Annotated in this window: 49 protein-coding genes; 14 read left to right on the top strand and 35 right to left on the bottom strand. The window is 71.1% G+C overall.

Translation table 11 applies throughout. The features are described from left to right. Window positions 1–19: 19 nt before the first annotated feature. Window positions 20–208, bottom strand: coding sequence for a hypothetical protein (locus tag AC1ROW_RS10880; RefSeq protein WP_493018902.1), 189 nt, complete (start codon window positions 206–208; stop codon window positions 20–22). 47 nt (window positions 209–255) lie between these two features. Beyond that, entirely contained in the window at window positions 256–882 is a 627-nt protein-coding gene (locus tag AC1ROW_RS10885; protein ID WP_493018903.1) for a TMEM175 family protein, read from the bottom strand. Window positions 883–981: 99 nt separating this feature from the next. Between AC1ROW_RS10885 and AC1ROW_RS10890 the strand changes: the two genes are divergently transcribed. Beyond that, the gene (locus tag AC1ROW_RS10890; RefSeq protein WP_493018904.1) at window positions 982–1,590 is read left to right on the top strand and encodes an NUDIX hydrolase; all 609 of its coding nucleotides are present in this window, start codon (window positions 982–984) and stop codon (window positions 1,588–1,590) included. Window positions 1,591–1,608: 18 nt separating this feature from the next. On the opposite strand, the gene AC1ROW_RS10895 is transcribed toward AC1ROW_RS10890, so the two are convergent. Further along, on the bottom strand, window positions 1,609–2,010 hold the full coding sequence (locus AC1ROW_RS10895; protein WP_493018905.1) for a DUF6855 family protein: 402 nt from the start codon (window positions 2,008–2,010) through the stop codon (window positions 1,609–1,611). Window positions 2,011–2,048: 38 nt separating this feature from the next. Next, a complete protein-coding gene (locus AC1ROW_RS10900) occupies window positions 2,049–3,077 on the bottom strand; it encodes a serine hydrolase domain-containing protein (protein WP_493018906.1) in 1,029 nt (342 codons plus the stop codon). Between the two features lie 173 nt (window positions 3,078–3,250). Here AC1ROW_RS10900 and AC1ROW_RS10905 point away from each other — a divergent pair, with 173 nt between their 5' ends. The 7 genes from AC1ROW_RS10905 (at window position 3,251) to AC1ROW_RS10935 (ending at window position 11,143) form a co-directional block, all read left to right on the top strand. Continuing rightward, window positions 3,251–4,546 carry an ABC transporter substrate-binding protein gene (locus tag AC1ROW_RS10905; RefSeq protein ID WP_493018907.1) on the top strand — a complete coding sequence of 432 codons (1,296 nt, stop codon included), beginning with the start codon at window positions 3,251–3,253 and terminating at the stop codon, window positions 4,544–4,546. A gap of 10 nt (window positions 4,547–4,556) precedes the next feature. After that, window positions 4,557–5,537, top strand: a complete 981-nt coding sequence (locus AC1ROW_RS10910) for a carbohydrate ABC transporter permease (protein ID WP_493018908.1) — start codon at window positions 4,557–4,559, stop codon at window positions 5,535–5,537. Further along, on the top strand, window positions 5,534–6,403 hold the full coding sequence (locus AC1ROW_RS10915) for a carbohydrate ABC transporter permease (protein ID WP_493018909.1): 870 nt from the start codon (window positions 5,534–5,536) through the stop codon (window positions 6,401–6,403). The genes AC1ROW_RS10910 and AC1ROW_RS10915 overlap by 4 nt, the downstream gene beginning before the upstream one ends. Beyond that, window positions 6,400–8,010: an amylo-alpha-1,6-glucosidase gene (locus AC1ROW_RS10920; RefSeq protein WP_493018910.1), complete on the top strand. Its 1,611-nt coding sequence runs from the start codon at window positions 6,400–6,402 to the stop codon at window positions 8,008–8,010. Before AC1ROW_RS10915 ends, AC1ROW_RS10920 begins: the two co-directional genes overlap by 4 nt. Before the next feature lie 84 nt (window positions 8,011–8,094). Further along, complete coding sequence (locus tag AC1ROW_RS10925) at window positions 8,095–9,402, top strand: ABC transporter substrate-binding protein (RefSeq protein WP_493018911.1); 1,308 nt, start codon at window positions 8,095–8,097, stop codon at window positions 9,400–9,402. Between the two features lie 2 nt (window positions 9,403–9,404). Then, window positions 9,405–10,325 carry a carbohydrate ABC transporter permease gene (locus tag AC1ROW_RS10930; RefSeq protein ID WP_493018912.1) on the top strand — a complete coding sequence of 307 codons (921 nt, stop codon included), beginning with the start codon at window positions 9,405–9,407 and terminating at the stop codon, window positions 10,323–10,325. Beyond that, complete coding sequence (locus AC1ROW_RS10935; protein WP_493018913.1) at window positions 10,322–11,143, top strand: carbohydrate ABC transporter permease; 822 nt, start codon at window positions 10,322–10,324, stop codon at window positions 11,141–11,143. The genes AC1ROW_RS10930 and AC1ROW_RS10935 overlap by 4 nt, the downstream gene beginning before the upstream one ends. A gap of 3 nt (window positions 11,144–11,146) precedes the next feature. Here AC1ROW_RS10935 and AC1ROW_RS10940 read toward each other — a convergent pair whose 3' ends face one another. Beyond that, window positions 11,147–12,373 (bottom strand): endo-1,4-beta-xylanase, encoded by a 1,227-nt coding sequence (locus tag AC1ROW_RS10940; protein ID WP_493018914.1) that lies wholly within the window; start codon window positions 12,371–12,373, stop codon window positions 11,147–11,149. A gap of 40 nt (window positions 12,374–12,413) precedes the next feature. Beyond that, window positions 12,414–13,073: a GntR family transcriptional regulator gene (locus AC1ROW_RS10945; protein WP_493018915.1), complete on the bottom strand. Its 660-nt coding sequence runs from the start codon at window positions 13,071–13,073 to the stop codon at window positions 12,414–12,416. Between the two features lie 152 nt (window positions 13,074–13,225). On the opposite strand from AC1ROW_RS10945, the gene AC1ROW_RS10950 reads away from it, so the two are divergent. The 6 genes from AC1ROW_RS10950 to AC1ROW_RS10975 all read left to right on the top strand — a co-directional run bounded on the left by AC1ROW_RS10950 (window position 13,226) and on the right by AC1ROW_RS10975 (window position 21,010). Further along, window positions 13,226–15,268: a beta-galactosidase gene (locus AC1ROW_RS10950; RefSeq protein ID WP_493018916.1), complete on the top strand. Its 2,043-nt coding sequence runs from the start codon at window positions 13,226–13,228 to the stop codon at window positions 15,266–15,268. Next, window positions 15,265–16,641 carry an aminomethyl-transferring glycine dehydrogenase subunit GcvPA gene (gcvPA, locus tag AC1ROW_RS10955; protein ID WP_493018917.1) on the top strand — a complete coding sequence of 459 codons (1,377 nt, stop codon included), beginning with the start codon at window positions 15,265–15,267 and terminating at the stop codon, window positions 16,639–16,641. Before AC1ROW_RS10950 ends, gcvPA begins: the two co-directional genes overlap by 4 nt. Continuing rightward, window positions 16,638–18,245 carry an aminomethyl-transferring glycine dehydrogenase subunit GcvPB gene (gene gcvPB, locus AC1ROW_RS10960; RefSeq protein WP_493018918.1) on the top strand — a complete coding sequence of 536 codons (1,608 nt, stop codon included), beginning with the start codon at window positions 16,638–16,640 and terminating at the stop codon, window positions 18,243–18,245. Before gcvPA ends, gcvPB begins: the two co-directional genes overlap by 4 nt. Next, window positions 18,242–19,423, top strand: coding sequence for an ATP-NAD kinase family protein (locus AC1ROW_RS10965; protein WP_493018919.1), 1,182 nt, complete (start codon window positions 18,242–18,244; stop codon window positions 19,421–19,423). The genes gcvPB and AC1ROW_RS10965 overlap by 4 nt, the downstream gene beginning before the upstream one ends. Further along, the gene (locus AC1ROW_RS10970; protein ID WP_493018920.1) at window positions 19,414–20,172 is read left to right on the top strand and encodes an SDR family NAD(P)-dependent oxidoreductase; all 759 of its coding nucleotides are present in this window, start codon (window positions 19,414–19,416) and stop codon (window positions 20,170–20,172) included. The genes AC1ROW_RS10965 and AC1ROW_RS10970 overlap by 10 nt, the downstream gene beginning before the upstream one ends. A gap of 88 nt (window positions 20,173–20,260) precedes the next feature. Beyond that, window positions 20,261–21,010, top strand: a complete 750-nt coding sequence (locus AC1ROW_RS10975; protein ID WP_493018921.1) for a formylglycine-generating enzyme family protein — start codon at window positions 20,261–20,263, stop codon at window positions 21,008–21,010. A gap of 17 nt (window positions 21,011–21,027) precedes the next feature. Here AC1ROW_RS10975 and csrA read toward each other — a convergent pair whose 3' ends face one another. The 29 genes from csrA to fliD all read right to left on the bottom strand — a co-directional run bounded on the left by csrA (window position 21,028) and on the right by fliD (window position 44,334). Further along, a complete protein-coding gene (gene csrA / locus AC1ROW_RS10980) occupies window positions 21,028–21,264 on the bottom strand; it encodes a carbon storage regulator CsrA (protein WP_493018922.1) in 237 nt (78 codons plus the stop codon). Between the two features lie 61 nt (window positions 21,265–21,325). Further along, entirely contained in the window at window positions 21,326–22,075 is a 750-nt protein-coding gene (locus AC1ROW_RS10985) for an ABC transporter permease (RefSeq protein ID WP_493018923.1), read from the bottom strand. A 242-nt stretch (window positions 22,076–22,317) separates the two neighbouring features. Then, on the bottom strand, window positions 22,318–23,094 hold the full coding sequence (locus AC1ROW_RS10990; protein WP_493018924.1) for a hypothetical protein: 777 nt from the start codon (window positions 23,092–23,094) through the stop codon (window positions 22,318–22,320). Beyond that, window positions 23,069–25,114 (bottom strand): flagellar biosynthesis protein FlhA, encoded by a 2,046-nt coding sequence (locus AC1ROW_RS10995; protein ID WP_493018925.1) that lies wholly within the window; start codon window positions 25,112–25,114, stop codon window positions 23,069–23,071. The genes AC1ROW_RS10990 and AC1ROW_RS10995 overlap by 26 nt, the downstream gene beginning before the upstream one ends. Beyond that, the gene (locus tag AC1ROW_RS11000; RefSeq protein WP_493018926.1) at window positions 25,111–26,232 is read right to left on the bottom strand and encodes an EscU/YscU/HrcU family type III secretion system export apparatus switch protein; all 1,122 of its coding nucleotides are present in this window, start codon (window positions 26,230–26,232) and stop codon (window positions 25,111–25,113) included. The genes AC1ROW_RS10995 and AC1ROW_RS11000 overlap by 4 nt, the downstream gene beginning before the upstream one ends. Next, on the bottom strand, window positions 26,232–26,987 hold the full coding sequence (locus tag AC1ROW_RS11005; RefSeq protein ID WP_493018927.1) for a flagellar biosynthetic protein FliR: 756 nt from the start codon (window positions 26,985–26,987) through the stop codon (window positions 26,232–26,234). The genes AC1ROW_RS11000 and AC1ROW_RS11005 overlap by 1 nt, the downstream gene beginning before the upstream one ends. Window positions 26,988–26,989: 2 nt before the next feature. Next, window positions 26,990–27,262: a flagellar biosynthetic protein FliQ gene (locus tag AC1ROW_RS11010; protein WP_493018928.1), complete on the bottom strand. Its 273-nt coding sequence runs from the start codon at window positions 27,260–27,262 to the stop codon at window positions 26,990–26,992. Window positions 27,263–27,272: 10 nt separating this feature from the next. Beyond that, a complete protein-coding gene (gene fliP, locus AC1ROW_RS11015) occupies window positions 27,273–28,118 on the bottom strand; it encodes a flagellar type III secretion system pore protein FliP (RefSeq protein ID WP_493018929.1) in 846 nt (281 codons plus the stop codon). After that, window positions 28,115–28,573: a FliO/MopB family protein gene (locus AC1ROW_RS11020; RefSeq protein ID WP_493018930.1), complete on the bottom strand. Its 459-nt coding sequence runs from the start codon at window positions 28,571–28,573 to the stop codon at window positions 28,115–28,117. The genes fliP and AC1ROW_RS11020 overlap by 4 nt, the downstream gene beginning before the upstream one ends. Window positions 28,574–28,576: 3 nt before the next feature. Then, window positions 28,577–29,266: a flagellar motor switch protein FliN gene (gene fliN, locus AC1ROW_RS11025; protein WP_493018931.1), complete on the bottom strand. Its 690-nt coding sequence runs from the start codon at window positions 29,264–29,266 to the stop codon at window positions 28,577–28,579. A 27-nt stretch (window positions 29,267–29,293) separates the two neighbouring features. Then, a complete protein-coding gene (locus tag AC1ROW_RS11030) occupies window positions 29,294–30,181 on the bottom strand; it encodes a flagellar motor switch protein FliM (protein ID WP_493018932.1) in 888 nt (295 codons plus the stop codon). Then, window positions 30,178–31,014, bottom strand: a complete 837-nt coding sequence (locus tag AC1ROW_RS11035; protein ID WP_493018933.1) for an OmpA/MotB family protein — start codon at window positions 31,012–31,014, stop codon at window positions 30,178–30,180. The genes AC1ROW_RS11030 and AC1ROW_RS11035 overlap by 4 nt, the downstream gene beginning before the upstream one ends. Next, window positions 31,011–31,832 carry a motility protein A gene (locus AC1ROW_RS11040; RefSeq protein ID WP_493018934.1) on the bottom strand — a complete coding sequence of 274 codons (822 nt, stop codon included), beginning with the start codon at window positions 31,830–31,832 and terminating at the stop codon, window positions 31,011–31,013. Before AC1ROW_RS11040 ends, AC1ROW_RS11035 begins: the two co-directional genes overlap by 4 nt. Window positions 31,833–31,834: 2 nt before the next feature. Next, on the bottom strand, window positions 31,835–32,062 hold the full coding sequence (locus AC1ROW_RS11045) for a flagellar FlbD family protein (protein ID WP_493018935.1): 228 nt from the start codon (window positions 32,060–32,062) through the stop codon (window positions 31,835–31,837). A gap of 114 nt (window positions 32,063–32,176) precedes the next feature. After that, window positions 32,177–33,364 (bottom strand): flagellar hook protein FlgE, encoded by a 1,188-nt coding sequence (locus AC1ROW_RS11050; RefSeq protein WP_493018936.1) that lies wholly within the window; start codon window positions 33,362–33,364, stop codon window positions 32,177–32,179. 27 nt (window positions 33,365–33,391) lie between these two features. Then, window positions 33,392–33,826 carry a flagellar hook capping FlgD N-terminal domain-containing protein gene (locus AC1ROW_RS11055; protein ID WP_493018937.1) on the bottom strand — a complete coding sequence of 145 codons (435 nt, stop codon included), beginning with the start codon at window positions 33,824–33,826 and terminating at the stop codon, window positions 33,392–33,394. Between the two features lie 16 nt (window positions 33,827–33,842). Continuing rightward, entirely contained in the window at window positions 33,843–35,144 is a 1,302-nt protein-coding gene (locus tag AC1ROW_RS11060) for a flagellar hook-length control protein FliK (protein ID WP_493018938.1), read from the bottom strand. Beyond that, window positions 35,141–35,986 (bottom strand): C40 family peptidase, encoded by an 846-nt coding sequence (locus tag AC1ROW_RS11065; RefSeq protein WP_493018939.1) that lies wholly within the window; start codon window positions 35,984–35,986, stop codon window positions 35,141–35,143. The genes AC1ROW_RS11060 and AC1ROW_RS11065 overlap by 4 nt, the downstream gene beginning before the upstream one ends. Then, complete coding sequence (locus AC1ROW_RS11070; RefSeq protein WP_493018940.1) at window positions 35,983–36,411, bottom strand: flagellar FliJ family protein; 429 nt, start codon at window positions 36,409–36,411, stop codon at window positions 35,983–35,985. Before AC1ROW_RS11070 ends, AC1ROW_RS11065 begins: the two co-directional genes overlap by 4 nt. Then, the gene (locus tag AC1ROW_RS11075; RefSeq protein ID WP_493018941.1) at window positions 36,408–37,736 is read right to left on the bottom strand and encodes a FliI/YscN family ATPase; all 1,329 of its coding nucleotides are present in this window, start codon (window positions 37,734–37,736) and stop codon (window positions 36,408–36,410) included. The genes AC1ROW_RS11070 and AC1ROW_RS11075 overlap by 4 nt, the downstream gene beginning before the upstream one ends. Next, window positions 37,733–38,347 carry a FliH/SctL family protein gene (locus AC1ROW_RS11080; RefSeq protein ID WP_493018942.1) on the bottom strand — a complete coding sequence of 205 codons (615 nt, stop codon included), beginning with the start codon at window positions 38,345–38,347 and terminating at the stop codon, window positions 37,733–37,735. Before AC1ROW_RS11080 ends, AC1ROW_RS11075 begins: the two co-directional genes overlap by 4 nt. Continuing rightward, window positions 38,337–39,359, bottom strand: a complete 1,023-nt coding sequence (gene fliG / locus AC1ROW_RS11085) for a flagellar motor switch protein FliG (protein ID WP_493018943.1) — start codon at window positions 39,357–39,359, stop codon at window positions 38,337–38,339. Before fliG ends, AC1ROW_RS11080 begins: the two co-directional genes overlap by 11 nt. Beyond that, on the bottom strand, window positions 39,356–40,954 hold the full coding sequence (fliF, locus tag AC1ROW_RS11090; RefSeq protein WP_493018944.1) for a flagellar basal-body MS-ring/collar protein FliF: 1,599 nt from the start codon (window positions 40,952–40,954) through the stop codon (window positions 39,356–39,358). Before fliF ends, fliG begins: the two co-directional genes overlap by 4 nt. Beyond that, window positions 40,955–41,263: a flagellar hook-basal body complex protein FliE gene (gene fliE / locus AC1ROW_RS11095; RefSeq protein ID WP_493018945.1), complete on the bottom strand. Its 309-nt coding sequence runs from the start codon at window positions 41,261–41,263 to the stop codon at window positions 40,955–40,957. It abuts the gene before it with no gap. Beyond that, entirely contained in the window at window positions 41,263–41,655 is a 393-nt protein-coding gene (flgC, locus tag AC1ROW_RS11100; RefSeq protein ID WP_493018946.1) for a flagellar basal body rod protein FlgC, read from the bottom strand. The genes fliE and flgC overlap by 1 nt, the downstream gene beginning before the upstream one ends. A 2-nt stretch (window positions 41,656–41,657) precedes the next feature. Further along, window positions 41,658–41,981 carry a flagellar basal body rod protein FlgB gene (locus AC1ROW_RS11105; protein ID WP_493018947.1) on the bottom strand — a complete coding sequence of 108 codons (324 nt, stop codon included), beginning with the start codon at window positions 41,979–41,981 and terminating at the stop codon, window positions 41,658–41,660. Between the two features lie 139 nt (window positions 41,982–42,120). Then, the gene (locus AC1ROW_RS11110; RefSeq protein WP_493018948.1) at window positions 42,121–42,435 is read right to left on the bottom strand and encodes a hypothetical protein; all 315 of its coding nucleotides are present in this window, start codon (window positions 42,433–42,435) and stop codon (window positions 42,121–42,123) included. Then, complete coding sequence (gene fliS, locus AC1ROW_RS11115) at window positions 42,428–42,856, bottom strand: flagellar export chaperone FliS (protein WP_493018949.1); 429 nt, start codon at window positions 42,854–42,856, stop codon at window positions 42,428–42,430. The genes AC1ROW_RS11110 and fliS overlap by 8 nt, the downstream gene beginning before the upstream one ends. 35 nt (window positions 42,857–42,891) lie before the next feature. Then, the gene (gene fliD / locus AC1ROW_RS11120) at window positions 42,892–44,334 is read right to left on the bottom strand and encodes a flagellar filament capping protein FliD (RefSeq protein WP_493018950.1); all 1,443 of its coding nucleotides are present in this window, start codon (window positions 44,332–44,334) and stop codon (window positions 42,892–42,894) included. Window positions 44,335–44,412 lie beyond the last annotated feature (78 nt).

Raw genomic sequence — 44,412 nt, forward strand, 5'->3', positions numbered from 1 at the left:
ACGCTGAGCGGGCGACCGCTCAGGCGTAGCGCCTGCGCGCCTTCTCGGCCTGCTTCTTGGCGTTCTTGCGCGCCTTCTTGACGTTCGGGTCGTTCCAGAACGCGGTCACCGACTCGACGATCTGGTCGTAGCGCTCCCGGCCAGCGCGGGAGCCCAGGACGTAGGCCGCGGCGATGACGAGGAGTACGAAAAAGGTCTTGGGTCGCATGACGCGACGATATCCCCCGGCCGATGCGCTGGGAAGGGTCGACCGCCTCAGACGTCCGCGTGCTCGCGCGAGCGGCGCAGCCTGGTCAGGAGCAGGTGCAGCGGCTGCGACAGGAACAGGATGAATAGCCAGAACATCCCGACGGCCGGCACGAGGACCGCGAGCACGAGCGCCAGGGCGATCAGGATGACGAAGGTCCAGCCGCGGAGCAGGTCGGACTGCGCGCGCCCCTCCGCCGTCAGGAGCCCGGGCGTGCGGACGATCAGAATCCCCATGAACTGCATCGCCAGCGTCGTCAGGAGCAGGTCGCCGATGTAGAGCGCATAGACGTCCGGCCGGCCGTTCGGGCTGTCGGAGAGCACGTTGGCGGTGAACGGCATGAAGACGATGGAGGCCAGCCAGAGCATGTTGAGCCAGAGCAGGCCCGCCGTGTAGCCCTCGATCCAGCCGAACACCTGGTGGTGCACCATCCAGAGCCGCGCGATGACGACGAACGAGATGGCGAACGCGAGGAGCTGCCAGAAGTTGTGCTGGAAGTAGGCGCCGATGCCCTCGTGCGCGACCTCCGAACTGGCGTCGACGAGCGGCAGGATCAGCAGGGTGATCGCGATCGCGACCACCGCGTCCGAGAAGTTGACCAACCGGTCGAATCCCCGCGTCCGAACCTGCGCCATACGCACATCATGCCCGAGTACGCGAATAATCGGTCGGAAACCGTCGAGTCCGCGAATAGTCTGCGTACTCGGCGGGTGGGGATCGGTCAGACTGGGGGGATGGCGCATCTCAATACGGGGCCGGGCGAGTACGACCTCACAGCGAGCGCGATCGTCCTGCGCGAGCGGGAGGGCGGCACGCACGTGCTCGTGCACCGCCACCGCAAGCGCGGGCTGCTCATGCAGCCGGGCGGCCACGTCGAACGTGCGGAGGACCCGTGGGCCGCAGTGGCGCACGAGCTCCGGGAGGAGTCCGGCTACGACCTGGAGCAGCTGCTCCTGCTTCAGCCGGCGCACCGGATCGAGCGCGCGGAGGGCATCGCCGTGCTGCCGACGCCGCTCCTTGTCGACGTGCACCCCATCACCGACGAGCACGCCCACACCGACATCGTCTATGCGTTCGTCGCGACCGGCGACCCGGCGGGGCTGCCGGGCGAGGACGAGTCGCAGGAGCTCCACTGGCTGCCGGTGGACGAGCTGGACGCCCCGCAACCGGCCGGCGAGCTCGCGCCGGGCCTGGCCGAGGTCGTCCGCTACGCGACCGACGCGATGAAGTCGTCGATGCTGGTCACGGTCACGCCGCCGCGGGCGAACACCTTCGCGGTGAGCACCTGGCGCACCTCGGGGTCGGAGTCCCGGCAGCCGTCCTCCAGCACGACCACCCGGTAGACGCGCCACCTGGTCGAACTACTTCGCCCGCGCCTTGTTGTTGCGGGCATCGTGCGTCAGCTCGATCAGCCCGAGCTGCTCCAGCAGCGGCGGGAGGTACATCCCGAACCGGCCGCGGTAGCCCTTGCGCAGCCCGTACCAGCCGCCGACGGGATTGACCGGGTCGCGGCCCCAGGCCTCGATCGTGCCGGCGACCACCGGTTTGTTCTCGTCCGCGGCGCCCAGCGGCACCCAGTCGCCCTGCTCGCGCAGCCACGCCGTGAGGTCGTCGATCGCGCTGGCATGGTAGCTCAGCCGGGTCGAGCCGACCTGGCAGACCAGAGCGGGCGGGTCGGCTTCGTCGTCCCGGTACATCGTGTACTCGGAGGTGCCCGGCGCCGTGGTCAGCCGCCACGGATCGTCCTTCGTGCCTGCGCTCATGGTTCCTCCTGTCACCCTTGCGAGAAGTCTGGACCTGTTCAGCCGCAGGCCACCAGTACCGCGTCGCTCACGTCGCTGAGGTGCCGGAGTGCCCGGCGGCGCTCGTCCGCGGTGTTGGTCAGGTAGGCGAGCACGATGTCACGCACGGGGTCGGCCCAGACGTTGCAGATGCTGCTGCCGTTGTGGCCGAAGGTGCGCGGGTCGGCGCGCGAGCCGGTCGGCCGGGGGAGCCCGATCGGGCCGCCGAGCTGGAAGCCGTGCGCCCAGCGCACAGGGAAACCCATGATGCGGTCCGGCTCGCCGTCGCTCGAGACGGCCCGCGCCGCGGCGATCGTCTCCGGCCGGAGGACGCCCTCGCCACCGGCGAGCAGCATCCGGTAGAACTCCGCCAGCTCGCGGCCGTTGGTGCTCACCGCCGCGGCCGGCACCGGCACCGCGCGGGTGCGCGGCCGGTTGAAGAGGAGGGTCCGCGCCCGCTCGGGAGCGCTCAGCGCGCGCAGCGGGACGGCCCGGTCGGCCGCGGTATCCGGGAGGCCGAGGGTCGTCTCGGTCAGGCCGGCCGGCCGGAGCAGGTTCTCGGCGATGAAACGCTCGGCCGGCATCCCGCTGACGCGGCGGACCAGCTCGCCGAGGATGAAACCGAAGCTCAGCACGTGGTAACCCACGACTTCACCGGCGGCCCAGCGCGGACGCGCGTCCTCCGCCGCCGCCACGGACCGCCGCGGGTCGGTCATCCGCACCGTGTCGCCGAGGAGGGTGCCGGTCGAGTACGGCACGCCGGCGCGGTGCGAGAGGACATGCCGGATGGTGATGTCGGACTTGCCGCCGCGCGCGTAGGCGGGCCAGTGGGCGGCCACGGGATCGTCCAGGCGCAGCATCCCGCGCTCGGCGAGCAGGTGCACGGCGAGCGCCACGAACGGCTTGCTCACCGAGAACGTGTAGTACAGCGCGTCGCTGTCGCAGCCCACCCGGCGGTCGAGGACCACCTCCCCGCCGTGAATGACGGTGAACCAGGACGCGCCCCCGCGGGCGTCCACGAGATCGAGGACGCGGCGGAAGTCGGGCATGACCGCATCATCGCGTGCCTCGGGGGGCGGTGCAAGGCAGGGCGCGCGCCTCCCAGCGCACACTTGCGTTCGTCATCTGCCTACTGTATACAGAATACAGATCACCACCGCACCACCACCGCACCACCCCCACAGCACCATCACAGCAGAGACTCTCAAGGAACGAGGTACTCATGTCACGCGTCGACTCAACGGTGAGAAGGGCGCTGGCCATCACGGCGGCCGCCGCGCTGGCCCTCGGGCTCGCCGCCTGCTCCGGCAGCGGCGGATCCGGCACCAAGACCGTCGTCTGGTCCACCTGGGGAACTCCCGAGGAACTCACCCGGTACAAGGAATTCGACACCCAGTTCATGAAGCAGCACCCCGACATCAAGGTCGTGCTCCAGCCGGTCGCCGACTACGGCGACTACCACACCAAGCTGCTCGCACAGCTGGCCTCCGGCACCGCCCCTGACGTCTTCTACATCGGAGACGACAAGATCGGCCAGTTCGTCAACTCCAAGGCGCTTCTGCCGCTCAACGCCCTGATGAACTCCTCGGCCAGCAAGACCAAGCCTGCGGACTTCGCGCAGGGCCTGTTCGGCGCGACCAAGAAGGGCGACGAGCACTACGCGGCACCCAACGACTCCAACCCGGACGCGCTCTGGTACGACAAGGCGGCCCTCAAGAAGGCCGGCGTCACCGAGGACCCGGCGAAGCTCGCAGCCGAGGGCAAGTGGACCACCGCGGCGTACCTCGACATGAACGAGAAGCTGCACAAGGCCGGACTGACCGGCTCGATGTTCTGGAACTACTGGTCCACCCACTACGGCTGGATCTCGTCGCAGGGCGGGAAAGCCTTCGACGCGAGCGGGAAGTTCGTCGCGAACACCGACCAGACCAGCGTCAAAGCGATGGATGTCCTGGCCAAGAACTTCCAGAACGGCACCTTCGTCGTCGCGGACACCCTCCCGACGGGCGCAGGAGCGGACAGCGTCTTCGTCACCCACAAGGCCGGCTTCTTCGTCCAGGGCCGCTACACGATCGGCACGGTGAAGGCCGCCGGCGACCCGGAGAACTACGACGTCGCGCCGTGGCCGACGCCCTCCGGCAAGGCGGCGCCGACCGGCGTCGCGGTCAGCTATCTGGCGATCAACGCCAAGACGAAGAACCAGGACGCGGCGTTCACCTTCTGGACGAACTTCCTGTCGGCCGAAGGCCAGACCTTCCGCCTGAAGGGCGGCGGCAACGCGGTCCCGTCCATCAAGGGCGCCGACTCCGTCGTGCTCGACGGCTACCCTGCCCACGCGCAGACGCTGCTCGACATGCGCGACATCGGGTTCGAGGACCCGACCACGGAGGCGTCCGTCCCCGGGCTCTCCAGCGACATCAGCGACAAGATGCTGGCGCTGTACCAGGGCAAGGAGTCCACGCAGGCCACGCTCGACGACGTCGCGAAGATGATCGCCGACAAGACCGGCGGCAAGTGAGGCGACGGACGTGAGCGCAGTGGGTCAGCAGGCCGTTGCCGAAGCAGCAGTCCTCGCCGAGGCCGGCGCCGTCCCCGCGACGCCAGGCGGGCTCCGCAGGGAGTCCGCCTGGCGGCGTCGCGACCGGCGCTGGGGCTACGTCTTCGTCGGCCCGCAGCTGCTCGGGATGGCGCTCTTCGTCGTCGTGCCGTTCGTGGCGAGCATGGTGCTCGCCTTCGCGCACTGGGACGGGCTCAACGACCTGAGCTGGGTCGGCTTCGACAACTTCAGGACGGAGCTGTCCGACCCGCTGTTCGGGAGGGCCATCCTCAACACCCTGCTGATCGCGGTCATCACGGTGCCGATCGGTCTCGACCTCGCCGTGGTCCTCGCTGTCGCGCTCGAGCGGCTCAAGACCCGGACGCTCTACCTCATCCTGTTCTTCGCGCCGGTCGTCACCTCGTCCGTCGCGGTCGCGATGATCTGGCAGCAGCTCTTCCGCAAAGACGGCGTGATCAGCGGCCTCATCGCCTCCGTATTCCACATCGCGCCGCCGGACTGGCTCGGCGACCCGCACTTGGCGCTGCTCGCGGTGTGCATCGTGACCATCTGGTCGTCGGTCGGCCTCAACGTCATCATCTTCCTGGCCGGCCTCCAGAACATCTCCCCCGCGGTCATCGAGGCCGCGCGGCTCGACGGCGCCGGCGCGCTCACCCTGTTCTTCCGGGTGCGGCTGCCGCTGCTCTCGCCGATCGTCTTCTTCTCGACGGTCATCGCGTTCATCAGCTCGCTGCAGACCTTCGACACGGTGTTCATCCTCACGGCGAACGCCGGGCCCGACAACGCGACCCGGACGATCGTCTACCACATCTACGACCTGGGCTTCGGGAAGTTCCAGTTCGGCCCCGCGAGCGCGGCCTCCATCATCCTGCTGGTCATCACGCTGATCATCACGGGCATCCAGTTCACCGCGCAGAAGAAGTTCGTCCACTACGAGGATGGTGCCGCATGACCGCCGCAGAGCTCCGGACGCCGCGCACCGGCCGTGGCGCCGCCCGCGCCCGCAAGACCGTCCTCCACGTCGTGCTGCTCGCCGGCGGGATCGCGATGGTGTTCCCGTTCCTGTGGATGCTGATCACGTCGTTCAAGTCGCTGCCGCAGCTGCTGAACGACCCGCTGAGCTTCTGGCCGCAGCCGTTCACACTGCAGAACTACGTGGACGCCTGGAACGACGTGCCGTTCGGCACCGCCTACTGGAACACGATCTACATCGCCGTGCTCGTCGTCGCCGGCACGCTGGTCACCGCCGCGATGGCCGGGTACGCGTTCGCGCGCATCCCGTTCCGCGGCAGCCGGGTGCTGTTCGTCGTCTTCCTGGCGACGCAGATGATCCCGATGCAGGTGACCCTGATCCCGTTCTACTTCCTGATGGCGAAGCTCGGCTGGGTGGACTCGCACCTCGCCCTCATCGTGCCGGCCGCGCTCGCCAACCCGTTCGCGGTGTTCCTGATGCGCCAGTTCGTGCTGTCGCTGCCGAAGGAGCTCGAGGAGGCCGCGATCGTCGACGGCGCCGGCCGCTGGCGGATCTTCTGGAGCATCATCCTCCCGAACCTGAAGCCGGGACTCGGCGCGCTGGCGATCATCGTGGCGCTCAGCACCTGGAACAACTTCCTGCTCCCGCTGGTGATCCTCAACACCCAGGACCTGTTCACGGTGCCGCTGCTGCTGCAGAGCTTCCGCGGCCAGTTCGGCTCGGTGAACTACGGGCTGATCATGGCGGCCTCGGCCATCGCCACCGTCCCGATGCTGATCGCGTTCGTGATCGGGCAGCGGCGCATCCTGAACAGCATGGCGGCGTCGGGGCTGGGCGGCCGGTGAGCGCCGCGGACCGGGTGTCGCCGTACCTCGACCTGGTGACGGCGCCCTTCACACTGCCGGGGTCGCGCATCCTGGTGTTCCGCGACGGCGATGCACTGACGATCCGTCTCGCGGAGTACGAGCGCGACCTGGACGACTGCGTGCTGGTGCGGGCGCTGCGGGTGCTCGACGGCGAGGGGAGCGCGATCCGCGTCTCGCGCGTGCGCCCCGACCGGGTCGAGTTGGACGGCGTGACGCTCACCTTCGACGGACCGTCCGCGCTGAGCATCGGCGGAGACGGGTCGTGGACGGTGGAGGTCGGCCTCCCGTCCGGCGAAGCGCTCCTGCTCTCCTCGGTGGACGGCGCGGTGCGGATCTCCGCAGATGGGATTTCCCGCGGCGACGCCCACGATAACGCTCTCGCCGCGACCTCCCGGGTGTGGGACGACTGGTTCGCCCGTACGCCGCAGGTCCGCGGCGACCTCGCCGACATGACCGCGTTCTGCTGGTGGGTGCTCGGGGCGAACATCGTGTCGCTGCCCGGCCGCGGCGCCCGCGCGGTCGTGCCGTCGAAGATCGGCTACGTCGGCCTCTGGCAGTGGGACGCCTACTTCATCGCCTCCGGCCTCCGGCACGGCGATCCCGAGTTGGCGCGTGAGCAGCTGGAGCTGGCCTTCGCGTTCCCCCGTGCCGACGGGCAGCTGCCCGACGTGGTGCACGACGAAGGCATCCTCGCGTCGAGCGACGACCTCCCGCCCGGCGACCGGGAGAACCTGCGGCGCGCCGGCTCGGCCATCGCCGATCCGACCGCGCCCATCCCGCTGACCAAGCCGCCGCTCGCCGCCTGGGCGTTGCGCAGGCTGGAGGGTTACGTCGACGACCCGGCGTTCTTCGATCGCGCCTGGGAGGCCGTGGCCCGCAGCCAGGACTGGTGGTTCGCCGGCTCCGACCTCGACGGCGACGGGATGCCCGAGTACGGCCACCCGTACTCGTCAGGACTGGACGACAGCCCGGTCTTCGACGCGGAGCTTCCGGTGGCGTCGCCGGACCTGGCGGCCTACCTGATCCTGCAGGACGACCTGCTGGCCGCCCGGGCGCGAGCTGTCGGGGATGGGGACGCAGCTGCCCGTCACGCCTCTCGCGCGTCCCGCACCCTCGCACTGCTGGAAGGGATGTGGGACGAGTCGGCAGGTTACTTCCGCTCGTACGGCGCCGGCTCCCCCATCGACGCGGAGACGGCCGTCTCGCTCCTGCCGCTGCTCACCGGCCGGCTGCCGGGCCGCTACGTGGCCCGCATCCTCGCCGCCCTGGACGACCCGACCCGGTTCGCCACGAAGTGGTCCGTGCCCACCGTGGCGCGCCGCGAGCCCTCCTACTCCGATGAACGCATGTGGCGCGGCCCGGTCTGGGTCAACGTCAACGCGTTGCTGGCGGAAGGCCTCGCGGTCTCCGGCCACCCCGACCGCTCGCGTGCGCTGATCGAGGAGACGTTGCGTCTGGTCCGGCACGGCGGCGGACCGCACGAGTACTACAACCCGGAGACCGGCACGAAGGCGCCGCGCGCGACGACCGCCTTCGGCTGGTCGGCGGCGCTGTTCGTGGACCTCGCTGTGCAGGTCAGCGCCTGAGCGCTCCTCCCGTTCCGCCGACCCATCCCGACGACCTTTCCGACGACCCATCACAACGCCACGTTCCACCGACAAAGGAGTCCCATGAAACGCCTGCGCACCCTCGTCCCGCTTGCCGCCGCCGTGCTCGCCCTCACCGGCTGCGCGATGGCCGGGTCGCCCGCATCAGGGCCCGCGAAGCTCGACCCGAACGCCAAGCCCTCCGGCAGCATCACGGTCTGGTCGTGGGACGCCGCCGCGACCGCGCTCAAGCGGCTCGCCGGCGAGTACCAGCAGAAGCACCCCGGCACGACCGTGAAGGTGGTCGACGTCGGCTACGACAACGCCTACGACAAGCTCTCGGTCGGCCTCCAGGCCGGCACCGGCCTCCCGGACGTCGTGACGTTGGAGACCGACCACACACCGGGCTACCTCACCCAGTTCCCGAAGGGCTTCGTCGATCTCACCCCGGTGATCGGCGACAAGAAGGCCGACTTCGACCCGTCCAAGTGGGCGGCGGCCACCGACGCCTCCGGCGCGATCAAGGCCACGCCGTGGGACTCGGGCACCGTCGGCCTCTTCTACCGCTCCGACTACCTGGAGCAGGCCGGCGTCGACCCCGCCTCGCTCGCCACCTGGGACGATCTGGTCGCCGCGGGCGAGAAGATCAAGACCGCGACCGGCCACCCCCTGGTGACGGCGGACGTCGCAACCGGCGGCCTCTTCCAGATGCTCCTGCAGCAGCAGGGCTCCGGCCTGTTCGACGCGAAGGGCCGCATCACGGTCTCCGGGCCGAAGGCTGTCGCCGCGCTCACCCTGGAGAAGGAGCTCAACGACAAGGGCCTCCTGAAGAACGTCAAGGGCTGGGACGCCCGTGTCACGAGCGCCAAGAACGGCGACTCCGCGGTCACCCCGGAGGCCGTCTGGTGGACCGCCACGCTCACCGGCGAGGCGCCGGAGCTGAGCGGGAAGTACGGCGTCACCGAGCTGCCCGCGTTCACGGAAGGCGGCGCGCGCACCTCCAACAACGGCGGCTCGAGTCTCGCGGTACCCGCGCAGGCGAAGAACCCGCAGTTGGCGGCCTCGTTCGTCTCGTTCGCCCTCGCCGACCGCGCCAACCAGGTGTCGATGATGAAGAAGGACGGGCTCTTCCCCGCGTACCTGCCCGCGCTGAAGGACTCCTTCTTCTCGCAGCCCGACCCGTACTTCGGCGGCCAGAAGGTCTACGCGCTGTTCGCCGAGCAGACCGCGAAGATCCCGCCGATCGCCTACACCTCCGACACCGCGAAGGCGACCGACATCGTGGGCGCCGCCGTCGCCGCGTCCGTGCTGGGCGGCAAGGACCCGGCCGCCGCGCTGAAGGACGCCGCGCAGCAGATCGCCACGGCCACCGGCCGTACGATCGCGGGCTGAGCATGGTCGCCGTCGACACGGTCGCCCGGGGTCGCACGGCACGGTCCGCCGGGTCCCGGTCGCTGGGGCGCAGGCTCCAGCGACCGGGCGCCTGGTTCGCCCTGCCCGCCGCGGTCCTTTTCGCCGTCTTCTTCGCCTACCCCCTCGTGATCTCGCTGTGGCAGAGCTTCTTCAGCACGCAGGGCGGCGAGCTGCGCTGGGTCGGCCTCGACCAGTACGTCCGGCTGTTCCGCGACCCGCTCGTCGCCGCGAGCCTCGGGAACGCGTTCCTCATCCTGCTCGTGCAGGTGCCGCTGATGATCGGCATCGCGCTCGGTCTGGCGTACGTGCTCAACCAGACCTGGCTCCGGTTCCGCTCCGGCTTCCGGCTGCTCTACTTCCTGCCGGCCGTGACCACGCTCGTCGCGTACTCGGTGGTGTTCCGCGTGCTGCTCACCACGGACGGCGGCGCCGTCAACCAGCTGCTCGGGCTGTTCGGCGTCGCGCCCGTGGACTGGCTGGACAGCGAGCTCTGGGCGCGCGTGGCGCTCATCGCCTCGATCACCTGGCGGTGGACCGGCTACAACATGGTCATCCTGCTCGCCGGCCTGCAGAGCATCCCGGCCGAGCAATACGAGGCGGCGAGAGTCGACGGGGCGGGACGCTGGACGACCTTCGCCCGGGTGATCGTGCCGCAGCTCCGGCCGGCGATCGTCTTCACCACGGTGACGTCCACGATCGGCGCGCTCCAGCTGTTCGACGAGAACGTCATCCTCACCGGCGGGGGGCCCAACAACGCCACCCTCACGCCCGTGCTCTACCTGTACAAGGTGGGCTTCCAGCAGTTCGACCCCGGCTACGCGTCGGCGATCGCCTGGCTGCTCGTGCTCATCACGGGCGTCATCTCGATCATCCAGTTCCGTCTGCTGAGGGAGAAGAAATGATCCGCGCGCTGCGCCACGTCCCCGTCTACGTCCTGCTCGCCGCCGGCGCCGTCCTGAGCGTGGTGCCGTTCCTCTGGATGCTGACGGCCTCCACGCACACGACCGCCGACCTGTTCGCGCGTCCGCTGCCGATCCTCCCGGGCGGCCGGCTCTGGGCGAACCTGACCCGGTTGCAGGAGCAGACCGGATTCGGTCAGGTGATGCTGAACAGCCTCCTGATCGCGGTGATCTACACCGTGTTCAGCTCGGCCGTGAGCGTGCTCGCCGGCTACGGGCTGGCCAAGTTCCGATTCCGCGGCCGCGGCCTGCTGCTCGCCGTCGTACTCGGGACCATGATGATCCCGATGCAGGTCCTGCTCGTGCCGCTCTTCCAGATGATGGCGAGCCTGGGCTGGATCGACACCTACCAGGCGGTCATCCTGCCGTTCCTGGCCAACGCCTTCGGGATCTTCCTGATGCGCCAGGCGTTCGTCGACTTCCCCGACACGATCGTGGAGGCCGCACGCATCGACGGCGCGGGCGAGCTGCGCACCTTCTACCGGGTCGTCCTGCCGATCGCGCGGCCGCAGCTCGCGGCGCTCGTGATCTACACCTTCGTCAGCCAATGGAACGCGTTCATCTGGCCGCTGCTGATGCTCAACACGGAGGACAAGTACACGATCCCGGTGGCCCTCAATACGATGATCGGGCTCTCGAGGGTCGACTACTCGGGCCTCATGCTGGGCTCGCTGCTCGCCACTCTGCCGCTGCTGGTGATCTTCCTGCTGTTCCAGCGGCAGTTCGTGTCGGGGCTGCTGGGCGGAGCGGTGAAGGGCTGAAGGTCAGGATGCCGCCGGTGTCGCGACGACGGCGGACTCCTCGCCGCGCCCGACCTCGAACGCCGCCGTCGCAGCTCCGTCCGCGACCGCGTAGCCACCCGCGACGCCCTCCACCTGGATCCGGCCGGCGTGGTCGGTGCGCAGTCGCGTCGGCCCCGTCCACCACTCGTCCCGGATCAGCCGATCCAGCACGTCGTAGCCCGGCTTCGGCGAGCCGTCGGCCCGCACGAGCCCGGAGGGAGCGCCCAGCCAGGCGCCGGCGTCCGAGAAGCCCCAGTAGGTGATCGACTCGACCGCGGGATGGCCGAAGAGCGAGCGGTAGTGGCGCTCCAGGTCATCGGCCTGGCGGGCTTCCCCCTCGGGCGTCGTCGGCCACTCCTCGATCCGGTAGTCGTTGAGGTCCTCGATCTCGGGCGGCATCAGGTGGCCGGAGACGAACGTCGTCTCGGTCAGCTGCAGCGGGAGGCCGAACCGGGCGAAGCGGTCGACGATCGACAGGATCTCCTCCTCGCCGCGGTATCCCTGGTGCATGTGGGTCTGCAGGCCGATCGCGTCGATGCTCACTCCCCCGGCCAGCGCCTCATCGATCACGCGCTCGTAGTCCGCCGAGAGGTCGAAGTCGTTGATGACGAGGGTCGCGCCGGGATTCGCGGCGCGCGCCTCCTCGAACGCCAACCGGATCAGGTACTGGCGCCCGCGTGCCGCCGCGAGCGGGGTGATCGCGTTGTCCCCGTTCGCGAAGATCGGCATGATCACGGTCTCGTTGATCGCGTCCCACAGCTGGATGACGTCGGCGAAGCCGGCGACCACGTCGCGCACGTGCTCCCGCAGCAGCCGCTCCACCTCATCGTTCCCGCCGGCCTCCAGCAGCCAGTCGGGCTGCACGGTGTGCCAGACCAGCGGGTGGCCTTTCACCCGCACGCCTTGCTCCACGAGCCAGGCGGCCGTCTCGTGGAGGCGCGTCGCGCGCGTCCGGCCGCGCTCCGGCTCGAAGGTGCCCCAGTAGAACGGGAGGGTCGCCTGGTTGAACAGCCGCAGCCACGGCTCGGCGCCCGCGGTGCCATGCTCGACGAAGTCGAAGCCGATGTTGCCGAACCCGAAGGCGTGCGAGCGCTGCTCGACAGTCACCTCCCGGTTCGCGAGCGGCGAGCCGTCCGGGCCGAGCAGGGTGACGACCGTGCTTCCGGTGCGATGATCGGGTGCGGACGCGGGACGGGTGACGGTCTCCATGCGGCCACGCTACCGGTGCGGAGCGAACGGCCGCGCGGCGTCAGGTCAACCGCTCCCAGTCGATGCCGGCGTCCGCCAGCAGGCGGCGCATCCCGTTCGTCCAGTTCTCCGCCAGCGCGGCCTTCGCGGCCGGGACGTCCCGCTCCACGAGGTGGCGGGCGATCTGCGCGTGCTCCTCGGCCGAGCGCTCCACGAGCACATCGTCGCCCACCAGGAGGCTCTCGTAGCGGTGGATGGCGCTGCGGACCTGGGCGATCTGCTCCAGGAGCTTCCGGTTCGGGCAGGCGCTCAGCATGAGGTTGTGCCACTCGTCGTCCTTGCGGTTGACGACGGCGTGCTGGGCGACGTCGTCCGTGAACGACGCGGCGAGCGCGGCGAGGCGCCGGCCGAGGGCGGCGAGCTCGTCGACCGGGGACAGGTCGAGCGCCAGACCCTCCAGCGTGACGATGATCGGGCAGAGGTCCTCGAACTCCTGGGCGCTGAGCGGGACGAAGCGGAAGCCCTTGCCGTTCTCGCTCTCGATCTGGCCCTCGCTCTCGAGGGCGATCAGGGCCTCCCGGAGCGGGGTGCGGGACACGCCGAGCTCGGCGGCGAGCTGCACCTCGTTGATGCTCTCGCCCGGGCGGACATCCCCGGCGCGCATCCGCGTGAGCAACTCCTCGCGCACCTGGGAACGCAGGTTCTTGCGCTCGATCGCCATGTGACCCTCCCGGCCGGACTCGTGGTCGCCAGCTTAGGGCTTGACCCGTCGCTTCGATCCCTTTAGCGTTACTGTATACAGAATACAGTCGACACCTTCCCGGCACAAGGAATCGACCCCGGAAACGTCAGCACGAACGTAAGAGGAGACCGATGACGATCCCCGCGCCCCGGACCATCCGGCTCGACGCGCTCGCCTACGGCGGCGACTACAACCCCGACCAGTGGACGGAAGACGTCTGGGCCGAGGACGTCCGCCTGATGGTGGAGGCCGGCGTCAACATCGTCACGCTCCCGGTGTTCTCCTGGCCGCTGCTGGAGCCGGAGCCCGGCCGGTGGGACTTCGCGGGCCTCGACAAGATCATCGACCTGCTCTGGGCGAACGGCATCGCCGTCGACCTCGCCACCGCCACCGCGACGCCCCCGGCCTGGCTCATCCGCGAGCACCCGGAGGTGCTGCCCTGCAACGCCGACGGCGTCCGGCTGGAGTTCGGGTCGCGGCAGTCGTACTGCCCGAGCTCTCCCGTGTTCCGCGCAGCCGCCCTCCGGCTCACCCGCGCGCTCGCCGAGCGCTACGGCGACCACCCGGCCCTCGCGCTCTGGCACGTCTCGAACGAGTACGGCGACCACGTCGCGCGCTGCTGGTGCCCGGAGTCCGCGCGGCACTTCCGCCGCTGGCTGCAGGCCCGCTACGGCGACATCGCCGGCCTCAACGAGGCCTGGGGCACGAGCTGCTGGGGCCAGCACTACCTCGACTTCGACCAGATCGAGCCGCCGCGCACCGCGACCGGGCCGATCAACCCGGCGCAGATCGTCGACTTCGAGCGCTTCTCCTCCGACGCCCTCCTCGAGCTGTTCCAGTCCGAGGTCGACGTGCTGCGGGAGGTCACGCCCGAGGTCGCGGTGACCACCAACTTCATGAGCCTGTTCCGCGAGCTCGACTACTGGGACTTCGCCGACGCCGAGGACCTGGTCACCGACGACGCGTACCCCGACCCCGCCGACCCGCACGCACACGTCGGCGCCGCGCTCAACTACGGGCTGATGCGCAGCCTGAAGGACGGCCGGCCCTGGCTGCTGCTGGAGCAGGCGCCGAGCGCGGTGAGCTGGCGCGACGTGAACGTCCCGAAGGCGCCGGGCCAGCTGCGGCTCGGCAGCCTCCAGGCGGTCGCGCACGGATCCGACGGCGTGATGTTCTTCCAGTGGCGGCAGGCGAAGTTCGGGCCCGAGAAGTTCCACTCGGCGATGCTCGGCCACCGCGGCGAGCGCAGCCGCAGCTTCCGGGAGTCCAAGGCGCTCGGTGCGGAGCTGAAGAAGCTGGAGGCCGTGCGCGGCACGCGCGTGCGATCCACTGTCGCCCTCGTCGCCGACTGGGACGCGTGGTGGGGCGTGACCCAGACCGAGTCGATGCCGTCGCAGCGACTGGACTGGCTGACCGAGGCGCGCGCCTGGCACGCCGCCGCGTTCGCGCTCGGGCAGCCGGTGGACGTCGCGCGGGCGGGCGGACCGTTCGGGTCGCACCGGGTCGTGCTCATCCCGAACCTGTACGCGGCGACCGCCGAGCAGGCGGAGGCGCTGACGACGTTCGTCGCGGCAGGCGGCCACCTGGTGGTCGGGCCATTCTCCGGGGTGGTCGACCACCGCGAGCAGGTGCACGACGGCGGGGCGCCCGGACCGCTGCGCGACCTCCTCGGCGTCGAGGTGGACGAGTGGTGGCCGCTCGCCGACGGCGCCCAGCGCACGGTCGAGCTCGGCGGCGTCGTCCACTCGACCCGCGTCTGGGGCGAGTGGATCGAGGCCGCTTCCGGCACGGAGGTCCGCGCCCGGTTCGCCGACGGCGACCTCGCCGGCCTCCCCGCTCTCACCCGCCGCGCGCACGGCGACGGCGCCGCCTGGTACCTCGCGGCCGGGCTGGACGACGCCGGGATGCGCGCCGTCATCGCGGAGGTGTTCGCCGCCGCCGGCGTCGAGGCGCGCGAGCCGGACACCTCCCTCGAGCTCGTCACCCGCACCGACGGCACCACCGACTTCACCTTCGTGCTCAATCACGGCCGGGAGGCGCGGACCGCTCCGCGCATCCCGGGCGGCATCGACCTGCTCACCGGCGCGGCCGCCGGCGACGGCCTGCCGCTGGACGCGTTCGGCGTCGCCGTGATCCAGCACCCGACCCGTTCCGACAGCGAGAGGCAAGCATGACCCACCCCTTCGTCCATCCCTATGTGCCGAACACGGCGCCCGAGTCGCGTCAGGCCATGCTCGACGCGGTCGGCGCTGCGAGCGTCGAGGAGTTCTACGCCGACGTCCCGGCCGACCTGCGGCTCGGCCGCGACCTCGACCTCCCGGAGCCGCTGATCGCGGAGCAGGATCTCGTCCGCCACGTCGGCGGGCTGCTGCGCCGCAACCGCGCGGTGGAGCCCGGCCGCCTGTTCCTCGGCGCTGGCACGTACAACCACGCGGTGCCCGCCGTCGTCGACGAGGTCATCAACCGGAGCGAGTTCCTCACCGCGTACGCGGGCGAGCCGTACGAGGACCACGGCCGTTTCCAGGCGCTGTTCCAGTACCAGTCGCTGATGGGCGAGCTGCTGAACCTCGACGTCGTGAACGTACCCACCTATGACGGTTACCAGGCGGCGGCGACCGCGCTCGCGATGGCGACGCGGATCACCGGTCGCCGCGGCATCCTGCTGGTCAGCGACACGCACCCGGACAAGCTGTCGAAGGTGCGGGACTACCTGCTCCCGGTCGCGGACCTGACGATCGTCCCGACCGTCGACGGCGTGGCCGACGTCGCAGCGGCCTCCGCGCTCGTCGGGCCGGACACCGCGGCCGTCTGGGTCGAGACGCCCAGCTTCCACGGCGCACTGGAGACCGCGATCCGCGAGCTCGCGTCCGCCGCCCATGACGCGGGCGCGCTGCTCGTCGCCGGCACCGATCCGATCACCCTCGGCGTGCTCGCCTCCCCGGCCGACCTCGGCGCCGACATCGTGCACGGCGACATCCAATCGCTCGGCCTGCACCCCTGGTTCGGCGGCGCGCACGGCGGGTTCATCGCCGTCCGCGACGACACCCGGTTCGTGATGGAGATGCCGTCGCGGCTCTTCGGGCTGGAGTCCACCGACGTCCCCGGCGAGTACGGGTTCGGCGATGTGGCCTACGACCGCACCTCGTTCGCCGTGCGCGAGGAAGGCAAGGAGTGGGTCGGCACCGCGGCCGCGCTGTGGGGCATCGCTGCCGGCGTGTACCTCGCCCTGATGGGGCCGCAGGGGATGGCGGAACTCGGCGACGCCCTCATGTCGCGGACAGCATATGCCCGTCAGGCGCTCACCGCGCTGCCCGGCGTGGCGGCGGCAGACGGCGCCATCCACTTCCGCGAGTTCGTGCTCGATCTGAGCGCGGCCTCCCTCACCGCGCCGGAGCTCGTGGCCGCGCTCCGTGCCCGCGGCTTCGAGCCGGGCCTCGCCCTGGATGATATGCACCTCCTGGTATGCGTCACCGAGCAGAACACCCAGACCGACATCGACGACCTCGCCGCCACGTTCGGCGCCGCCCTGAAGGAGAACGCACGATGACGCTCCCCGTCGCCCCCAAGCCCGCCCTGCGTCGCTTCCACCAGGCCCGTTGGGACGAGCCGATCGTCTTCGAGCTGCACACGCCGGGCGAGCGCGGCGTGATCCCGTCGCGCACCGAGGACGGCGTGCGCGCCGCCGTGGGCGATGTGGTCGCCGAGCTGCCGGCCTCGCTGCGCCGCACCTCCGCGCCGGCGCTCCCAGAGCTCGGGCAGCTGCGGGTGCTCAAGCACTACCTCCGGCTCAGCCAGGAGAACCTCGGCGCCGACCTCAACGTCGACGTTGGCCAGGGCACCTGCACCATGAAGTACGCACCGAAGGTCAACGAGGCGATCATCCGCACGCCCGACCTCACAGAACTCCACCCGCTGCAGGATCCCGAGTCGGCACAGGGCGTCCTGGAGATCGTCTGGCGCACCGAGCGGATGCTCGCGGAGGTCTCCGGGATGAGCCGCGTCTCGCTCCAGACGAGCGGAGGGTCGGAGGCGATCTGGGCGAACATCTCGATGATCCGCGCCTACCACGCCTCACGCGGCGAGTCGGAGCAGCGCGACGAGGTGATCACCACGATCTTCTCGCACCCGTCCAACGCCGCCGCGGCGAAGATGGCCGGCTACAAGGTGATCACGATCTTCCCTGACGCCGACGGCTATCCCGACGTGGAGGCGCTGCGCGCGGCCCTCTCCGAGCGCACGGCCGCGATCATGGTCACCAACCCCGAGGACACCGGCATCTACAACCCGCGGATCCGCGAGTGGGTGGAGCTGGCGCACTCGGTCGGCGCGCTGGCCTCCTACGACCAGGCCAACGCGAACGGCATCCTCGGCATCACCCGCGCCCGCGACGCCGGCTTCGACGTGTGCCACTTCAACCTGCACAAGACGTTCGGCACCCCGCACGGCTGCGGCGGCCCCGGGTCCGGCGCCAACGCGGTGTCGGAGGCGCTGGCGCCGTTCCTGCCCGGCCCGGTGGTCGAGAAGGTCGACGGCCGCTACGTGCTCGACGCCGACCGCCCGCAGTCGATCGGCTCGGTCGCGCCCTTCTACGGCGTCATCCCGAACATCGTGCGGACCTACGCGTGGCTCCGCGCGCTCGGCGCCCCCGGCCTGCGCGCCGTGGCGGAGACCGCCGTGCTGAACAACAACTACCTGATGAAGCTCGTCCTCGACATCCCCGGAACCAGTGCTCCGTACGCGACCGGCCGGCGCCGCATCGAGCAGGTGCGTTACTCCTGGCAGGAGCTGTTCGAGGAAACCGGCATCAGCTCGGAGGAGATCGGCATCCGGGCGAGCGACTTCGGGATGCACTACTGGACCAGCCACCACCCGTACGTGGTGCCGCAGCCGTTCACGCTGGAGCCGACCGAGTCGTACTCGAAGGCCGAGCTGGAGGAGTACGCGCGCGTGCTCGCCGAGGTGGCCAGGGAGGCGCGGGAGACCCCGGAGGTCGTCCGCACCGCGCCGCACAACCAGACCGTGCACCACACCCACCACGACGACCTGGACGACCCGGAGCGCTGGGCCGTGACCTGGCGCGCGTATCGGCGGAAGCATTTCGGGGAGACCGCCGTGCAGCCGTCCGAGGACGTCCTGGAAGCAGTCGTGTGACGATCGGGCTCATCGTGAACCCGGTCGCGGGCCTTGGCGGCCCGGCGGGGCTCGCCGGCAGCGACGGCGCCGCGGTGCAGCGTGAGGCGCTGCGCCGCGGCGGCCACCGCCGCGCCGGCGAACGGGCGGTGGAGGCGCTGCAGGTGCTCGCGCGCGCGTGGCCGGAAGTATCGGTGCTGACCGCCGCCGGCCCGCTGGGAGAGGACGCGGTTCGGGAGGCCGGACTCATGCCGCGGGTGGCATATACGCCGGCGGACGTCGCGGTATCGCCTGCCACGACCGCGGACGACACCGCCCGCGCCGCGGCGGCCCTCCGCGACGCGGGGGCCACCCTGATCCTGTTCGCCGGCGGCGACGGCACCGCCAGGGATGTCGCCCGGGGGCTGCCGCAGTCCCCCGCCGTCCCCATCCTCGGCATCCCCGCCGGCGTGAAGATGTATTCCGCCTGCTTCGCCGTCGGCCCCGCCGCGGCCGGCGCACTCGCCGCCGACTGGCTCCGCTCCCCGCTCCCCACCACCGTTGCCGAGGTGCTCGACCTCGACGAGGAACTCCTGCGCGCCGGGCGCCCCGACCCGCGCCTGTTCGCGCTCGTCCCGGTCCCCGTCGCGGCCGGACGCACGCAGGCGCGCAAGGCCGCCACCCCCGCCGGCTCCCGGGAGGCGGTCCGCCGCGCCGCAGCCGGCGCCGTCGACCGGATGCGGTCCGGTGTCCGCTACCTGATCGGCCCCGGTGGGACCACCGCCGAGCTCGGCCGCCTGCTCGGACTCGACACGTCCCCACTCGGCGTGGACGTCGTCACCATCGACGCCGACCGGGACGCCCGCCTCCTCGCCCGCGACGTCACCGAGCAGCAGGCGTTCGACGCCGTGCGGGATCAGGACGCCCAAGCGATCGTCACCGTGATCGGCGGCCAGGGCTTCCTGCTCGGCCGCGGCAACCAGCAGCTGTCGGCGCGCGTCGTCGCAGCGCTGGGCGCCGATCCCCTGCTCGTGGTCGCCACGGAGCAGAAGCTCATCGACCTCGCCGGCCGGCCGCTCCTGGTCGACACCGGCGACCCGGCTCTCGACCTGCGGCTGGCCGGTCACGTCCGCGTGACCACCGGCCCCGGCAGCGCGAGCCTCTACCCTGTCAGTGCCGCGTCAGCGGCCCCCACCGAAGGAGTACCCGAATGCGTCTAGCCGGCAAGTCCGCCATCGTCACCGGAGGAGCGGGCGGCATCGGCCGCGCGACCTCCCTCGCCTTCGCGGCCGAGGGCGCGCGCGTCGCCGTCGTCGACCTGCAGCAGGAGGCCGCCGAGGCCGTCGCGGCCGACATCCGCGCCGCCGGCGGCGAAGCGATCGCCCTCGGCGCCGACGTGTCCGCCGAGGCCGACGTGGAGCGCGTGGTCGCCGCGGTGGTGGAGGCCTTCGGAGGCGTGGACATCTCGTTCAACAACGCGGGCATCATCCGCCGCACCACCGCGGTCGAGACGACCGTCGAGGAGTGGGACCGCGTCTTCGGCGTCAACGTCCGCGGCGTCTTCCTGATGTGCAAGCACGTCGTCCCGGTCATGGCCGCGGCCGGCGCAGGCTCCATCATCAACACCGGAAGCGGCTGGGGCCTGAAGGGCGGCGGCCAGGCCATCTCCTATTGCGCGTCCAAGGGCGCCGTCGTCAACATGACCCGCGCCCTCGCCATCGACCACGGCCCGCAGGGCATCCGTGTCAACTCGATCAACCCGGGGGACGTGAACACCGGGATGCTCCGCGACGAGGCGCGCCAGCTCGGCCAGGAGACCGGTTCGTTCCTCGCGGAGGCCGCCGACCGCCCGCTGCGCCGGATGGGCGAGCCCAGCGAGATCGCGGCTGCGGTCGTGTGGCTCGCAAGCGACGAGTCCTCCTACGTCACCGGCACCGCCCTCGTCGCCGACGGCGGAGGCATCGCGTAGTCGTCACCGGGCGACGATTCGTGCCGAATCTCCCGAAAGCCGGCTGGTTTCGGGGGATTCGGCACGAATGTTGGTGCAGGGTGGAGGGGTGGAAGGCGCGGACATCGACCTGGCGTACATCCCGCCCGGCGCGGTGCAGCTGCACGACGCGCGGCTGAAGCGGCGCTGGACGGTCGAGTTGGAGTCGTTCGAGATCGGCGTCTACCCGGTGACCGAGGAGCAGGTCGCCGAGCTGATCGGCGAGCCGGCCGCGCATCCCCGCCGCCCCGCGACCGGCGTGAGCTGGCTGCGCGCCGTCCGGTTCTGCAACGCGGCGTCGGAGTGGGAGGGCCTCGACCCGGCCTACTCGTTCGACGGCGAGGAGGTCACCTGGCACGTCGACTCCGACGGCTACCGCCTCCCCACGGAGGCGGAGTGGGAGTACGCCTGCCGCGCCGGGTCGACCGGCCCGCACTACGGACCGCTGGCGGACGTCGCCTGGACCAGCGCCGACGGCCTGCGGGCGCCGCACGACGTGGGCGCACGGCTGCCCAACCTGAACGGCCTGTTCGACACGCTCGGGAACGTCTGGGAGTGGTGCTGGGACTACCTCGACCCGGCCCGCTACGACGACTACCGGGTGTTCCGCGGCGGCGGCTTCGCCGACGACGCCTGGAGCGTGCGCGCGTCGGTGCGGCGTGGCGGCTCGCCGCGGACGCAGCACGAGGACCTCGGCTTCCGCGTCGCACGGGGAGGCTTCGACGCCGAAGGCGCCGCGCAGGGCTGGTCGGCGGAGGCCGATCGCGAGCGGGCCGCGCTGGAGTTCCCGCTCCCGCCGGGCTGGACGCCGCGGCGCTGACACCGGTCAGGGCGCGCTCAGAGCCCGAGGGATCTCTTGATCAGGGTTTCGGCGTCCTCCGGCCCGACCGCAGGCGCCGTCGCCTCCAGATTCGCCTCGCCGACCGCCTTGACGACCTCGTCGCGCTGGATGCGGATCCCCCGCGGAGCGTCGATGCCGACGCGCACGCCGTCGCCGCGGACGTCGAGGATCGTGACGACGATGTCGTCCCCGATGAGCACGCGCTCGCCGACCTTCCGCGTCAATACCAGCATTGATCCAGCCTATCGGGCGCTCGACGCCTCGCCCACTCCCCCGTCCGGCCGGCTCGCCGGGTCAGCGCAACCGCGCCGGCCGTACCCGCACGGGAGCGAGCCAGGCCGCGACAATGACGGCGGTGATCGACCCGGCCGCCATGATCGCCGCCAGCACCACCACTTGGAAGCGTCCCGCCTCCAGGGGCGAGACGCCACCGAAGATCGCGCCGACGAACGCACCGGGCAGCGTGACGAGCCCCGTCGTCTTGGTCTGGTCGACGGACGGGATCAGCGCCGAGTACACCGCTCCCCTCGCCTGCTCCAGCGTCGACTGCCGGGGTGTCGCGCCCAGGGCCAGCCAGCCCTCCACCTCGTCCCAGTGGTCGTCGACCGCCTCCGTGAACCGCCGTCCTGCGAGGGTCGCGATGCTCATCGAGTTGCCGATGACGATCCCGCCGATGGCGAGCGCGTACCGGGACGAGAACGTGATCGCGCCGGTCAGGAAGACCACCGAGAAGGCGACCACAACACCGGTGAGCATCGCCGTCGCCATCATGAGCGCGTGCTCGCGGGACCAGCCGATGCGGTGCGTCGCGGTCGACGCCGCGACGCCGAACATCACGAGGAGGGCCAGGGCGACCCAGAGCGGATTCGTGATGACGCCGGCGAGCACCACGCTGATGATCGCGAGCTGAGCGGCCCCGCGGAGGATCGCCAGGGCGGGCGCCCACCGGTGGGGCACGTGGTACGCGGTCAGTACGGCGGTCGCCAGCAGCGCGAGCACGGCGACCCCGAGGAGGGTGGGTGCGAGCTCGGCGAAAATGGGCACGCCCCACCCTATTCCGGGAGTGTTTCGCACATGATCATCCACAGGGTTTCACACCGTGTGAATTACGAGGATGTAGTTTCGAAGCTCTCTTCGAATTCTCGAGAACGAGATCGAAAATGCTGATCAGCAGCTAAATCATCCTGAGAGGCAATCTGAGAGCCCTCTAAACTCGGGCGTGTCCTCCACATCCGAGGGCAGTTGTTCCACCCGTTTTCAACAGAGTTATCCACAGGTGGAGAAACTCAGCGGTCCGCCCACCCCACCGGTACCCCCAAAAAGGAGGTCGAGTCGGGCGTGGTCGTGTACGCGACCCCGATCGCGGCGATGGCGTCGACACCGCCTCCCGCCTCCGCGACGAGGTTTGCCCAGACCCGGGTGTCCTCGGGCTTGCGGGTGACGTCGACGGCGATCCAGACCTGGTCCGGGACCACGTCGTGCAGGATGCCCGCGTAGCGCGCCGCGTCGGCGGGCGCCTCCCCGACGCCGATCGCGACGATGGTCGAGCCGTTGCGCCGCACCCCGTCCGCCCGCGCCTGCAACGCCTCGCGGCGGCCGCCGACGTGACGCGAGCCGGTGCGCCCGACCGTCCCGGCCACGGCGACCTCGATCGCGGGGGTGGCCAGGGCCATCGCCTTCGCGACGGTCAGCGCGTCCTCCCGGAGACCGAACACGAACACGAGATCCCCGGGATTGGTCGCGAGCCGCGGCGCCGGCCGGCTCGGCTCCTCGAAGCGTTCCGGCTGCCGGGCGGGGGAGGGGACGGGAACGGGATCGAGGACGATGGTGGTGGGCTCGACCGGGGCGGCCAGGTAGCGGTTCGCCACGAGCGCTTCGGGGTCGGTCTCGGCGATGATCTCCTCCATGACCTCCTCGAACTGCGAGGAGGCGCTCGCGTGCTGGAAGCGGACCTCCTGCTCGTCGGCGTCGGCCAGGAGACCGGCGATGACGTCGGACGGCGCGAGCTCGTGGAGGTCCTTCTTCGGACGCCAGGCGTTATGAGGCCAGAGTCGGGGTGACAATTCGAATTACTCCGATCGTTTCGATGGGCGCCGGGGACGTGGTGGCCTCGTTGTAGGACAGGACGGGGAGGGCGGGCGCCTGCGCGGCGATGAGCCGGCGGACGGCGGGGCGCAGCTGGGGCGCGCAGACGAGCACCGCCCCCTCGTGCTCGGTGGCGGCGGACCGGACCTCGGTCAGGACCTGCTCCAGCACCGGGGGATCGAGGACGAGCTGCGAGCCGTACTCGGTCTGGCGCTGGCCCTCCAGCATGGCCTGCTCCAGCATCGGCTCGAGGGTGATGACGCGCAGGGTGCCGTCGTCCACGTAAGGGTTGGAGAGCGCGGCGCCGAGCGCCAGCCGAGCCGCCTCGATCAAGCCCTCCGGATCGAGCGAGACCTTCGCCCGGAGGGTGAGCGCCTCGTAGATGCGCGCGAGGTCGTTGATCGGCACGCGCTCGGCGAGGAGTCCCTGCAGCACGCGCTGGACTTCCGCGAGGCTGAGGAGCGCCGGCACCAGCTCCTCGACCGCGGAGGGGTTCACCCGCTTGACGCCCTCGGTGAGCACGCGCACGTCCTCCCGGGACAGCAGCCGGGCGGCATTGGCGGTGACCGCCGACGAGAGGTGCGTGACCACGACGGAGACGCGGTCGATGACGGTGGCGCCCGACATCTCGGCGCTGTGCCGCAGCTCGGCCGCGATCCACTTGGCGGGGAGGCCGAAGACCGGCTCGATCGTGTCGACTCCCGCGAGCGCGCTGAGGTCGTCGCCGAGCGCGAGCACCTTGCCGCGCGGCGCCTGGCCGCGGCCGACCTCCACGCCGGCGACGGTGATGGCGTAGGTGGAGGAGGGCAGCTCGCCGTTGTCGCGGGTGCGCACCGGCGGGACGACGATGCCGAGCTCGATCGCCAGCTTGCGCCGCAGCGCGCGCACGCGACCGAGCAGGTCGTCCGAGCCTCCGGACACGATGTCGATCAGGTCGGTGGCGAGCTGGATCTCCAGCGGGTGCACCCGCATGTGCTCCAGGAGGTCGTCGGTCGTGTCGCTCGCGCCCGTCGTCTTCTCCGCGACCGCCTTCGCCCGTTCCTCGGCCGCAGCCTTCGCCGCGCGCGCCTTGATCCGCTGCGACGCCCAGAACAGGAGGCCGCCGACGGCGAGGAACGGGATCATCGGCATGCCCGGGATGAGCGAGAGTGCGATCGCGGCCGCGGCGGAGATCGCCAGCGCGACCCGCGACTGCGCGAGCTGCGCGCCGGCCGTCGACCCCATGTCGGAGTCCGCGCCCGATCGCGTGACGATCATGCCGGTGGACACCGCCATGAGCAGCGCGGGGATCTGCGCCGTGAGCCCGTCGCCGATGGTGAGCAGCGTGTACTTGTTCAGAGCGTCGGTGATCTGCATGCCGTTCTGCAGCATCCCGATGCCGATGCCGCCGATCACGTTGATGACGATGATGAGGATGCCCGCGATCGCATCGCCCTTGACGAACTTGGAAGCGCCGTCCATCGCGCCGTAGAAGTCCGACTCGGCGGCGACCTCGGCCCGGCGCTCCCTGGCCTGGGCGTTGGTGATCAGCCCCGCGTTGAGGTCGGCGTCGATCGCCATCTGCTTGCCGGGCATCGCGTCGAGCGTGAATCGGGCGCCGACCTCGGCGACGCGCTCGGCGCCCTTCGTGATGACCACGAACTGGATGACGACCAGGATCAGGAAGACGACGGCGCCGATGATGATGTTGCCGCCGACCGCGACGTTGCCGAAGGTCTCGATGACCTGACCGGCGTAGCCCTGGCCGAGCACGAGCCGGGTGGAGGCGACGTTGAGGCCCAGCCGGAACAGGGTGGCGATGAGCAGCAGCGAGGGGAACACCGAGAAGTCGAGCGGCTTGCGGGCGAACATCGTGGTCAGCAGCACGACGAGGGCGAAGGCGATGTTGACGACGATGAGCGTGTCGAGCAGCCACGCCGGGATGGAGACGACGAGCAGGAGCACGATGCCGACGACGCCGACCGGCACGGCGAGCAGCGACAGGTTCTTGTTCTTCACGAGTGGACCAGCCTCCTGCTGTCGAGGGGAGTGCGCGCCCGCTGCGCCGCGGGCAGGGTGTGGATGTCGGTGAGCGAGCCGCCGCGCCGCTTCAAGGCCATCACGAAGGCCAGCACGTGCGCGACCGGCGTGAAGAATTCGGCCGGGATCTCCTGGCCCAGGTCGCAGGCTCCGTGCAGGGCGCGCGCGAGCGGCACGTCGGAGACCATCGGCACGCCCTTCGCCAGGGCCTCCTCGCGGATGCGTGCCGCGATCAGGTCCGCGCCCTTCGCGACCACCTTGGGCGCCGACGCGCCCGGCTCGTACTTCAGCGCGACGGCGACGTGGGTCGGGTTCACCAGCACGACGCTCGCGTCCGCGACGGCGGCGATCATGCGATTGCGGCTCATCGCGAGCTGACGACTGCGCCGCTGACCGCGGATCATCGGGTCGCCCTCGGCGCTCTTGTGCTCGTCCTTGACCTCGCGCTTGGTCATCCGGGTCGCCGTGCGGTTGCGCCGCAGCACCACGACGAGGTCGATGGCGGCGAAGAGCAGGCCGCCGCCGATCGCGAGCTGGAGCAGCGAGCCCAGCGAGCCCTGCGCGGCCGCGACCAGCGCGGGGACGGAGAGCCCGCCGGTCTTGAGCACGAGCGGGATCAGTCCCTGCACGACCACGTACAGCCCGATCCCGACGAGCGCGGCCTTCCCGAGGGTCTTCGCCAGCTCCCACGCGCTGCGCGCGCCGAACATGTTGCGGATGCCCTTCAGCAGGTCGAACTGCTCGAAGTGCGGCTTCAGCTTCTTGAGGTGGATGCCGCCCTGGGCGGCCGTGGCTGCGACGATCGTCAGGGCGACGACCACGAGGAGCGGCCACACCGTGCCGATGACCGACAGGAGCCCCGTGCCCAGCGCGGCGAGCGCGCTCGCGGGTGTCGGATCGCGGATGATGTCGCGGAACGCGAAGATCTGCGACTCGGCCGCCTGCTGCGCGCTGCCGATGACCATCGGGATGAGCGCCGTCGCGACCCCGATCGACAGCCACGCGGGGAGGTCGCGGGCCTTCTGCAGGCGTCCCTTCGAGCGCACCGACTTGAGATGCTTCTCGGTGGCCTGCTCGGTGCGCTCCTGTGCGGACATCAGGGACCCCCGATCGCGTGGACGGCCTGCCCGGCGATCGCCTGCACGATCATCGGGAGGGCGACGATCCCGATCGCGCACAGCACGACGGCGAGGAGGATCAGCGCGGGCGGCCCGAGCGAGTACGCGTTGAGAGCGGGCGCGACCCGGGAGAGCAGGCCGAGCGCTGCGTTCGCGACGAAGAGCACGGCCATGATCGGCCCGGCGATCTGCAGCGCGGCGAGCAGCATCTGCGTGACGGAGCCGGTGAGGGTCTGCGTGATCGACCTCCAGTCGACCGACATCGTCAGCGGGATCGCCGTGAACGAGCGCACCAGCCCGCCGAGGACGAGCTGGTAGCCGTCGCTGACGAACAGCAGCGCCAGCGCCGTCATCTGGAACAGTCGCGAGAACTGGGCGGCGTTGATGTCCGCCGCGGGGTCGTACTGCTGCGCCGCCTGCAGGCCGCTGGAGAAGTCCAGCAGCGAACCGGCGGACTCGATGGCGGTAAACACGAGGTAGACCAGGAAGCCGAGCACGGCGCCGGTCGCAGCCTCGCCGACGAAGTCGAGCAGAAACTGGCCGGTCGAGCCGGGGGAGTAGTGCTGGGCGGCCTGCGGAGCGACCACGAGTCCGAGCAGGACGGCGAGCATCCCTTTGATCTGCAGCGGGAACGCCTGGTACGAGAACGGCGGCGCGATCAGCACGAACAGCAGGATGCGCACCGAGACCAGCGCGGTGGCCTCGATGGCGCTCAGGTCGACGGGGATGTTCATCGTCAGCCTCCCAACAGTGTCGGGATCTGCTGGAACAGGTACTGCGTGAAGGTCACGAGCTGCTCGATCATCCAGTTGCCGCACACGATCAGTGCGATGGAGACGCCGACCGCCTTCGGCACGAACGAGAGGGTGACCTCCTGGATCTGGGTGATCGACTGGATGAGCGAGACCGCGAAGCCGATGGCGAGCGCGGTCAGCACCATGGGCGCGGCGAGCTGCGCCATCAGCAGGAGGGCCTGCGTGGCGATCTTGAGGACGGCGCTGGAGTTCATGCTCGGCCCCCTACTTGTAGCTCGCGACGAGGGACTGGATGATCAGGCCCCAGCCGTCCACGAGGACGAAGAGCAGGATCTTGAACGGCAGCGACACCATCACCGGCGGCAGCATCATCATGCCGAGCGACATCAGTCCGGCCGAGACCACGAGGTCGATCACCAGGAACGGCACGTAGATCACGAAGCCGATGATGAAGGCCGCCCGCAGCTCCGAGATCACGAACGCCGGCACCAGGGTGGTCAGCGGGACGGCGTGCAGGTTCGCCGGGTTGGCCCGGCCCGCGGCGCGGGTCATCAGCGCGATGTCCTCCTGCCGGGTGTGCGCGCCGAGGAAGGCTCTCAGCGGCGCCTCCGCGGCCTGGAGGGCGCCGCCGAAGTCGAGGTGCCCGGCGAGATAGGGCTGGACGGCGTGCACGTTGATGTCGGTGAGGGTGGGCGCCATGATGAACAGGCTCAGGAACAGCGCGAGCCCGGCGAGCACCTGGTTCGGCGGCACGGACTGGAGGCCGAGGGCGTTGCGGGCCATCGAGAGCACCACGAACACCTTGGTGAACGACGAGACCATGACGAGCAGCCCCGGCGCGACGGAGATGAGCGTCACGCCCAGCAGGGTGACGATGGTGTCGGCGGGCGTGCCGTTGATCCCGTTGATCGAGATGGTGGGGCCGCCGGAGCCGCCCGCGGGACCCGACGGGCCGATCGGCGGCGCGGGCGAGGGGGAGGGCGTCGGCGCCGCGTGCGCGCTGCCCGCGGTGAGCAGCACAATGCCGGCCACGGCGGCAAGGACGAGGAGCGCGAGGACGATGAGGCGCGCGGAGCTGGGGCGTGCGCCCGTGAGCGCCGCCGTGCTCACCGCGGAGTCCGGAGGGACTGGGCCGCCCTCCGCCAGGTGTCGGGGGAGGTGATGGCCTGCGCGAAGGTCGGTGCGGGAAGCGGGAGCGGCACGGGGGAGGCGACCGGCCTCGGTGCGGGGGCGGGGTCCGCGTCCGTGTCCGCGTCGTCGGCCTCCGCAAGACCGTCCTGCTCGCTCGCCTCCTCGGCCGCGAGGGCGTCTGCGAAGGTGTCCAGTGCGCGTGACTTGAGCACGACGACCGAGCTGTCGGTCACGCCGAGCACGAAGTGGGTGCCGTCCGCCTCCACCATCACGACCCGCGACTTGCCGCCGAGCGACTGCCGGCCGAGGACGGTGATGGGTCGCTTGGCCCTCTTCCGGCTCCACTTCGCGCTCCGGCGCTGCACGAACCAGATCAGTCCGATGATGAGCGCGAGGGAGACGGCGACGCGGAGCGCGGTGAAGAGGGTGTCCACGGGTCAGACCAGGGCGTCGGCGGTGTCGAGGATCTGGGTGACGCGCACCGCGTAGTCCTGGTCGACGACGACGATCTCGCCGTGCGCGATCAGGCGGCCGTTGAGCAGGATGTCCGCGGGGGATCCCGCGGAGCGGTCGAGCTCGATCACGGTGCCGGGTTCGACCGCGAGCACGTCGCGCACCGACATGCGGGTCCGGCCGATCTCGACGGTGAGCGCCATCTCGACATTGGAGATGCGGCCGAGGCGGCCGGCGACGTCCGCCGAGGTCCCGGAAGGCACGGTGCGGACGGCCTCGCCGCGGATGACGAACCAGGCGACCTCCTGCCCCGACCGGTCGGTCACGGCGAAGCGGTGGGAGGCCGCGTCGGCGAAGAGGTGCGTGGCGTCCTCGATCCGTGCGTCGCCGAGCACGCCGGAGCCGAGGAGCTCGGCCGCGGCCGCCAGGGTGGGCTGGAGGACGTCGGCGAGTCCGACCCCGAGCTGGCCGCCGGTCTCGGCGAGGACCACCTCCGGGTCGCGGACGGCGAGCGCGAGCTCGGCGGACGGGGAGCCGATGAAGGTCACGACGACCGCACTCGCGGCGGTCGCCGGCAGGTCGTCGGATTCGGCGGCGGAGACGGTCAGCTCGCCTATGCCCAAGGGGGCATGCGTCAGCGTCTGCGCGGCAGCAGCATATGCGTTCTGGGGCATCAGTCGTTCTCCATCAGTGGTTCTCCATCAGTTGTTGTCCTCAGCAGTGGTGACGACGACGGCGAGGCGGGATCCCGCGGCGCCGATGGCGGCGGTGCCCACCGGCTCCCCGCCGGCGGCGACCTGAATCGGCCGGCTGACCGGATGCGGCAGGCGGATGACGTCGCCCACCGCCAGTCCGAGCACCGACGTGGGGGTGACGTTCGCCGACGCGAACCGGGCGCTCACCTCTACCGGCACCTGCGCGAGCTGCGCGTGCAAGAGCTGCTTGGCGTTGTCGACCTGCACAGTCGGGTTGGTCTCGCCCAGCCGCTCCAGGAGGATCCGGGCGGGCAGGGCGATCGTGGCCTCCGCGACGTCCTCGCCGACGCGGGCGGCGAAGCGCGCCACGATCATCAGCTCGCTGGTGGGCGCGGCCTGGGCGAACTGCGAGTTGTACTGGATCGCGTCGATCCGCACCGAGTTGGTGAACAGCGGGCCGAGCGAATACTGGAGGTCCTCGAGCGCGTCGTTCATCAGCCCGACGACCAGGGCGTGCTCGATCGGGGTGAACGTGCGGTCGAGGAGCGGGAGCGGGCGGTTGCCGCCGAGCATCGCGTTCACCCAGCGCAGCGCCGCTCCGGTGGGGAACTGGATGACGCCGCGCGAGTCCACGTCGCTGATCGAGCAGAGCACCATCGCCGTACTGGAGGGCAGGCCCGCCGCGTACTCGTCGTACGTGTGCATCGTGACCGCCTCGCAGGTCACCTGCGAGAGCACGCGCACCTTCGCGGTGAGTTGCGTGCCCCACTGCCGCGCGAAGGTCGCGAAGGCGAGCTCCAGCACGCGGGAGTGCTCCCGGGCCAGCGTGGTCGGGCGGCGGAAGTCGTACGGCCGCACCTCGCGCTCGGCCGGCTGCGTCATGGTCTGGCTCATCGGCCTGCTCCCTTCCCCGCGACGATCCCCGGGATCAGGTCGCGCGCCTCCTGCGGCAGCGCCGACCGGACGACGATGTCGACGCGGCGGTCCTGGGCCAGCTGCGCCGCGTCCGAACCGGTGGCCGTCGCCGTGGCCGAGCCGTCGCTGACCGCGTAGATCCGCGTCGCCTGGATGCCCGAGATGTCGGTGAGCCGGCGGAGCACCGAGATGGCGCGCGCGGCGGCGAGGTCCCAGTTGGTGGCGTAGGGCGGACCGGCCGGCCGGGTGTCGGCGTGCCCCTCGACCGAGATCGTGTACGACGTCGGGTACAGGACCGGCCCGACGTTGTCGATGATCTGGACCGCCAGCGGGGTGAGCGTCGCAAGGTTGGAGTCGAAGAACGCGTTCCCGCCGATGAGGCCGATGGTCAGCCCCCGGGCGTCGATCGTGTACGAGACCGAGCCCTGGAGGCCCTGAGCGGTCAGGCGGGCGTTGATCGCCGCCTCGATGGCGCGGAGGTCGGCGACCTCGATCTTGGCGGCTTCGAGCGGCGACATCGGCGGGGTGGTCGACGCCGACGACGGCACAGGGGTCGGCGCGGCGTCCTTGGCCGCGACGATCACGCCCTTGGCCGTGTCGACCTTCTGGCTGACCACCTGGCCGAAGCCGGTCTGGAGCGAGTTCTTCAGCTCGTTGAACTTGTGCGCGTCGATCGAGGACATCGAGAACAGGACGATGAACGTGCACATCAGCACGGTGACCATGTCCATGTAGGAGGCCATCCAGCGCTCGTCGTTGGCGTGGCCCTCGCCGTGCCCGTCCGCGGCCGGCCTGCGACGGACCCGGCTCACGGCCCGACCGCGGGCGCCGCCCCGGAGACCGGGGCGGACGCGTCGTTCTTGGCTTTGCTGCGCTTCGGCTTGGGGCTGTACGGGACCATCGCGGTCAGCCGCTCCGAGAGCGCGCGCGAGGAGGTGCCGGACTGGATGGCGAGCACGCCCTCCACGACGATCTGCCGCCGCTCGGCCTCCAGTTCGGCGAGCCGGCGCATGCGCGTGCCCAGGGGGAGCCAGATGAAGTTGGCGGAGAGCAGACCCCAGAGGGTGGCCACGAACGCACTGGCGATCATCGGCCCGAGCTTGTCGGGGGTGGAGAGGTTGCCGAGCACGTGGGTGAGCGAGACGACCGTCCCGACGATGCCGATGGTCGGCGCGTAGCCGCCGAGGGCCGCGAAGAACGAGGAGGACACGCGGGTCGCCTTCGACCATGTCGCGATCTGGTCCTCGAGCAGGATGCGCAGGTCCTCGGAGTCGGCGCCGTCGGCCACGCCCTGCAGGGCGCTGGCCAGGAACGGGTCGTCGACCTCCTCCGCCGACGACTCCAGCGAGAGCAGGCCGCGCTGGCGGGCCACGTCGGAGAGGTCGAGGAGCGTGGCCACCGTCCCGGCGAAGTCCGGCTTCTTGCCCTTGATCGCTCCGGGGATCGCCTTGAAGGAGTCGATGGCGTCTTTCAGCGTCGCGCCCGCCACCCCGACGGAGATGGTGGCGCCGAGGACGAAGACGACCGGACCGATGAGAAGGAGCGCGGTTGGGCTCTCGCCCTCGATCAGCACCATCGTCAACAGCGAGCCGAAGGCGGCGATGATGCCGATGATCATTGCGAGATCCATGCTCAGCTCCCTTCGCCCGAGTCGGCCGGCCGTCGCAGCCGGTATGCGCGTTCGAGCACCTCCGCGCGGTAGCCGGTGATGCGGTCGATGACCTCCGCCATCGTCTCGGTCACCACGTAGCGCACGCCGTCGACCATCGTCAGGGTGGTGTCGGGGTCGGCGTTGATGCGCTCGATGAGGTCCGGGTTCACGGCGAACGGCACGTGGTTCAGCCTGGTCACCGTGATCATGAGGACTCCGCAGAGAGGGGAAGGGATCGAACGCCTCCGTGCCGGAGGTGCTCGCCTTCCCCTATCGGCAGGCCGGACGATTCCGTTAGCTCTGATCCACCGGGTTACTCGGGATCATCGCGTCTTCAGCTGGAGGAGCTCCTGCAGCACGTCGTCGGAGGTGGTGATCACCCGGGAGGAGGCCTGGAAGGCGCGCTGCGCCACGATGAGGTTGGTGAACTCCCGCGCCAGGTCGACGTTGGATCCCTCGATCGCGCCGCTCGTCATCGTGCCGAGGCTGCCGCTGCCCGCCGTGCCCACCTGGGGGAGCCCGGAGTTCGGGGTGGCGATGAAGTTGGAGTTGCCGGCCTTCTGGAGGCCGCCCGGGTTGGTGAAGTTGGCGAGGGCGACGCGGCCGACGGCCTGCTTCTCGCCGTTGGAGAACGCGCCCATGATCGTGCCGTCGCTCTCGATCGAGAACGACTGCAGCGATCCGGCGGAGGTCCCGTTCTGCGAAGCGAAGTTGACCCCGCCCGAGCCCGCGAAGCCGGTGATCTTCGACATGTCGACGGTGACGCCGCCGACGGTGAGGGTCTGGCCGCTGGTCATCGCGCCGTTCAGGAAGGTGATCGGGCCGGTGGCGGTGTTGCCCGTGCTATCCGTCATCGTGACGCTCCAGCCTGCGGGAGAGCCCGCGGTGGTGCGGGTGAAGGTCGCGCTGAGGCTGCGCTGCGTGCCGGTGGCGTCGTAGACGGTCACCTGGCTGTTGACGGTGGAGCCGACGGCCGCGTCGTCGGCCAGGTTGCCGGTCATCGCCGCGTTCGAGGTCGCGCGCGCAGCGGACAGGCCGGTGGTCGACAGAGTGAGGTTGGACACCGGGGCGGACGAGTTGACGACGCCGTTGGTCGCAGACCAGCCCTGCACGATCGCGCCGTCCGGGCTGACCAGGTTGCCCGAGGCGTCGGTGGTGAACGCGCCGGAGCGCGTGTACTGGGTCTGGCCGCCGTTGTTGACGATGAAGAAGCCGTCGCCGTTGATCATCAGGTTGGTGCCGACGCCGGTGGTCTGCGCCGCGCCCTCGGTGAAGTTGGTCGCGGTCGCGGCGACCCGGACGCCGAGGCCGACCTGGGCAGGCGACTGGCCGCCCTGGTTGCCCTGCGGAGCCGAGGCCGTCCCGATCATCTGGGAGAGGGTGTCCTCGAACTCCACGGAGGAGGACTTGTAGCCGGTGGTGTTGACGTTGGCGATGTTGTTGCCGACGACGTCGAGCATGGTCTGCTGCGCCTGGAGGCCCGAGACGCCGGAGTCGAGAGAACGAAGCATGGAAGTGTGCCTTTCGGTGGTTGGGGACTAGGCCGCCGGAGTCTGCTGGACGCCGAGGATGCCGGAGAGGGGGAAGGTGCCGCCATTGACGGACACGGTCGGGGTCGTTCCCGAGAACGAGACGCCGGTGACGACGCCCGTCTGAGGCTTCCCCGCGAGGTCGTTGTAGCTGACGGTCTTGCCGATGAGGTCGGCGGCCGCGGTCTGCATCTGCAGGTTGAGGGCGGTGTTGCTGCTGGAGCCGATCGCGGTCATCTGCTGCATCATCCCGAGCTGCGTGGTCTGCTGGACCATCGCCGCCGAGTCCATCGGCGAGCTGGGGTCCTGGTTCTTGAGCTGCGTCACCAGGAGCTGCATGAAATCGTCCGCGGTCAACGACTGGTGCGGCGTCCGCGTGGGCTGCGACGACCAGAGCGAGGTGGTCGAGGCGGCGGTGGGGTCGGTCGAGATGGGCGTGACCATGTGTTCTCCTTGCTGGTCAGACGACGAGGTCGAGGGTTCGGGCGCCGGCGAGGACGCGGGGCTGTGCCGGTACGGCGTCGTGGGCCGGAGTCGGCTCCTCCTGCCGGTTGGGCGGCGCTGACGACCCACGCTCCTCCGCCGACGCCCACGGCGATCGGCCTCCGCCGCCGCCTTCGGCCCCCGGCGCGTTCTGGTCGGAGACCGAGACCGACGCGTTGGCCGTCGTCGCGTTGAGGTCGCGCCGCAGGTCGGTGAGGATCTGCCGGATGGCGTCCCGTCCGGCGTCGCTGGGCGCGAACAGCTCGATGTGGACTCCGGTGCCGCTGACCTGCGCGCGCACCGTGACGGGGCCGAGGTCATCGGGGGCGACCCGCACGACCACGACGTGGTCGCCGTCGGGCTGCCGGGCGAGGGTCATCACCGGCTGGGCGAGCTGCTGCTGCAGCGGCGGCGCCGGGGTCGGAGCCGGGGCGGTGGAGACGGTGGAGGCCGCCGCGAGCGCGGTCGCGAAGGCCGGCGACGGAGCCGGCGCCGCGACGGGAGTCACCGCGGGGGTCGTCGGCTGCGCGTCCTCGCTCGGCGCCGCCGGCGAGGACGGGCTCTTCGTCGCCGACCGCGCAGGCGCGGCGGCCGGAGCGGGCGCGGGCGGCTGAGCCCCGGTGGCCGCGGCGACCGTCGCGACCGGCTGAGCGCTCGGCGCCTGGACCTGGGCCGGAGCGGGAGCGGGTGCCCTGACCGGAGTCGGCGGCGCGCTCAGCGCTTCGACAGCAGCCGCGGTGGTGGAGGCCTGAACCGGAGGCGCGGGCATGGGCGTCGCGGGAGGGACCGGCGCGGCGGCGACCGCCTGCTGGAGCGCCGGCTGCCCGGCCGCCAGCGTGTCGACGACCGTGGGGGAGAGGGCGTCCTGGTGCCGGTCGGCGCCGGTGGTCCGCACGGGCGTGCCCTTGCCGTGGGGTCCCTCGTCCGGAGTCGCTGAGGAGGGCGCGGTGGCGGCATCCATGACAGCCGCCGGTAGGGGCGCCGCGACGAGCGACGGGGGTGCGGTGACCACCGAGCCGAGGAACCCGGCGTTAGCCGGCGGGGGCATCACAGGATGGGTTGTGACCGGCTGCTGAGCGCCGGCGTCGGCGGACGGCGCCGGTCCGACCGGATGCGTCGGCGCTTCGGCGTCGCCGGCCAGCGCCGACAGAAGGGCGCCGAACGCCGTCGCACCCGCGGCGGGCGACAGGTGATCGGGCGACAGGGCATCGGCTGACGAGGCCGGCGCGATGAGTGCCGCCGCGCCCGCGCCGCCGAACCCCGAGACCACCGCGCTCACGAGTTCGTCCCCGAGCCCTGACCGAGCAGCGCCGCCAGGGCGTTCCCGCCTCCGGAGCCCAGCACGCCGGTGAGCGCCGATCCGCCGCTCGAGCCCAGCACGCCGAGCATCGACGCGCCGCCGCTCGACCCGAGCAGTGCCGCCAGGGCGGACGAGGACGTCCCTCCGGAGCCCAGCAGCCCGGCCGACCCCCCGCCGGTCGATCCGAGCAGAGCCGCCAGCACCGATGCCGAGGGGGCCGGCGTCGCGGTCGCCGTCGCCGGCGCCGCCGCCGTCGGCACGATCCGGCGGATCGTCACCACGTTCGACGGCGAGATCCAGTTGTCCATCTCCTCGACCGAGCCGCCCGGCTTGGGCGCCTGGATGATCTTCCCGTTGCCCGCGTAGATGACGATGTGCTCCCCGCCGTTGCAGACGATGAGGTCGCCCGGCTGCGCGTCGGCGAGCGACGGCACGCTCTGGCCGATGGTCGACTGCCCCGAGACGAGCCGCGGCAGCGATATCCCCTTGTCCTTGTAGACGCGCTGCACGAGCCCGGAGCAGTCGAGGCCCGCGCTCGTGGTGCCGCCGAAGACGTACGGGACGCCGAGATACTTGCGGGCGTCCGCCACGATGTCGGCGCCGGTGGTCCCGTTGGACGCCTGCTGACCGGCCGCCGGGGTGACCTGGGCGCCGGTCGCGCCGGTCGCCGCGTCGAGCGACGTCGCGAACGCGGACGCGGTGGCGCTCGTCGTCCGCGTCGTCTGCGCCGTCTGCGTCGGCTGCGCCGGCTGTCCACCGGCCAGCTGGACCATCTGGGACTCGATCTGCTGGATGCGCCCCACGGCCTCCGTGATGCTCATACCGCGTCCTTCCTGCTCTCGCGCCAGCCTTGGATGGCGACCTCGTCGAGGGCGGACTGCTCCTCGCGCAGCTCGCGAGCGGCCTCGGCCGCGTCGTGCCGCGTCCGCAGCTTCTCGAGCGAGACGGCGGACGCGCGCGCGGCGCCGTGCGTCGTGCGCGCCTCTCCGGCCTCCCGGGAGGCGAGCTCGTGCAGCGCGGTCAGCTCGCCGAGCAGCACCTGCGCGCTCGCCCGGGCGGCGACGACGGCCGAGAGGGTCGCCGCATCGACGGCGTCCGAGCGCACCCCGGCGAGCGAGGCCCGCGTCCGGGCGCCGCGGGCGCGGACCGCGTCCACGGCCCGGTTCGCCTCGGCGAGCTCCGCCGCCGCCCGCTGCTCCTCCAGGTCGCGCACGCGCAGGAGGCCGGCCAATCCGAAACGCTTCATGCGGCCGCTCCGAACGCCCGGGTCAGCTCGCGGAGCGAATCCCACGCGCCGTCCGCCGTGGACCGCTGGTCCATGCCCTGCCGGAGGAAACCGTCGATGGCCTCCTCGAACTGCACCGCCGCGTCCACGCGCGCGTTCGCGCCCGGCTTGTAGGCGCCGACGTCGAGCAGGTCCTGCGCGCTCCGGCGCGCGGAGAGCACCGCGCGCAGCGCCGTCGCGTCGGCCAGCCGGTCCGGCGGGGTGATCTTCGACGCGAGTCGGGAGATGGAGCCCAGCACGTCGATCGAGGGGAAGTGTCCGGTGATCGCGAGCGCGCGGTCGAGGACGACGTGCCCGTCGAGGATCGACCGCGCCGCGTCCGCGATGGGCTCGTTGTGGTCGTCGCCGTCGACCAGGACGGTGTAGAGACCGGTGATCGACCCGGTGGCCGCCGCGCCGGCGCGCTCCAGGAGGGACGCCAGGGTGGAGAAGGTCGATGGCGGGTAGCCGCGCGTCGCCGGCGGCTCGCCCGCTGAGAGACCGATCTCGCGCTGCGCCATCGCCACGCGGGTCAGCGAGTCCATCATCAGGACGACATGCTGACCGCGGTCGCGGTGCCACTCCGCGATCCGGGTCGCGACGAGCGACGCGCGCAACCGCATCAGGGCGGGCTCGTCGGAGGTGGAGACCACGACGATCGAACGGGCGAGCCCCTCGGCGCCGAGGTCGTCCTCGATGAACTCGCGCACCTCGCGGCCGCGCTCGCCGATGAGGGCGATCACCGACACCTCGGCGTCCGTCCCGCGGGCGATCATCGAGAGCAGCGACGACTTGCCGACGCCGGAGCCGGCGAAGAGGCCCAGCCGCTGCCCGCGTCCGGTGGACACCAGGGTGTCGAGGGCACGCACCCCGAGCTGGAGGGGCGACGTGATCCTCGCGCGCTCCAGCGGGCCGGGCGCGGTGTTCGCCAGGCCGACGCGCTGCGTCGGCGGGATCGGGCCCTTGCCGTCGATGGGACGGCCGAGCCCGTCGATGACCCGCCCGAGCAGCACGTCTCCCACCGGGACGGCAGGAGCGGCGGGCGCGGAGCGCACGGGCGTGCCGATCGGGTGCGCCGCCGTTCCGGACAGCACCATGCAGGTGAGCAGCCCCGGCCGCACGGCGACGACCTGGGCCGCGGTCTGTGCTCCGGGCTCGCCGATCGCGACGAGGTCGCCGACCGCGCCCTCCAGGCCGGAGACCTCGATTCCGAGGCCGATCACGGACGCGATGCGGCCGATCCGCTCCGGCGCAGCCGCGCGGACCGCCGACGCAAGCCGGGCGCCTCCCGGCGCGTAGGCGGTCATGCGCGGTCTCCGGTCAGAACGGTGCGCGCCCGCGCTAGCCCCGCGTCGATCCGGGCGTCCAGCCAGCCGTCGCGCAGGACCGCGACGGCGTCGCCCGGGGCGATGGTCGGGTCGGGCACGATCTCGGGGAGGGCACCGGCCTCCTCCGCGATCGCACTGGCGTCGTCCGGGTGCATCCGCACGGAGACCAGCTCTCCGGCGGGCGTGGCGGCGATGACGCGGCGCAGCGTGTCGGCGGCGTCGACGTGCCCGTCGGCCACCTCGCGCTGGAGGACGGCCTCGGCGAGCGCGAGCGCCGCCTCTACCAGGGCGTCGTCGGCAGTGGCGACGACCGGGACGGCGAGCGCGCGCACCCCTTCCGCCGCTGCGGCGAGCGCCGCCAGGGCGCGCCGGGTCGCTGCGGCGGACTCCGCCTCCGCCGCCTGCCAGTGCTGCAACCGGGCGCTCTCGGCCGCTGCGAACTCGGCCTCCGCACGGCGCAGGCCCTCGCTGTAACCGGCCGCGAAGCCGCGCGCCCGCGCGCTGGAGGCGCCCTCGACGCTCGTCGCGACGGTGGCGCCGGACGATCCGAGCTCGGGGTACCGCACAGGGGCGAACGCACTATTCGACATACTCGTCCTCGTCCGAGCGGTGCACCGTGATCGTGCCCTCCGCCTCGAGGTCGCGGATCGCGCGGACGATCTCGGCCCTGGCCTCCTCGACGCGGGAGAGCCGGATCGAGCCGAGCACCGCCGACTCCTCGTCCAGCACCTCCAGGTTGCGCTCCGAGAGGTTGGCGCGGATGACGTCCCGCGTCGCCTCCGGGGAGCCCTTCATCGCGATGGCGAGCACCGAGACGTCGATCCCGCGCAGCACCTGCTGCACGTCGCGCGGCTCCAGCTTCACGATGTCGGCGAACGTCAGCATCCGGGAGCGCACCTCGGCGGCGAGCTCGGGGTCGCGCTGGTCAAGCTCCTCGAGCAACGCACGCTCGTTGGCGACGCTGGAGCGGTTGATGATGTCCACCAACGGCTGCACACCGCCGATGGCGTCCTGCTGGCCGGGGGTCTTGACGACCGATCCCGCGCGGCTGCGGAGCGTGTCGGCGACGGTGCGCGCGACCTCGGGGCCGACGCTCCCCATGGTCGCGATGCAGTGCGCCACGTCGGCGCGGATGTCCGGCTTCAGCGCGGCGAGCACCCGCGACGCCTGGTCCGCGCGCAGGTGGGCGAGCACGGTGGCGATGGTCTGGGAGAGCTCGCCGTCGAGGAGGAGGGCGACTTGCGCGGGATCCGCGGTGTCCAGGAACTCGAACGCGCGCCCGGCGAGCGAGGACGCGACGCGGGACATCACGCCGGCGGCGCGCTCGGTGCCGAACGACGCCTCCAGCAGCCCGATGGCCGCACTGCGGCCGCCGCTGACGCGCGCATGCTGCCGCACGGCGATCTCGTGGAATTCCTCGAGCGCGGCCTCGGCCTGCTGCCTGTCGACGCGCTTGAGCGCGACGATCTCTGCCGCGATCTCCTCGGACTCCGTCTCGCTGAACTGCTGCATCACGCGCGCGGCGGCCGCCTGATCCAGGTTCATCAGGATCAGGGCGGCCTTCTGCGCGCCGGTCAGCGTGGCGACTGCGGCCTCCGTCACGGCGTCGTCTCCTTGTCACCCATGAGTGTCAGCAGGTAGTCCGCCGCGCGGCGCGGGTCTTCCACCGCGAGCTGCTCGATCTCGGCCCTGCGCTGCTCCGACTCGATCGAGACCGGGGTCGGCGGCGGGGTCGTCAGCGGCACGGTCGGCGGGATGACCTGGGTGAAAGCGAGTGTCGGGGCGGCCAGCTCGTCGTATCGGTCGGCCTCCTCGACCTCCGTGTTCCTGCTGCGGCGGCGTAGGACCAGGACCACGACGATCAGCGCGGCCAGGATGCCCGCGGTGATCAGCCCGGTGCGGATCCACGAGTCGAGCTGCGCCTGCCGGGCCTGCGCGTCGGCCTGCGCGAGCGCCTGCTTCGCCGCCTGCGCGTTCGCCTGCGAGAAGTTGACGAGCTGCACACCCACCGCGTCGCCGCGCGAGGTGTCGACGCCCGAGGCGTTCGCCACCATCTGCTGGAGCTGGGCCGAACTCACGCCGGCCTTGCTCGCCGCCGCAGTGTCCACCGCGACGGAGACCGTCTGGCGCTGGACGCCGCCGGCCGGGATCTGCTGCGTGACGCTGGTCTTGTTCAGCGCGTTGTCGCTCGTGGTGCTGTCCGAGCTGTAGCTTCCGTTGCCCCCGCTGTTCGCCGCGGTGTTCGAGACGCCGTTCGTGGTGGCACTCGTGCCGAGCACGCCGGACTGCGCCGCGGCGCCGGTCCCGGTGTAGGTCTCCTTCTGCGACGTCGAGCTCGTCTGCGGCGCCCCGGTCGGGATGCTGTAGCTGTCGGTCGTCTTCGTGGACGTCGAGTTGTCCATCAGCGCGCTCACGACGACGGTCGAGTTGCCCGAGCCGAGCACCTTGTCGAGCATCGACTGCACGCTCGCCTGGACGGCGCTGTCGTAGGCCTTCGCCTGGTCGCCGGTCGAGCCCGCGGTCGCCCCGCCGGTGGCGGAGAGGACGTTGCCCGCGGCGTCGATGACGGAGACGTCGGTGGGCTTCATCCCCACCGTGGAGGACGAGACGAGGTGCACGATCGCCTGCACCTGCGCGGCCGTGAGGGTGGATCCGGCGCTCTCGGCGACGAAGACGCTGGCCGTCGGGTCCTTCGCCTGATCGGTGAACACCGTCGGCTGCGGGATGGCCAGCTTGACCGAGGCGGTCTTGACGCCCTGCATGGCGTCGATCGTGCTGGCGAGCTCGCCCTCCATCGCGCGCTTGTAGGTGACGTCCTGCTGGAACTCGGACGTCGTGACGCCCATGTTGTCGAGCAGCGTGTAGCCCTGGTTGCTGCTCGACGGGAGGTTGGCCGCGGCGGCCTTCAGCCGCTCCTGGTAGACCTGCCCCTGCGGGACGAGGATCGTGGCGCCGCCGTCCGTGAGCTGGTACGGGACGTTGTCGGTGTGGAGCTGGGTGGTGATCGCCGAGGCGTCGGAGGCGGAGATCCCGCTGAACAGCGGGACGTACTGCGGCTGGCTCAACCAGACCGACAGGCCGGTCACGCCCAGGGCGAGCACGAGGAGCGCCAGGACCGAGACGGTCTTCTGGGCGAAGCTGAAGCCGGCGATCGTCGCGCCGAGGCGCTTGAGGACCGCCTGGAGCCGGGCGGGCACCTAGCCTCCCATCCGCATGATGGTGTTGAACGCGTCGACGGCCTGGTTGCGCAGCGTCGCCATCAGCTGCACGGTCGTCTGCACGCGGGCGGCGGCGACGGTCGCGTCCTGAATGTCGTTGAGGTTGCCGGTGACCGCCTTCACGTTCGCCGCGTCCGACGTGCTCTGGAGCTGCTGGAGGTTGTTCACCGCTCCGGTCAGCGCGGCGCCGAAGCCGCCCGCGCCGGATCCCGAAGCCGCGGGGGCGACGGGCGGCGTCGGCTGCTGCACAGAGCCGAGCGAGAGCGCTCCGATGGCCGGGATGCTCATCACTTGGCTCCGATCTGCAGCGCGGACTGGTACATGTCCTTGGCGGCGTTCACGGCGTTCGAGTTCGCCTGGTAGGCGCGCTGCGCCTCGATCAGGTCGGTCATCTGGCTGGCCATGTCGATCGTGGTCTTCTTCACGTAGCCCTGCGCGTCCGCGTTCGGGTCGCCGGGCGAGTAGACGAGCTGACCCGCAGCCGAGCCGTACACGACGCCGCCGATCGAGACGCCGTTCATCCCGGGGTTGGCCTGCGCCTGCACGAAACGCTCCTGGAAGGCGGGGTTGTTCGGCGAGGTGGTGTCGTTGATGTTCGCGAGGTTGTCGCTGATCGAGTCCAGCCAGGTCTGGTTGAGCGTCATGCCCGTGCCGGAGATGCCGATGGCGTCGTAGCTCATGGTCAGTTCACCGTCGCAGCCGCGCGGAGTTCGCTGAACTGCTGGGACATCGCCTGCGAGGCCGCCTGGAACTTCAGCCCGTTGCTGACCTCCGCGAGCGTCTCCTGCTCGAGCGAGACGTTGTTGCCGTTCAGCCGGGTCGGGTCCATGCTCGCCGTCGGCGCGATGGAGGAGGCCGGCAGCAGGCCGCTGTGCGCGGCGACCGACTTCTCGAGGGCCGACGCGAAGTCGACGACCTGGGCGTGGTAGCCGGGCGTATTGATGTTCGCGATGTTGTTCGAGATCGCGGTCTGCGCCGCGGCATAGCCGTCGAGGGCAGAGTGCATCGCGTTCATCGTCACGGAATCGAGCAAGGCTCACCTCATGAATCGTGGATATTCCCAGGAGGAGGCCGATCCGTGGCCCGCTGCGAGCGATCCGTGCTCGTAGGGGCCTATCGGCAGGATCGGCGGCCGTGTAAGCGTCTCAGCCGATCAGATCGAGGTAGACCGGAGGTTCTGCGTCGGGACGCGGCGGCTGGACGCTGCTCAGCGACGCCAGCTCCCCGCGGATCCGCGCCTGCTGCTCGCGCAGCCCGTCGATCGCGCGTTGCTGGGCAGCCTGCACCGCCCGGGCGCGCTCGGCGAGCGCCGCCGGCAGCGCGGGCAGAGGCGCGACGGCGCGCCACGGCTCGAGTCCCGCCGGGCCGGCCGCCTGCGCGGCGCGCGCCTCCAGCTCGTCGAGGGCTGCGGCCCAGGCGGCGGACTCGCTGTCGTCGGCGACGTCGACCTGTTCAGGCAATCGCCACGACCTCGCTGTTGTCGTCCGCGGCGTCGACCTCCCAGGAGGTCCCCGACGACAGCGAGTCCGCCGCCTGGTGCCACGCCTGGCGGAGCGGCTCCAGCAGCGCGATGGCCTCGATCACGAGCGCGACGTCCCGCGTCACGCGGCAGTGGACGAGCGCGTTCGAGATGTAGATGTAGAGGCCGAGGAGGCTCTCGGCGGCGTTCCAGACATCCAGGCGGAGCGAGCCGGCCAGGGCGCTGAGGATGTCGACCGCGTGGGTGAGCCGGTAGTCGGCGACGGCGAGGTCGCCGGCGTCCAGCGCGTCCTTCGCGGTGTTCAGGTCGAGCAGCAGCCGGTCGTACAGCATGGTGAGCAGCCGCGACGGCGACGCGGAGAGGATGGCGTTGTCGCGGTAGGTCTGTGCCGCAGTAGGCATGTCGATCCCTTGTGCTTTCTCTGAAGAGTCGCGCGTCAGTGCGACGACGGGTTCATCGCGTCGATCTGCTGGGTCAGGTAGTTCTGCTCGTTCTGGAGCTGGCCGAGCGTGGTCACCAGGGCCGTGTACTGCGCGGTCAGCAGCTTGCGCTTGGCCGCGAGCATCGTCGTCCAGTTGCTGACACCCGACTGGTCGTTGGAGATCTGGGTCTGCTGCGACGTGATGGACGCGGTCACGGTCCCGGTCACCGGGTCGGAGGCCGTCGCGCTGACGGCCTGCACGCGCGAGGCGATCGTCTGCACGGCGGCGATGGTCCCGGCGGGGTCGCTCGCGAGGGCGGCCTGGAACTTCGCGCTGTCGAACTTGATCGAGCCGTCCTGCTGGATCGCGATCCCGTACGTGGCGGGGGAGACGGTGCCGCTCGGCCCGACCGGGGCGGACACCGCCGTCTGCAGATTCCGGTACACGCCCTGGATCAGGAGGCTGCCGGTGAACGTGCCCGCGGTCGTCGTGCTGGAGCCGTCCGTGTTCTGTGTGGTGGACACTGCGGACTGCTGCCCGATGTACGAGAGCAGCGTGTTGACGCCGGAGATCAGGGAGGACGCGGTGGAGGTGATGCTGCCCTTGTCCATCGTCGAGGTCAGCGTCACCGGCGCGGTGGTGGGCTTTGCGACCGTGACGGTAACGCCCTGGACGAGGTCTGCGAAGGTGTCGGTGGACGACGAGACCGTCTGCGCCGCCGCAGTGCCGGGCCAGAGGGTGACCTGCGCGTCCTGCGCGGCGGTGACGGTGGCGGCGCCGGCCTGTGTGAGCACGTTCGTCGCGGTACCGGCCGCGTAGGCGGAGCTCGTCCCGGCGTAGACCTGGAATGCCGCCGCCGCGCCGGTCTGCGTCGAGGTGAGCTGCAGCCGGTACTGCGGGTTGCCCGAGGCGTCGGTGCCCGAGGCCACCTGCGCGGCGCTGACGCCCGCGCCGGCAGCGTTGATGGCGGCCACCACGTCCGAGATGCTCGAGGACGCGGCCGTGATCTGGTGAGCAGTGCCTGTCGAGTCGACGATGGTGATCGCGCCGCTGCTGTCCGGCCAGGTCGTCATCACCCCGGTGACGGACACCTGCGCCTGCGCGACCTGGTTCACCTGCAGCGAGAAGGAGGTCGGCGACGCCGCGGTGGTCGCTGTGGCCGTGACGGACGAGTCCGTGCTGGAGACGCTGAGAAGGTTGAGGCCGTTCGTGGCCGCTGCTCCCGCTGCGCTCGTCTGCAGAGCCTGCAGGGTCACGTTGAGGTTCTGGAACGCGGAGAGGGCGGACTGCTCCGTCTTGACCTTGGCCTGGAGCTGGGTCTGCGGGATGGCCGCCGCGGTCATCAGGGCGTTCACGATGGCCGTCGGGTCGAGGTTGTTGACCAGGTTCGAAACCGAGACCTGGCCGTTGCTGCCCACGCCGAGAGAGGGCAGCGAGATCGTTCCGACAGAGCTCATCCGAATCCCTCCGATCCGCGTTCAGGGTGATGGGGGCGGGGGGGGGGGGGGAAACAAACCCCCCCCCCCCCCCCCAAA

The organism is Leifsonia sp. GW821-FHT13C09 (genome assembly GCF_058806435.1).

What these genes read in the sequence shown, in the direction of transcription:
- AC1ROW_RS10880 (WP_493018902.1), bottom strand. Translation starts at nt 208, where the DNA reads ATGCGACCCAAGACCTTTTTCGTACTCCTCGTCATCGCCGCGGCCTAC.
- AC1ROW_RS10885 (WP_493018903.1), bottom strand. Translation starts at nt 882, where the DNA reads ATGGCGCAGGTTCGGACGCGGGGATTCGACCGGTTGGTCAACTTCTCG.
- AC1ROW_RS10890 (WP_493018904.1), top strand. Translation starts at nt 982, where the DNA reads ATGGCGCATCTCAATACGGGGCCGGGCGAGTACGACCTCACAGCGAGC.
- AC1ROW_RS10895 (WP_493018905.1), bottom strand. Translation starts at nt 2,010, where the DNA reads ATGAGCGCAGGCACGAAGGACGATCCGTGGCGGCTGACCACGGCGCCG.
- AC1ROW_RS10900 (WP_493018906.1), bottom strand. Translation starts at nt 3,077, where the DNA reads ATGCCCGACTTCCGCCGCGTCCTCGATCTCGTGGACGCCCGCGGGGGC.
- AC1ROW_RS10905 (WP_493018907.1), top strand. Translation starts at nt 3,251, where the DNA reads ATGTCACGCGTCGACTCAACGGTGAGAAGGGCGCTGGCCATCACGGCG.
- AC1ROW_RS10915 (WP_493018909.1), top strand. Translation starts at nt 5,534, where the DNA reads ATGACCGCCGCAGAGCTCCGGACGCCGCGCACCGGCCGTGGCGCCGCC.
- AC1ROW_RS10925 (WP_493018911.1), top strand. Translation starts at nt 8,095, where the DNA reads ATGAAACGCCTGCGCACCCTCGTCCCGCTTGCCGCCGCCGTGCTCGCC.
- AC1ROW_RS10930 (WP_493018912.1), top strand. Translation starts at nt 9,405, where the DNA reads ATGGTCGCCGTCGACACGGTCGCCCGGGGTCGCACGGCACGGTCCGCC.
- AC1ROW_RS10935 (WP_493018913.1), top strand. Translation starts at nt 10,322, where the DNA reads ATGATCCGCGCGCTGCGCCACGTCCCCGTCTACGTCCTGCTCGCCGCC.
- AC1ROW_RS10940 (WP_493018914.1), bottom strand. Translation starts at nt 12,373, where the DNA reads ATGGAGACCGTCACCCGTCCCGCGTCCGCACCCGATCATCGCACCGGA.
- AC1ROW_RS10945 (WP_493018915.1), bottom strand. Translation starts at nt 13,073, where the DNA reads ATGGCGATCGAGCGCAAGAACCTGCGTTCCCAGGTGCGCGAGGAGTTG.
- AC1ROW_RS10950 (WP_493018916.1), top strand. Translation starts at nt 13,226, where the DNA reads ATGACGATCCCCGCGCCCCGGACCATCCGGCTCGACGCGCTCGCCTAC.
- gcvPA (WP_493018917.1), top strand. Translation starts at nt 15,265, where the DNA reads ATGACCCACCCCTTCGTCCATCCCTATGTGCCGAACACGGCGCCCGAG.
- gcvPB (WP_493018918.1), top strand. Translation starts at nt 16,638, where the DNA reads ATGACGCTCCCCGTCGCCCCCAAGCCCGCCCTGCGTCGCTTCCACCAG.
- AC1ROW_RS10970 (WP_493018920.1), top strand. Translation starts at nt 19,414, where the DNA reads ATGCGTCTAGCCGGCAAGTCCGCCATCGTCACCGGAGGAGCGGGCGGC.
- csrA (WP_493018922.1), bottom strand. Translation starts at nt 21,264, where the DNA reads ATGCTGGTATTGACGCGGAAGGTCGGCGAGCGCGTGCTCATCGGGGAC.
- AC1ROW_RS11000 (WP_493018926.1), bottom strand. Translation starts at nt 26,232, where the DNA reads ATGTCCGCACAGGAGCGCACCGAGCAGGCCACCGAGAAGCATCTCAAG.
- AC1ROW_RS11005 (WP_493018927.1), bottom strand. Translation starts at nt 26,987, where the DNA reads ATGAACATCCCCGTCGACCTGAGCGCCATCGAGGCCACCGCGCTGGTC.
- AC1ROW_RS11010 (WP_493018928.1), bottom strand. Translation starts at nt 27,262, where the DNA reads ATGAACTCCAGCGCCGTCCTCAAGATCGCCACGCAGGCCCTCCTGCTG.
- fliN (WP_493018931.1), bottom strand. Translation starts at nt 29,266, where the DNA reads ATGCCCCAGAACGCATATGCTGCTGCCGCGCAGACGCTGACGCATGCC.
- AC1ROW_RS11030 (WP_493018932.1), bottom strand. Translation starts at nt 30,181, where the DNA reads ATGAGCCAGACCATGACGCAGCCGGCCGAGCGCGAGGTGCGGCCGTAC.
- AC1ROW_RS11040 (WP_493018934.1), bottom strand. Translation starts at nt 31,832, where the DNA reads ATGGATCTCGCAATGATCATCGGCATCATCGCCGCCTTCGGCTCGCTG.
- AC1ROW_RS11045 (WP_493018935.1), bottom strand. Translation starts at nt 32,062, where the DNA reads ATGATCACGGTGACCAGGCTGAACCACGTGCCGTTCGCCGTGAACCCG.
- AC1ROW_RS11050 (WP_493018936.1), bottom strand. Translation starts at nt 33,364, where the DNA reads ATGCTTCGTTCTCTCGACTCCGGCGTCTCGGGCCTCCAGGCGCAGCAG.
- AC1ROW_RS11055 (WP_493018937.1), bottom strand. Translation starts at nt 33,826, where the DNA reads ATGGTCACGCCCATCTCGACCGACCCCACCGCCGCCTCGACCACCTCG.
- AC1ROW_RS11065 (WP_493018939.1), bottom strand. Translation starts at nt 35,986, where the DNA reads ATGAGCATCACGGAGGCCGTGGGGCGCATCCAGCAGATCGAGTCCCAG.
- AC1ROW_RS11070 (WP_493018940.1), bottom strand. Translation starts at nt 36,411, where the DNA reads ATGAAGCGTTTCGGATTGGCCGGCCTCCTGCGCGTGCGCGACCTGGAG.
- AC1ROW_RS11075 (WP_493018941.1), bottom strand. Translation starts at nt 37,736, where the DNA reads ATGACCGCCTACGCGCCGGGAGGCGCCCGGCTTGCGTCGGCGGTCCGC.
- AC1ROW_RS11080 (WP_493018942.1), bottom strand. Translation starts at nt 38,347, where the DNA reads ATGTCGAATAGTGCGTTCGCCCCTGTGCGGTACCCCGAGCTCGGATCG.
- fliE (WP_493018945.1), bottom strand. Translation starts at nt 41,263, where the DNA reads ATGAGCATCCCGGCCATCGGAGCGCTCTCGCTCGGCTCTGTGCAGCAG.
- flgC (WP_493018946.1), bottom strand. Translation starts at nt 41,655, where the DNA reads ATGAGCTACGACGCCATCGGCATCTCCGGCACGGGCATGACGCTCAAC.
- AC1ROW_RS11105 (WP_493018947.1), bottom strand. Translation starts at nt 41,981, where the DNA reads ATGCACTCTGCCCTCGACGGCTATGCCGCGGCGCAGACCGCGATCTCG.
- fliS (WP_493018949.1), bottom strand. Translation starts at nt 42,856, where the DNA reads ATGCCTACTGCGGCACAGACCTACCGCGACAACGCCATCCTCTCCGCG.
- fliD (WP_493018950.1), bottom strand. Translation starts at nt 44,334, where the DNA reads ATGAGCTCTGTCGGAACGATCTCGCTGCCCTCTCTCGGCGTGGGCAGC.